The following is a 57,671-nucleotide window of genomic DNA, read 5'->3' as shown; positions in this document are numbered from 1 at the left end:
AAATCAAACGGATACTTTGCTTTGGTTTCAGTCGAACTTTCTAGTAAAAACAAAGCGTAATCTGTGCGTTGTTCAACGACAGTAAATAACATGTCTCTGGCAAATCCATGACGAGGCAAATGATAACTCTTGCCCTCATGTTGATAGGTGTCCTCTTTTAACGCACCCACGATCGGAAATAAGATCGGTGCATGCTTTCCCCAGTGGTTTGGATCAGCTTGCCAAATATATTCAAGGTCATTGCTCGTATCGACTAAGCTTTGCAGCTCAGCCCCTTTTTCCGCAATTTTTGCTTGCAGATGACCGGCCGTGATGGTAACTGTCATGGTCTCATCTCCTAATATTGATGTTTCGTCAATTCCTCTTTAAAGCGGCTGTTAAGCACTTTTAAATAGGTGCCTTTCATCCCCAAAGAGCGGGATTCAATAATACCGGCAGACTCTAATTTACGCAAAGCGTTCACGATCACCGAACGGGTGATGCCGATACGGTCAGCGATACTTGATGCGGTCAAACGACCTTCGTCTCCTTCTAATGCCTCAAAAATAGCTTGAACAGCTTTTAGCTCACTATAAGAAAGCGTGTTGATCGCCATTTGAACAGCTGTGGTACTGCGAACATCTTCTTCGATACTACGGGATTTTTGGTACAAGAATTGCATACCAACAACTGTCGCACTATATTCCGCTAATACCAAATCATCATCATCAAAGGATGTATCGATTCTGGAAAGAATGATCGTCCCTAAGCGTTCTCCTGCACCGTAGATTGGTACGATGGTTGTTAGTCCGTTGGGATACAGCTCTCGGCCTTCCACAGGAAAAGCCGTCATATCGTCACTGATCGGCACATTGGCTTCTGTGGAAGTCAGGTGATCGACTAAATCTGTATAATTTTTAGGAAACTGTTTTTCGACAAACATTTTTTTGATGCGCTCATTATTGACATCATGGTTCTCAACAAAACCTAACACGCTGCCGTCGACGCTAATAATATACGCATTGCTGTCTAGGATGTTTCCTAAAATGACAGCCATTTTGTCGTAAGGCAAATCAGAAGCTAAATTAAAGGTGTTTTTTTGCTGCAATAATTCGTTGATTTGTCTTGTCTTTTCTAATAATGTTTTCATTGGTCCGCTCCCTTTATAAAATATACCGGCTTAAGTCTTCATCTTTTGCGATTGACGCAAGTTTTTCTTCCACATACGCTTCTGTGATCGTGATTTCACCCATTTGCATCTCAGATGCTTCAAACAATAGATCTTCAAGTAGTTTCTCTAGGATCGTATGCAAACGACGGGCTCCGATATTGTCGGTATCGCGATTCACTTGATACGCGATTTCGGCAATTTTTTCGATGGCTTCCATCGTAAAGACCACTTTGACATTCTCGGTTCCTAACAAGGCAACGTATTGTTTGACTAAGGCATTGTTTGGTTCCGTTAAAATTTTAACAAAGTCTTCCTTCGTCAAGTCATCCAGCTCCACGCGGATCGGGAAACGCCCTTGCAACTCAGGGATCAAATCACTTGGTTTCGATAGATGGAATGCGCCTGAAGCGATAAAGAGAATATGGTCGGTTTGTAACGTGCCATATTTCGTATTGACTTGTGAGCCTTCAACGATCGGCAAGATATCTCTTTGCACCCCTTCACGAGAAACTTCTCCTGATTGCTGCGATTTCGAAGATACTTTGTCGATTTCATCAAGAAAAATGATGCCGCTAGATTCCGCCAAACGTAATGCTTCGCTATGAATATCCGCGTCGTTGACCAGTTTGGAGGATTCTTCTTGAATTAACAATTCCCGCGCTTCTTTCACGGTTACTGTGCGTTCAATTTTCTTTTGCGGTTTCAATGCACCTAATGTTTCATTCAAATCAATGCCCATTTGTTCTAAGCCATTGTTCATCATTGGCGTTTGATTTTTCGGTTCATCGACTTGGATCGTCACTTCTCGGTTATCCAAAAGGCCTTTTTCTAATTGTTCGAAAATCGCTTGGCGATTGCTGCGAATCTCATCTGTCAATTCTTCTTTTGGTTCTTCTGGTTGTTGTGCGGCGTTGAACATATTCATCATTTGTTCATAAGGATTGGTGTTCTTTTTCTGTTCCTTTTTAATACCAGGGACTAAGACTTTTACTAAACGACGATTGGCTTTTTTCTCCGCTTGGATGCGTACGTTTTTATATTGTTCTTTTTTCACGATTTGGATCGCATTTTCAACGAGGTCACGTACCATCGATTCTACGTCTCGACCGACATAGCCGACTTCCGTGAATTTCGTCGCTTCTAACTTAACAAAAGGTGCATCAACGATCTTCGCTAACCGTCGCGCAATTTCCGTTTTCCCAACGCCCGTTGGTCCAATCATCAAAATATTTTTTGGTGTGACATCTTGCTGCATTTTTTCATCTAATTGCAGACGGCGGTAACGATTTCTTAAAGCAACCGCCACTGATTTTTTGGCATTGGTTTGTCCAACGATGTATTCATCTAATTCTTTCACGATCTCTCGTGGTGATTTGTTTTGGTTTGTCATATCGTCATCCCTCTTTAAAACTCTTCTACAATGATATTGTGATTCGTAAAGACACAAATGTCTGCTGCGATATTCAAGGCACCTTCAGCGATTTCTTTGGCAGATAGTTCACCGCCATAACGTTTCATCGCACGGGCTGCCGCCAAGGCATAGTTTCCACCTGAACCGATAGCTAAAATCCCTTCATCTGGCGAAATGACCTCACCTGTCCCAGAGACTAAGAGCATCTCCTTGTCATTCATGACGATCAGCATCGCCTCTAATTTTTGCATCGATTGCTGCGTCCGCCATTCTTGTGCCAACTCTACTGCAGCTCGTTGCAAGTTTCCGTTGTATTCATTTAGTTTTCCTTCAAATTTTTCTTCCAAGGTAAAGGCATCTGCCACACTACCGGCAAAGCCAACGATCACTTCACCGTTGTATATTCGACGGACTTTCCGAGCGGTTCCTTTCATAACGACCTGTTCTCCCATCGTTACTTGTCCGTCACCGGCCATGGCAAACTTGCCATCTTTTTCAACCGCACAGATGGTGGTTGAATGAAATTCTGACTTCATTTACGTTCCTCCTGTACCAATTTTACGCACGTGGATGAAATTGGCGATAATTTTTTTGTAAACTGTCTTTGGTGACATGCGCATAAATCTGTGTCGTCGATAGATTGGCATGCCCCAACAATTCTTGAACGGTCCGCATATCGGCGCCGTTGTTTAATAGATGGGTCGCAAACGTATGCCGCAGCATATGAGGATGGATTTTACTGTCTAAACTGCTTTTTCGGATGATTTGATTCAATACATACTCGATCCCAGTTGCAGTGATCCCATCACCAAGATGATTCACGAAGAGAACCTCGTGTTCCTTGTTCTGCTTTGCCATCAGCTGCTTGCGTCCTGAGGTAAGATAGCGCTTGACTGCCGCTTGTGCGTAACTGCCGAAAGGAACATAGCGATCTTTGTTGCCTTTTCCGTGGATCAGCAAAACGCCGCTTTCCCAATCGATCGCGCCCAGCGTCAGACTGCTACACTCGCTGACCCGCAGACCTGAACCGTAAAGGACTTCTAACAATGCTTGATTGCGCTGTTGTAATGGCTCATCACCAGCGACACTTTGAAAAAGAGCATCCATTTCCTTTTCATAAAAAAAACGCGGCAATTTAGCGTTTTTCTTTTTTAAATGAATGTAGGCGAAGGGATTCTCTTTGACGATCTCATGCTTGGTTAGAAATTGGTAGAATGAACGCAAGCTAGCCATTTTCCGACTGATGGAATTACGGCTATACCCTCGTTCCGTCAAATAGCTCAAATAGACACGAACATCACGATACTCCACCGCTAACGGGTCTTCATTGCCAGACTCTTTCAAGAAGTGAAAAAAATCGCTCATATCTTCTTGATACGCTTTTTTTGTCTTTTCCGAATACCCTCTTTCAACAATAAGATAACGAAAAAACTCTTCTTGTAATTGATCCGTTTGCAAAGTAACCCCCCTTTTCATGATTCGAAATAACTTTAGCATAGACCACAAAAAAAAACAAATGAATTGTCAGAATTTAATCAATATTTCAAAGTTTAGACATAATTGTGAAAACTTTCTAAGAATCTTCGTAAGATTCTTATCATTCTTCAGAAAGATCACTCAAAAGAGCCATAAAAACGTACCAATCCCTTTCTCAAAATAGAGAGGGACTGATACGTTTCCACTTATTTGCTTTTATTCGATTGGACCAGTTGTTGGCTGAGGCGAACCATTGCTTTTTGAAACAGCTTGAACTAGCTCTTTGTTTCCTTGTTTTGTGGACATCGTGTCATTGATCAACGCCACTAAGTCTAATCCGGTGGTTTCTTTGATCGTATCAAAGGTTCGCGCTAAACCAGCTTCCCCCATTGATTGAAGCCCATCGTTGCCGCCAAAGCTGACCACTTTATCGATATTGCTAAGGGGCGCATTGACTTCTTTTGCGATTTCAGGCAGCACTTTGATGAACTCCATCAAAATACCAGCTTCGTTCAGTTTGGTCAAAGCAATCGCCATCTTTTCACGGCTTTCCGCTTCGGCTTGACCGACTTTTGCGATTCGTTCCGCATCGGCACTACCTAATTTTTCAATTCGTTCCGCTTCCGCTTGTGCAGCCAATTTGACTTTTTCCGCTTCGGCTTGTGCTCGGGCGATTTCACGGGCTTTGTCTGCTAATGCGTTTTGTTCAACGACATATTTATCTGCTTCGGCTTTTTTACGGACAGTTGCATTCAATTCTTTTTCTGTCAATTCCGCTTGTTTCTCTTGAATCTCAATATTTTTTTCTTGCTCGATCAATTGCACTTTCATTTGTTCACCGACCGCGATTTGCTCCGCTTTCGCATCCGCAACTTCACGTTCTTGTTTGTACTGCGCTTGTTTCAACGCCATATCTTTTGTCGCTTCCGCGATTTCTGTTTGGCGACGGATCTCTTCATGCTGTGCCAATTGCTCATTCTCAGCTTGCTTGATCCGCGTTTCTCTTAAGGCATTGGATTCTGCTACTTCAGCGTTCTTCTTCACTTCAGCAATCTGGGGACGCCCTAAAGCATCCAGGTACCCATTGCTGTCGCTAACGTCTTTGATCGTAAATGATACGATCTCCAGCCCCATTTTTTTCAAATCCGTAGAGGCAACTTCTTGTACTTGTTCCGCAAAATCATCGCGATTTTTGTAGATGGCTTCCACCGTCATCGTTCCTAGAATTGCCCGTAAGTGACCTTCTAAGACTTCTTGCGCTTCATCTTCCAGTTCACCAGTGGATTTACCCAAGTATTGTTCAGCGGCTGTCTTGATCGACTCGGTACTGTTGCCGACTTTCACTAACACCGTGGCACTGGCTTTGATCGGTACGCCTTGTTCTGTATAAACTTCTGGTGTCCCAATCTCTAACTTGTGGGTCAGTAAACTTAATTTATGTGCCTTTTGAACAATAGGAATCACAAACGTCCCACTGTTTTTTAAAATCTTGATGCCTTCTTTTCCTAAAAACGACCCCGTGACGATCAACGCTTCATCGGGTTTTCCGATTCGGTAGCGTATCATCAAAAAGGCGATCAATAAAACAACGAGGACGACGCCCCATAAGATCGGATTACTTAAAAAATCAACTGCTGATCCTGTATCCACCATAACCTAACACTTCCTATTCTATAAAATTTTTACTTTCAACCACCAACGCGATCCCTTTTTTATCAAAATCGACAATGATGACTTTGGTGCCGACTGGCAATCGAACATTGTTTTCACGATCTTCTTCCCGAAAAAAACGAGCAGGATAAACAGAACGTGCACCTTGACTCCCTATTTCCATGACTTCGCCGATTGTGTCTCCGACAATCTTTTCCGTCAGTTCGCCGATCACAAACTCATTGCGGCTAATGACATTGCTGCGGTTTTTGTCTGTGATGCGATTGTAGAGCCACATAAAGGGGCCCAACAGCAAACTAAATGCAACAAAGACAACGAAAATGCCCCCGACCAAGAGGATCAGCAAACCTAAAAATTGGATCACTGTAGGAAAACGTTGTAAATAGTTTTGAATCAAATGAATCCATTCTCCGATCACCATCTTCACCACCTTCTGTCATTGTTACTGTCTATCATAAGTCACCTTGATTAAAGTTTCAAGACAAATTAAAAAAAAACTCTCTCACCAATTATCAGTAAGAAAGTTTTCGATCATCGTGCTTATAATTGTTCCTTGGCTTTTTCTAAAGCAGCTAACGCTCGATTTGCCAATGCTTCATAACGGGATTTCTTGTCTCTGATTCGCTCTGGAAGTTCTGGCAACAACCCAAAGTTTGCATTCATTGGTTGGAAGTGTTTGCCTTCAGCATGGGTGATATAATACGCCATACTACCAATCGTCGTTTCTTGTGGCATAATGATCGGTGCTTCGCCTTTTGCAAGTTTGGCAGCGTTGATGCCAGCCATCAACCCGCTGGCTGCACTTTCCACATACCCTTCGACCCCTGTCATTTGTCCAGCAAAAAAGAGGTCCTCACGTTTTTTCGATTGATAGGTTTGTTGCAAAAGCTCAGGTGAATTCATAAAACTATTCCGATGCATCACGCCATAGCGCACAAATTCAGCCTCTTCCAAGCCAGGGATCATCCGGAATACCCGTTTTTGTTCGCCCCATTTCAAATGTGTTTGAAAGCCAACGATGTTGTAAAGAGAAGCCGCCGCATTGTCTTGACGCAGCTGAATCACTGCGTAAGGACGCTTGCCAGTTTTCGGATCTTCTAACCCAACTGGTTTCATCGGACCAAACAACATGGTTTTCGGACCACGACCAGCCATGACTTCGATCGGCATACACCCTTCAAAGAATTTTTCTTTTTCGAATTCTTTCAAAGGAGCCACCTCTGCATTGACCAAGGCCTCACGAAACGCATAAAACTCCTCTTCATTCATCGGACAGTTCAGATAGGCTGCTTCACCTTTATCGTAACGAGATTTCAAATAAACTTTATCCATATTGATGGTTGATTTGTCAACGATTGGAGCTGCGGCATCATAGAAATAAAATCCTTCAGATCCGTTAAACGCTTGGATCGCTTTTGAGAGCGGTTCAGAAGTCAATGGACCTGTTGCGATCACAGTGATGCCTTCTGGAATTTCAGTGATCTCCTCTTCGATGACTGTAACTAAAGGATGCTCCTTGACACGTTTGGTGACCAACTCTGAAAAATCATCGCGATCCACAGCTAAGGCACCACCTGCTGGAACCGCTGTTTTGTCTGCAGAAGTGATAATCACTGAATCCAAGCGACGCATTTCTTCTTTCAAGACACCGACCGCATTCGTTAAATTGTTACCTCGTAGTGAATTGGTACAAACAAGCTCGGCAAAATTATTTGTGTGATGGGCTTCTGTCGACTTCTTAGGACGCATTTCATAAAGATTTACTGCGACACCTGCTTGCGCTGCTTGCCACGCAGCCTCGCTTCCGGCTAAACCGGCACCAATAACATTGATTTCTTTCATAGTGCTCTCCTTTTATTTCAAAAGCTCGTCTCTTTTCATAAGAAACAGCTTGTATTAATCAAAAGGACCGGCGCTTTCTTTTGTCAGCCAATAATGAGGCTGACCGTTCAAGAGAATACGCCGATTCTTTTTTAACAGGATATCCTGCTAGTTATTTTTGCACATTTTCTTCATAGTCGCCTTTGATACAAACGACTTGTTTCCCACCTTTGACTTTCTTTTCGACTAAATAATTATCACACTTCGGACAATTACGCCCCACTGGTTTGTCCCAAGAAGTAAAGTCACATTCAGGGTAGCGGGTACAACCATAAAACAACCGGTTTTTCTTCGATTTGCGTTCAACGACTTGCCCTTGATGACAGACCGGGCACTCAACGCCGATTTCTTTCACGATTGGTTTTGTGTTGCGGCAATCTGGGAAATTACTGCAAGCATAAAACTTTCCGTAGCGGCCTAATTTGATCACCATCGGATGACCACAAAGATCGCAATCAAAGCCTGCAGGTTCATCTTTGATTTGAATTTTTTCGATACTTTCTTCTGCAGTCGTCAATTCTTTTTCAAATGGGCGATAAAACTGATCGACAACTTTGACCCATTCTTCTTTCCCAGCTTCAATGCTATCCAAGCTATTTTCCATTTCAGCAGTAAAATGCATATCAACAATTTGCGGGAAGAATTCCTCGATCAACGAATTGACGATCTCACCAAGTTCAGTTGGCTCAAAACGTTTTTGCGTCAATTTCACATAATAACGCCGCTGAATGGTTTCTAACGTCGGTGCATAGGTTGAAGGACGACCCACACCGTTTTCCTCAAGGGTTTTGATCAACGTTGCTTCGCTGTAACGAGCAGGTGGTTGGGTGAAATGCTGTTTCGGTTCGATCGATACGGATTGAACGACATCTCCTTCGACTAACTCTGGCAAGATGTTCTCTTTGTCTTCTTTGCCATCATCGCGTCCTTCCACATAGACCTGCATAAATCCTTTGAATTTGATCTTTGAACCATTAGCAATAAAGATGACACCATTTTGATCCAAAGTAACTTTCATCGTAATCAAAATGGCAGGCGTCATTTGACTAGCCACAAAGCGAGACCAGATCAAGCGATACAATTTTAATTGGTCTTTGTCTAAGAATTTCTCCATGGCTTCTGGCGTACGCAAAACACTGGTCGGTCTTACTGCTTCATGGGCATCTTGTGCCCCTTGTGCATTGGCGCGTTTTTTGCCACCGTGAGCGGAGAACTCTGAACCATAGGTGTTTTCGATAAATTCGGCTGCTTCCCCTTTGGCTGTGTCAGCGATTCGCGTCGAGTCGGTACGCATATAGGTAATCAAACCGACAGTCCCTTGTTTGCCAAGGGCGATCCCTTCATAGAGCTGCTGTGCGACCATCATGGTTTTCCGCGTTCGAAAGTTCAGTTTGCGGGCTGCTTCTTGTTGCAAACTACTGGTGGTAAATGGTGCAGCTGGATTCCGTTTGCGTTCTTTCTTTTCAACCTTTGTCACTTGAAAGTCTTTACCAGAAAGGCGATCGGTGACTTCTTTAATACTTTCAGCATTCGGTAATTTTTTCTTTTTGCCATCTAAGCCCCAAAAATTGGCTTTGAATTTCTTCGTGGCTTTTTTAAAGTTTCCATCAATGCTCCAATATTCTTCGGGAACAAAATCACGGATCTCTTTTTCACGATCAATAATGATCTTAAGCGCCACCGATTGAACACGGCCAGCACTTAACCCTTTTTTGACTTTGCGCCAAAGGATCGGACTCAATGAATACCCGACTAATCGGTCTAAGATCCGCCGTGCTTGTTGGGCATCGACGAGATCCACATCGATCGTTCTTGGCTCTTTGAAGGCTGCTTTGACCGCATCTTTAGTGATTTCATTAAAGACGACACGATTTTTATCTTTTAAATCTAGTCCAAGTAGAAAAGCTAAATGCCAAGCAATGGCTTCTCCTTCTCTATCCGGGTCACTTGCGAGGTAGACTTTTTCAGCTTTTTTCGCAGCAGAACGGAGACTTTTGATCACGTCCCCTTTTCCGCGGATCGAAATGTAATGCGGCTCATAATCATTTTCGACATCGATCCCCATCTTACTTTTAGGGAGATCACGAATATGACCGACACTTGCGACGACTTTGTAATTTCGTCCAAGGTATTTTTCAATGGTTTTCGCCTTTGCGGGCGATTCCACGATTACTAAATATTTATATGCCATATAAAGAATGGCTCCTTCCTGAATTTTTCCTACTATTATATTCTATCAATCAGTGAACCTATCGTATGCAGATGAAACATACAAATCGTAGCTTATCATAGCTTTCAAGAAAAGGTTTGTCAAGGAAGGTTGATTGGAAAAATCAAAAAAAGGCTAACTCTTGTAAAATATCCGACACACTAATCGTACATTTTGCACCATCTTGAATCAAGCGGTGACAACCTTTTGACTGATCCGAAATCATTTCCCCAGGCACTGCAAAAACTTCTCGTCCGTTTTCCATCGCTAACTGTGCCGTAATCAAAGAACCGCTTCTTTCCTTGGCTTCAATTACGCAGACCCCTTTTGAGATCCCAGCAATAATGCGATTGCGCAGCGGAAATTGGTATCTTTGCGGTTTGGTATCGTGCGGATATTCGCTTAGCACCAGATGTTCTTGACGGATCTGCTGGAACAACCGGTAGGACGATGCCGGATAACAATGGTCCATCCCAGAAGCAATCACAGCAATGGTTTGTCCACGATTTCTGATGGCTGATTCATGGGCAAAGCTGTCGACACCATAGGCCAATCCGCTAACGATGGTATAATTTTCCGTCACTAGAGGTGGAATCAGCTTTTCGCAAACTTTTCGTGCGTATAAGGACGCCGTTCTTGCACCAACAAAGCCAATCATGGTCGTTTGTAGCAATTGCAGATTCCCTTCATAAAAAAGCATCAATGGCGGGTCTGCAATTTGTCGTAAAAGCATCGGATACTCCGCCGAGAAGAAAGTGAGGTAGTTTTGTGCGCCCATCTTTTGTGCGATGTGTTCGTCTGTCAATCGCTCCCATGATCGCCGAAAAACCGCACGGTGCTGTGGAAGGACCCCGATGGCAATCATCTCTTCCAGCGAACAATTCATCTCTTTTGTTTCCAACCAATGCCAAATGATCTTCCAACAACCTTGCAGACCAATTCCCTGACAGTAGTACAGTTTTATCAACTGTTTTTCAAAATCTGTTGCTTGTTGATACTTCATAAACAAAGCCCTCTTTTCTTAGTAATCTTACTTATAAGATTCGCTAAAAAAAGAGGGATGGATGAAATTTATAGATATTGTTTTACTGGCGCAAATGTTTTTCGATGAATAGGACAGATTCCGTGGGCAGCTAGCCCTTCTAAATGGACTTTGGTTCCATACCCAGCATTTTGATCAAACCCATAAAAAGGATAGACTTCATGAAAATCTTTCATTAAATTGTCTCGATATACCTTGGCGATGATACTTGCTGCGGCAATGGAAATGGAACGGGCATCTCCTTTGATCAAGCTTTGTTGAGGGATTTCCGTCTCGATCGTCATCGCATCGATCAGCAAATACTCGGGCTTGACTGCTAAGTCGATCAAGGCTTCTTTCATTGCTAGACGACTGGCTTGATAGATATTTATCCGATCGATTTCTTCTGGACTGACGACACCGATACCGACAGCAACGGCTTTGTTTTGAATTTCGATAAACAGCTCTTCTCTTTTCTTCGCAGAAAGCTGTTTGGAATCATTTAGACCTAAGATCTGACAATCCTTAGGCAAAATGACCGCAGCTGACACCACGGGGCCTGCTAATGGTCCGCGCCCTACTTCATCTAAACCAGCAATAAAACGGGCGCCTTGCTGAAATGCTTCGTTTTCAAAACGCATCATTTCTTCGTATTTTTCCTGCAATAGCTGGTGTTTCACTCGCTGTTTCTCGTATTGTTGCAGCAGCTTTTGGACCCCCGCTCGTTCATCTGCTTGCAGCGCCTGTAAATACGCTTGGTCATTGAAAGCTGGATCAAATAATCGCTCTTTGATTGTCTTAATCGGTTGTTTCATCTTGGCTTTCCATTTCCTCCACTCGATCTAATGTATATCGGCCCAATTTCCCTTGCCGAATGTCGAAGACAACGAGTTCGCTTCCTCGATCGTAATTGTCTTTATAGCCACGTTTTTCCGTGATTTTCATCAACAGATCTGGCGCTAACAACGCCTCTTCTTCCGCTTTTAATTGGTAACGATTCGCGATTCTTTCAGGATAATAGCGGGCAAAAAAATCAAGTCCATACAATGCGATATCATCCAAATGGATCAGCTGGTCTTTGATCGCACCGGTCAATGCCAGCTTCTTGCCGATCTCCGGATCTTCAAATTTTGGCCATAAGATCCCGGGCGTATCTAGAAGCTCTAGATCAGTCCCAAAACGCAGCCATTGCTGCCCTTTCGTCACGCCGGGTTTATTGCCCGTCTGAGCGATTTTCTTCCCTACTAAGCGGTTCATCAAGGTCGATTTTCCGACATTCGGGATGCCGATCACCATTGCTCGAATCGCACGAGGCTTCAAGCCTCTCGCTTTGTCGCGAGCAATTTTTTCCTTCAAGACTTGTTTCGCTGTAGGAACAATGGCTTTAACCCCTTGATTGTCTTGGGCGTTGATTGCCAGTGCTAGATAGCCTTGTGCTTGGAAATAATGTTCCCATTTTTTGGTTTGAACGGGATCTGCGAGATCCGCTTTATTGATCAAGATCAATCGTGGTTTTTGTTGTAATAATTGATCTAACATGGGATTGCGGGATGAAATCGGCAAGCGTGCGTCCACGAGTTCAAAAACGATATCCACGAACTTTAATTTTTCACTTACTTCACGTCTGGCTTTCGCCATATGGCCTGGAAACCATTGAATGGTCATTTGAACGTTTTCCTCCTTGGTACTTCTTCGAATTGATAAAAAAGACAGTCGTTTTTATATTCGTGTAGTCTATAGGTGACAAGAACGAAGGCTGCTTGCTTTTTTTGAGTCAGAGAGTCCCATCAGTGCAGCAAACTAGCTGAACTGTTTGCGGATCAATGTTCTTTTTTCAACCTGGTGCATAGGAAAAGCTTCGAGCGCGTTTGTTTCAACGCTCCTTGACTTTTAATTTTGGGGAAGTGGTTGAATGAAGCATCCTTAACGCTTTATTTTGGTTTTTCCTAACACACTCACAATAGTCTGACTGCTTTTTTGCTATCTTTTATCTTAGTTATTGTACCATATTTCACACGACATGTTTCATTCTGACTAAGGTTAAAAAGTCATTTTCTTCTACTTAGTGAGAAAAACGAACGATCCTTACTTTTCATCAATGGAAGTATTCGAATGAAGACGTTTTTTCCGCTGAATCCTGTTACTAATCAACAAGAGGAGGATAAGAACAGTGATCACGCCTAGCATCAATCCTACTTTTTGCTGCTGTGCTTTTTTGGCGGCGGCTGTTTCTTTTTCTTCAACATAAGGAATTCTTTTGCCCCGTACCAATAAACGATGGCTATTGACCATATAGGGGGTACAGGTCAACAGCGTGACGTAATCGCTGCCTTTCACAATTTTTAATGCCTGAGTATCATCAGGGTCGACCGTTTTTATCTGATCTACTTGATACGCCAATGTATCATCAAACGTTTCGATATAAAACTCATCACCGATCTGCAGCTTAGGCAGATCAGTAAAGAGCGTTGCACTCGTTAACCCTCGGTGTCCGCACAAAACCGCATGGGTATCTTCACCACCTATTGGATACGAAGCGCCCTCCAATAATGTTGCGCCTCTTTTTAACAACGTATCGGTGGTTTGATCAAAAATCGGGAGAGCGACACCAATTACGGGGATCTTTAAAACACCGATCGTATGTCGTTCATAGTAATCAGGTGTATCGCCTGATTCTGAGTCCCTTGTTTCTGATAAATCTTGCGTTTCTTTGATTCCAGGATTGCTGGGCTGCTGTGCCAGCTCTTGATTCGCTCGTTCCAACTGGTTCCTTTTTTGTTGCTTTTCTATTTCACTCATTTTTTTGGCTTGGCTCTGGTAGAAACTGATCAACTGTTGATCAAAAAACGTGTTGAGCTGATTACTTACAAAAGGATAACTGATGATCAAAACCCCTAGCAGCAGCAGAACACCCATCAGAAAATCCAATAAAGTTACTTTTCTAGTTGGTGCTTTTGCGCCATTTCTTCGTCTGATACTCATCGTGCTTTTTTCATCTCATTTACTTACCCTTTCCGTTTTACAAAATACCCCCCTGCTAAACCAACGATCACCACTCCGATTGCGCCCATTAAATAGGTGCCGACACCACCAGTTGCTGGTAAGGTTCCTTTGCGGCGGTTAGGAACTTTTTCGGGCTCTCCCAATTGCTCTTTCGTTCCATAAGACGTTTCATGGACTTCAAAAGCGATGCGATTTGTTAGCAGCACGTAATTTTTCGGTGCTTTTACTTCTTCCAAATAGTACGTGCCAAATTTCAACCCGATGATATCAACCAATCCATCTGTACCTGTGGTAAATTTCGTCGCTTCATCCGCTGTTTGCACCCAAGATACCTGTTTGGTTCCCTCTTCGATTTTCAAGTAGTTGGTATCATCACGGTCTTGATCTCGTACAACAAAAACTGCATCTGCCAGCGCTTCGGTAGCGGTCACAGCCCCATCGACTTTTAAGAAGCGTTTGCCCCCTGTCAAAACTTCCACGCTTGGCGGTGTTTGATCCGTCATGAAATCTGTTTCTACATTTGCTTCATTCTTAAAGCCATTGATAGGCATAGCCTGTTCATTTAAATACATATAATACACAAAGCGCAATTGATTTCCCGGCGTTAATTGCGGCACAAATTCTGGATTGATGGTTACCGTAAAGCCATGCTCTTTTTCCGTTACTTGATAGTTCGTTGAATCGATTTTCTTTTCTCCATCATACAACGCATAGCCAGTTTCTCCCTCTGCTGTGTTTTCAAAAGTCAATGCTGGATCGTGCGCATCGATCAATTGGAAATGTTTGTATTTGTTTTCTGCTCCTACTTTGTCTTGGATACCTAATGGGATATTGACCGTTAGGTGATATTGAATTCTTTCGCCGATTCCCACGTCTTTGCCGTCTAATTGTGGTGTTGTTTTGGTAACATTTGTCGTGTCATTCTTGACTGTTAACTCAACCGTGACGTCATTGCCTGCTGCGATCGAAAAATCCTTGATGGTTTCTTGCTCGATCAAGGCGGCTTGACTTGGGGCTTTCGTTTCCTCTAATTGATAGGTGCCTGTTTCTAACTGCTCAACTTTTAACTGTCCTTTTTGGTTTTCATCAACATCGATGGTCGTTTCTCCAGCAGCATATTGTTTACCTGTTAAAAAGCGGTACGCTGCTTGTTTGTCAGTCGTCCACGTATAAAGTCCATCGGCTGCACTTAAAATATATTTCTTGGTCTGTTGGTTTCCTTCTTGCTTTGAGATAACAAATTCCGCATCATTCAGTGGTTCATTTTCCCCCGTTCCTCGTTTATTCACAAGGAGCGTTCCTTCATTTGTGACAGTATTTTTAGGATAAAGATGAATCGTGTCTAATTCTTCTTCCCCGTAAGCATACGACCCGTCTGCTTGTTGGATCATTTCGTACACAGGAAAGGCGATCACCATGTTCTCAGCAGTGGTAACACCGTCTTTAGGGTCTTCTACAATGGTGTAAACTGCATCCCGATCGGCTTGTTTTTTCGGCAATTCAAGAACCAAATCACCGGCTGCATCTGTTTTCCCGCTAGCTACAGGGGAACCAGGCGTCAAGGTTTGGACTTGACGTTTGGCTTCTTCAACGGAAGCCCCTGCAGATCGTTTTTCATAAAATGCTGTGGTCACATCATAGACAGAAAAAGTGACATCGGCTAAGCCTTGGTATTGATCAAACTCTGCCGTCTCAGTCCCACTATTTTGAATCAATGAACCTGGCAGATTGACCATTTTCTTTTTATGCAGATGGACCTGTGCCAAATTGCTCTCTGCGGATACTTGCTGATTTTTCGTTCCAAAAAAGACAAATGGCAGAAGTAAAAATAGGAGACAAACCATTTTCGTATGATTAAAAATCTTTTTCATTGTTCTTTCCTCTCTTCTAATTTTTTTTTCGTTTTTCATTCGCTAATGGAAAAATTACTTTAATGAAGGCTTATCTTTGCGCTTAACGTACAAATAGCTACTAGCTAAAAGGACTAGCAGACCTGCTGAAAGAATCGCCAGCCACCCTTGCCAATTCCCTCCTGTTTCAGGAAGAGACACTTTCACTTGATTGGTGACGATCAATTCTATTTGATTGTTCTTTTCTCCAGAAACAAGAAGATTCGGCTGCAATTTTTCGTCAATCAAGACACTGCCATCCTCTTCGATCCTGATTTTCACAGGTGCTGTTAAACCAGCATAGCCTGTAGGCGTAACAATTTCTTCTAAGGTATAGCTGCCTGGTGTTAGATCATGGAAATGAAATACCGCTAGCGATTCTTGGGATTCTGGTAATTCTATCGTCTGACCGTTTCCGCTTAAGCGGAATTTGGCTCCCTCTAGCGCTTGTCCCAGTTCATCCTGTTTATTGACAACCAAATCAAAAGGTTTTAACTGATTGCCATGGGTAAGAGTCCAACAGTTGGCAGCTGCAGCGACGTTTTCCCCTTGATACTGGATCTTTCCGTCTGAACCAACGACAAACTCATAATCACCAGCAATCGTATCGTATCCAAGCGGACCGGCTGTTTCTGAGATGCGATAAGCGCCCGGCTCAAGGATCGTAAATTCAGCCATCCCCACATCATTCGATGTTTCTGAGGCAATTTCTTGATAATCCCCCGCTGCTGTTTTTTGTTGCAGAGAAAAGACAGCCCCAGCTAACAGTACTTGCTGCTCTTTTTGTACCGTATATTTTCGAATAGCAACTGGAATTTCTGTAAACGGATTGGTGATCTCCAGCGTAATCGTATGATCGTCCACTGTGACGGGTTGCCCATCGATCGTCGTATTCCCTTGCGCATCGATATGAATTAGCCACTCTGTCTGCTTAGACAAATGATGTCCCGCCGGTGCAGTGACTTCCTCCAAACGATAGGTCTGATCTTTTTGCAACACAATATCTGCTGGCAGCCCATACGTTCCATCCCCTTGATCCACAAGGGTCACTGTCTCCCCTGCCCCCGTTAATTCAAAAATGGCACCTGTCAGCTTCACCTCTCCTACAGCGGATTTTTTGATCAGGTTTAATGCCAAGGGCACAAACGCCTTTGTGTTTTTCCATGTATAAGCGTCCACTTTTGTCGCTTCATAACCTGCCACTGCTCGTTCATTTGTGACTTGATAATCAAAAGTTTCTCCTTGATTGTTATACAGCGGCAGTAAACGGGTTTCTTCGTACTCCGTCCCATCCTTTTCAGAAAGCGCGTAAACCTTGCTTCGTTCCCAAGTTGTCTGATCTTGGGCATCGGTCTCAGTAAGTTTGAGATACCCTGTTTGCCAGCTATTCTCATTGCTGACAGGACTCCTGCTTATTTCAAAATAGATCGTTTCGGGACGACTGGAGGTATCGCCATCGTATTCTTCCCAGTGCTTTTTGATCGTCACCTCCTTCCCAGGTGCTTTGGCGGATGGCACACCAAACAATGCCTTTTGATCGGACTGATGATTCGGATAAAATACCGTTTCGCCATTCATTTGATACCAAGTATCTGGTTTAAAATCCGCTGCTTCTGTTTGAATCCGCACTTGATAATGAATTTGCAGTTCTTGCCCTTCGCCTAAATAAAGACCTGAAGCATGGATTGTATTGTCAGACATCGAAATGTCAGGCTGCACCGTTAGAGCAGCAGACCCGACACTTTTGACGGACAAGCTATTTTCTTCGTAGACAAATGGCTGCGAAATGGGGTCAGTAATCTCGCCATCGGTGACTGTTGCCGCAATGTGAAGGGCTTTTTTCTCGAGATAGTCGGCAATATCCGCTGCTTCATTGGCTGACTCATAATAAAGATGGCCGTCTTCATCAGCAGAAACCATCTGTCTCATTTTTTTCTCGACATCGGCCTTTGTATACCCAGCGGTTTGATCTCCTTGCAGTTGAATCCCCAACCCATGAATCTCGATGCCGCGTTCTTTTAACGCCATCGCTTCACCAATCGTGGCGATAAAGGTATTGTTGATCCATTTATAATTGTTCTGTTGATCAAACGCAAAATAGCCATTGTAGAGAAACGATGTATTCATCGGCTGGTCTTGAGTAAGAGAAAAGGCGGTTCCATAATAACTGCCGTCTGCCTGGGTATGCACTTTAGACACATGATAACTGTAAGTCGGTACACCATCTGTTAGCAAAACGATGACTTTCTTATGTCCATTTTGCGTCGATAGCATATCCCCTGCTTGGCGCAGCCCTCTTTGGGTAAAGGTCCCCCCCGCTGCTGTTTCTGGCGTCATCGTTCGGATCGTCTCTTTGACTTCAGAAAATTTTCCTAATTGGCAGGTTTTGTTTTGGTAATTGCTGCCATCACTGGAATAACCGACATAGCCCATGTAGACACTATCCTGAATACCGCTTCCTTCAATTTGATTCAAAAAGCGATCCACGCCTTTTTTCACTTCTGCGATCCGTCCCATCTCATTCATACTGCCTGACCAGTCCACTACCAACACGACATCGATAGGATCAATTTGACGTTGAACATTCCCTCGTACATTTAGGTAAACATCAAATAGTCCCGGGGTATTCGTCTCTTTGGCAAATTTTCGTAGCGCGAAATCTGCTTCGTCTCCTACACCACCATATTCAATATATGAATGGGTCAAATTTGCTGGATCGCCATTCCATGTAGTTATGCCGTCCCACGTTTCGCCTGCATCCTTGTTCCCCTGATGATTTAAGACGTTGCTCTTTTCATCGGTTTTCCAGTTCGCCGCAGGATACGTCCCGCTTTGGTCTGTCGTATAATCTGGTTCAATCGAAGCAAAAGTCTGTGAAACGCTCGTTTTTTGATAAAGACGTTCTTGTTTAAATGGTTCAGTGAGCGTTTCCTCTTCAGAAGCACTTGTCGCCGTTCCTGTCTCATTTGTCTCTTCCTTCGTTTCTTCGTTCGAAACTTCTTTTGAGCCTTCATTCGACGCTTGCTCCGAGGTCGACTCACTCACGGCTTCTGAAGAGGATCCAGTGCCAGAATTGACTTCTGATGTTTCTGAAGAAGCAGAATTTGTGGCAAGTGGGATTTCAAAAACTGATTCATTCGAAGACAGTATGTTGTACGATACTTCACCTTCCTTGTCATATTCTTCGATCTGAATCATCATTTTTAGCTTTTTCGTTTCTTCAGGCAGCTGAAAGATTAGTTCTTGTTCCGTTGGTGTTTGCAAGAAATCTTGGGTTGTAAGCCAAGACTGTGCGGAATCATCCTTGACTTGAGTCATCTCTTCATTGCTTGTTTTTAATAACAACTGTTCCTTCGTTTCATCGATCGCGTATAGTTGTACCCAGAGACGCTGCTGTTTGTTTTTTTGTGGTAGCTGATAGCATAAAGAAAATTGAGTGCCCTCTTGGTGACCAGTCAGCTTGACTTGCTTCGTTTCAGCAATAGTGATCGTGTTTTCTTCTTGTGCACTTGCTGTCCCGTTTATTTGCAAACTCGAATAAATGAAAAATAATATCCCCCCTAACATACAGAAAATGAAAGAGAACCAGTGGTGTCTCTTTGTCAAAAACATAAAAAGACCTCCTTTCAAAGAATCAAAAATTACAAGCTGATCATACAAGAAAGAAGCAAAAGACACCTCTTTTTTTTATTTTCTGAAAAATAGAACTAATTGGCACACCTGTAGTTATTCATAATGAAAAAAAGCTGGTTATTTTAAAGTTAATTCATTATCGATATGTTATTTAATAATGTAAAAAAACTATTGTTTTTCACCTGCGATTTCTATTTTTGTTCTTTATGAGACAGTTCTATGAAAAATTTGTCTCAATTTTTCTAAAAAAAAGCAAAAGTTTTGAGACGTGTCTTTACACCGTTATATAAATAAGTTATTAATAAAATAAGAAGGTGATCATTTGATTGAAAAAATACTCTTAGATACCCGAGCGTTAGACAAAATCGGACTCTACGGAAAACTATTATCAATTGCTCCGGGTGAATACAACCTAGAGTTCGTGAAAAATCTGACCCACTTAAGTGCAACACGATTGAAAAGTTTACTTTCCTCGATCCAAATCGACTTGCAAAATCTCTCCCCAGTGAATCTTTCATTACATAAAAACACCCTGAATCTTCCTAAAAATTTGATTGAATACAACCAATATCAGCAATTTTTAGCGCAAGAAAGTATTTCTTACAAATTATTGTTAAGCATCTTGACCAATCAAGATGAAAGTTTACTGGCATTTTGCCAAAGAAACTATATCAGTCGTTCGACTTGCTTTCGGCAAACAAAGAAGCTGCAAGACCATTTGAAAGAATTCAACGTGACGTTAAATCAGTCCGCTATGGCACTTACAGGTTCGGAGATGGTGATTCGCATCTTATTGTTTAATTTTATCTGGCACATTTCTTTAGGAGATAGTTTGGCGAAGGCATTTGATCAAGAGATCGAAGAACTTTTTGTGACTTACGAAGGAACGAAGTACAAAAGCAAGTATGAGATTGGCAAAAAAGAAGCCTTGCTTCATTGCAAAATCTGTCTATTTCGTATCAAGAATGGCCACGCGACAAATCTTTATCAGTTAACGAACCAGTCCTTTATTCCCAGTGGTGAAAATCTTGATTTCTTTTCAGCGTTTTTTGAAATCATTGATTCAGCTATAGATATTCTTGAGATCAATGCTTTGTTTTTCCTTTTTTATTACTGGCCAATGCTAACTTCAGCGGCAGACGTGCGCCTTCCGATCATTCAAGACTGTTACAAGCATGAAAAATCGGAGTTAAAGGAACTGATGGCTGAATTTGAAGCACACTGCCAAAAATTTCTCTGTGATTTTGATTTCGACCAACAATCGTTTCTTTATATGAATACATATCTTACATTGCTGAAGTTCTGCATATTCAAGCAAAAAGTTCCTCTTTTAAATTTTTTTGAAGCTACTATAATCAAAGATAAGTACCCATTACATACGATTTTGACAAATACGATTCAGAGCTTTTGGCGTAAAATAGCAAACCGCAAAGGCTACGAGTGGTTAAAAGCCTGTTATACGGATCTTGCTTTTTATCAAGCGTGTTTGCTTTACCCCATTTACATCGAAAAGGAACAGAAATATAAGCTTAAAGTTGCTTTTGTCTATGTATCCAATTACTTGGTCTCAATGGAAGTGTTTAATATATGTGAACGATTGCCCTATGTTGAAATTGAACGGATCACGCTGCCAACAGAGGAACCTTTTGACTTTTATATTCTGAGTTCCCCACAGCTTTTACCTCCTTTTACAACTGAGGAAAACACGGCGATCATTGATTTTTGCCGTTACCGTGATTTTGAAACGAATTTGTGTCAGAAACTTTTGGCTGCTTTTAATGAAAAAATAAAAAGAATAACTGCCAATAGCGCCTAAGTCCACCCTTTTCTCGATACAAACCACATCCTTTTGAAAAAGGATCATTGCTATACAAAATCCCCCCTTGGAATCAACAGATGATTCCAAGGGGGGATGTTTAGTTAGGAACATTCTATTTTTCTCAGTCTAAATCAGCCGAATATGAGTCAATGGATAATAAACAAAGCGGGCATTGCCTAAAATCGCATCGCCTGATATAGGACCAAAGGAGCGGCTATCTTTAGAGGCACGTCGATTATCACCAATGACAAAATAACTGTCTTTGCCTAATTTCTCAACGCCCAATAAAGATTCCAAATCAAAATCATTGGTATAAGAGGCAGACTCATGATCGTTGCTGCGGTTTTTCACTAGAAAATCTTCATCTACCGGTTCATCATCAATGTAAAGCTGATCATTGACATATTTCACCGACTCACCCGGCAAGCCAATCACCCGCTTGATATAGGTCGAACCATCTGGCAGCTGGAAAACAACGACATCAAAACGCTGGATCGGTGAAATCTTTTCGATGACTACCATATCTCCTTGTTGCAACGTTCCTTCCATGGAGTTCCCTTCAACAGGAACCGGAATCAGTAAAAATGCCCGAATCAAGAAGGCTGTTGCAAAGGCGATCAAGGCATATTTTACGACTAGCCAAAAACGATCGATCCACTGTTTCTTGGCATTCACAAATCTACCTCCTCTCCGATTTATTCCTTACTTATTTTTCTGAAAGCAAGGACAGTGCTTTTAAGTACGCTGGGTCCTCTGCTTTGAGTTTTTCTGCTACTTCTTTTTCAATTGCTTGGGCAGTGTCGGCATCGACTTCACCAGTTGCCTTTAGGTCATGAGCTTCTTGGAAGGCTTTCACAGCTGCAGTCGTCTCGTCATTGAAGGTATCGCCGCTCGTGGCATACCCTAACGCTTCAAGAAATTGATTCAGATTGTTGACAGCCGTTGACGATTGTCCAGCTTTTAAGGCATTATCACGAGGTAATGGCGGGAAATACGCATATTCTGGATAATCCTCTTCATAGTCTGGCATCACACCTTGATCGTTGACCCAATTTTCATTCGGTGTCAGCCATTTCATGACCGTCATTTTTAATTCACTATTATCCCCCAAATCCTTCACATTTTGAACGGTCCCCTTACCAAAGGTTTCCGTACCAACGACTGGGATATCCGCTGATTCTTGCAAGGCTGCGGCAAAAATCTCAGCTGCGGAGGCACTGCCGCCGTCGACTAAAACAACGACTGGCTCTGTGACTTTGAATCCTTCATCCAATGCTTCGCTCGCTTTGGTCTCACTGACAACCCCTTGATTGTTGGCAAACTTCACGATCGTTTGGCCGTTTTCTAAAAACATACTTGCCATGATCTGGACTTGATCCAGCAATCCACCAGGATTTTGTCTTAGATCAAGAACAAACGACTTCGCACCGTCTTCCCGCAACTCGGTGATTGTTTCTTTCAACTCAGCTGCTGTGTTTTCGGCAAAGGAGGTAATATCAATTCGACCGATCGTATCATCATTTTCAACCAGTTCACCATGGACCGTTTCGATTGGGATCACGTCCCGAGTGATTTCCACATCAAAGGTATCTGCTCCACGCTGAATCGTTAACGTCACCTGCGTGCCTTTTTCCCCTCGAATCTTACTCACGACTTCAGACAATTCCTGACCTTGCGTATCTTCCCCATCAACTTTGACGATTCGATCATTCATGCGCAGACCACTTTTTTCTGCAGGGGTGTTTTTGATTGGCGCTTGTGCGACCTCGGGATAGTCTTCCACGATCGACAAAGTAGCACCGATCCCTTCAAAACTTCCTGAGAGGGACTGATCCAAGTTATCCGCATCTGATTGGTTCAGATACGTCGTGTAAGGATCGTCAAGCGCATCGGTCATCCCTTGAAGAGCACCCTCGATCAATGCATCCTCATCGACTTCTTGGTAATAATTCGCAAGAATCTGGTCATACAACGACTGGATTTTCTCCATCCCGCTGGCTTCTGTCGTCGTTTCTGTCGCCGGTTGTGTCGTCTGCTGATTTTGCTGGGCTGTTTGCCATAAGTAGACACCGCCTCCCGACAAAATCGCGACACAGACAAGAGAAACGATATATCGGCTTGTCGTTACATTTTTCATTCACAACACCTCTCTGAGAAAAAACAACTTCGTTCTGAGCATTTGTGCAGGCAAAACGAAGGACGTTTTTATTTGTTATTTTCGAGATACTCTGCCCAGATACGATCAAAAATATCCATGGATGGCAAATAATCAACGTTTAGTTCCAGATAAGAAGAGACTTCATCATAATCATCACTGTGCTTTGGAAACTGAATATCATGACTCGCATGAGTGGCAAAGATCTGAGCCTCATCTGTATGACTCGGACCTTTGACTGCCATTAAATAGCTATAAAAACTTTTACGCATGTTCTTGCTCCCAATGATCTTCTAAAAAGGCTGCTCGACGGGCATGATTGCGAGCAAAATTTTCAGGATTCTTTTTGTAGTACTCTTGATGTTCTTCTTCAGCTAAATAAAAGGGTTGCGCTGGTTCGATCGTAGTCACGATCGGATCGATAAAGCGACCGGAAGCCTGAAGTGCTGCTTTGCTGGCTTCGGCTTTTTTTCGCTGCTCTTCGTTAAAATAGAAGATAACCGGACGATAATTGTCGCCGCGATCTTCAAATTGGCCAAAAGCATCGGTTGGATCTGTTTGCTGCCAATAAATCGTCAAGAGCTCCTCATAACTGATTTTTTCTGGGTCGAAAATGATTTCTACTGCTTCAGTATGCCCTGTTTGATGGCTTTTGACTTCTTCATAGGTTGGATTTTCGGTATGTCCTGCGGTATAGCCAGAAAAAATCGAATGCACCCCTTCGAGTTCATCAAAGGGCTGGATCATACACCAGAAACACCCACCTGCAAAAATTGCTCGTTCCATTATTCATCCTCCGTTTCAGCTGGTAAATATAAGCTCATTTGAATTTCATCATCTACAAGATTGATTTTGTTTGCCTTGATGAACAATCCGTTTTGCATGCGGAATTGATCCAATCGTATCAGTATAATTTGTTCATCGGCATTGACATCGATCCATTCGGGAAATTTAAAACTACGTTTGATCATTTTCATTACTTCACTGGTGGGCAAATCCAAGGTGCCAATCGATAAACTTTTGGCTTTTAATTGGACATTGCCTTCTTCTGTCACATAAGGATCAAAATAGAGATAAAACGTGATAGGAAACCCTAATACTTGAAACTCGCCTGTTAAGAGTGCTTCGTTTCTCAGCTCAAAATTATATTTTACCTCTTGATCCTTTTGAAAATCAGATAGATAAAAATCAATCAATTGATTGACTTGGCTTTTGTTGCTGTTAACGGTCAGAACAGGACTGCCCTCCCGTTGAACAAGTTCAGCACTTTCATTTAAGCCAGTTTCTCGCTGCTGAAAAATTCTTGAAGCAAAGAAAACCGTTGTCCCCAATAGGATGCCGACCAGAACTAGAAAAGCAATTTTCCAGTAGTTGATCGATTTTTTAGTGCTTGCAGCTGTTTTTTCCGGCTGCTTCTTTGATTCGCTTGGTTTCATTTTGCTTCCTCCTCTAGCAACCAATAGTTTTGTGTTTTGATCACTTCATCGCGAACGGCATTCGCCATCAGTTGATACCCAAGATTATTGGGATGGAAGCGATCGCCTTCATACAAAACATTGTTGGTGATATTATTCCCGACAGCTTGCGATGAGTCGGTAGTCGCCGACGTGCTGCTTTGTGTCTCATCAGCATTTGGCGCCGATGACTCAGGTAAACTTCCAGTGTCGGTTGTTTGTGTTGTTTCCTCAGTTGCGTCTTCTTCTGTATCCGCAATACCGACCTCATCACTTAACCCTTTATAGAGCAAATCGTTGATAGGAATAAAAAAGGCATTTTCTTGCTGATTGACGAACGTTTCCGTCTGTTTATTCCAGTTATCAATGATCGTCTGCATGTCGGTGATCTCTGGAAAGTTCAGATAAAATGGATTGTAAATACCCAAAACATAGATTGGGGCATCGCTATTTAGTTCACGGATTTGAGCGAATAAATCTTTTAAGCGTTCATTATATTCTGCCATCGGTTCCGTAAACGTCTCGATACTCAGACCGAAGAAATTGCTTTGGATCACTTTTAAGACGTCATTTCCGCCGACGGTCAAAGTAATCAGGTCCGCTTGACTAAGGTCTTGGCGCAAGTCTTCATCATTTTTGACTCGTTTTAAAATCTGGTCGCTTCGTTCACCAGCGACCCCATAATTTTTGGTTACTAAATTGCTCAGATCATAGCGGTCCTCTAGATCTCCTGCCAAAATAGGCACAAAGCCGCCCCGAGCTGTTTCATCTCCAACACCCTCTGTCAATGAATCCCCAAGTGCGAGGTATTCAATGGCGGATTTTTTCGAATCATTGGCTGCTAGCTTATCCACAGGGGTCAGCAGTGGTTGCGCTTTGGGAATAGCTAAATGAAACAGTACACCCGTTCCAACGGCTATCAGTCCCACAACGATCAAATAAGTTACTAATTTCTTCCATTTCACAGGTATTCAAACTCCTTTGTAATCTTTGCTATTTTAACAAAATTCTCATAAAATTCCTAGTCGCAATCCTTCAAACTTAAGAAAGAAAACAGCTCCCTACTCTCTGAATAGACAAAGAATCGCAGCTTCATTCTGCTTTTTCTTTCTTTCAGCTTTTCATACACCAAAAAGCGATTCGTCGTCAAACGAATCGCTGAAAGGAAGCACCTTTTTTATTCCGTACTGTAAGTGATCGCAAACGCACCTCTACCTGTATGAGTGGCGATGATCGGTGTTGTGTGAAGCAATGGGATCTCCAAGTCAGGAAACAATTCTGCTAGTTCTTTTTGGAAACGTTCCGTGATTTCTAACCCTTCTGCATGAGAAATACCAATTTTCGTCACTTTTGGCATATTCTTCAATTCTGCTTTTAATTCCTCAAACCATTTATTGAACGTCTTGACGCCGCGTCCTTTGACGACTGGAATCAGTTCTGAATGATCAAAATCCATGATCACTTTCATGTTCAGTAAGCTCGATAAAAGACCTTTGGCACGACTGATGCGCCCACCTTTTACTAAGTTTTCTAACGTTGAAACGCCGATAAATAATTTTGTATGCTCACGCACCAGATCCACTTCTGGTAAAACTTCTTCTAATGTCTTACCGGCTTTAGCCAATTCTGCTGCCCGAATCACTTGAAAAGCCAACGCTTGGTCTGTCGTGTCGCTATCGATCACAGTGACTTTGGCTTTTGATAAATGACTGGCTTGACGAGCCGCTTCCACAGTTCCACTAAGACCTTTGGTCATATGAATCGATAGTATTTCACTGCCATCTTTGCCTAATTCGTCATACAGTTCTACAAAATGACCGATCGGCGGCTGGCTAGTTTTAGGTAATTCTTTGGCTTGCGCCATCATTTGCATAAATTTTTCTCCCGGCAGCGTTTCATCATCTGGATAAACGACACCATCGATCATTACAGATAAAGGCACGACATGGATAGCCAAAGCATCACGGACACTTGGTTCCATCGTACTGGAAGAATCTGTCACAATTTTAAGATTTGCCATCATATATTCACTCTCTCTTTAAATCAAGTCTTTTTTCGTGGTAAAATAACCATAGACCATTTATACTAAGTATAACAGAGAGAAAATTTTTTTTCATCTAATTTCGATTCGAAAGGACGGTGCCGAATGCAGCACATGAAGTTTAGTCGCAGATATTTGATCGTCAATGAAGTATTAAATGCAGTAACCCACGGGATCGGATTAGGACTGAGTATCGCAGGACTGGTCATCCTCTTAATCAAGGGGGCAAATCTAGGGTCACCTATCCACATCGTTTCCTATGCCATTTATGGGTCGATGATGATTTTGCTCTTCCTCTTTTCTACCTTATTTCACAGTTTGATTTTTACCAAAGCAAAAAAGGTCTTCCAAGTCTTTGATCATGCCTCCATTTTCTTGCTGATCGCTGGAAGTTATACACCTTTTTGCTTGCTTAGTATCCAAGGCTGGCTTGGCTGGTCACTCTTTGTCTTGATTTGGCTACTAGCAATTAGCGGCATCGTTTATAAGTCACTGACTCTTCATAAAAAAGAGACCGTCTCAAAAATCTCCACCCTGATCTACATCATCATGGGCTGGTTATGTGTTATTGCCTTTAAACCTCTGATCGAACATTTAGGCTACTGGGGAACCTTTTTACTAGCAAGCGGTGGTGTTTCTTATACTGTAGGTGCGCTATTCTATAGTTTAAAATCCGTTCGGTTCATGCATGTGGTTTGGCACTTATTCGTTATGTTAGGTGCTGGACTGATGTACTTTTCCGTCTTGTTGTATACCTAAAAATGAAGCCTGCTTACAAAAAAAGAACAGGAAACTTTCGCTGCAGAAAGCTTCCTGTTCTTTTATTTTCTACGATAAAATTCAAATTGATGGGGATAATGGTTCTTTTCATCGACAATCCCATCGATCACATGATCAAGTTTCCATTGCGTCCAATCAATCTCTGGGAAATACACATCTCCGTTAAATTCCGCAGCGATCACTGTACGGTACAATTGATCGCAATCGTCAATCATCGCTTCAAAAACACCTGCTCCACCAGTTAAAAAAACGGGATGCTCTTGCTGCTTCACATACGCCAAAATTTCCTCACGGTCATGCATCACTAAGGCGCCGTTGGCTTGATAATCCCGATCACTCGTCAAAACGATCGTCGTACGCTGTGGCAGTAATCTTTTTCCCATGCCTTCAAAGGTTTTGCGCCCCATTATAATCGTATTATTGATAGTTTGCTCTTTAAAAAATTTCAAATCATTCGGCAAATGCCACGGCAGTGTACCATCCGCTCCGATCAACCCCTTTTGATCTTGTGCCCAAAGTGCGATCAACATAAAAATTACATCCCTTCTGTATAAAATGATTCCGAAATAATAGCAGCAACCTGCAGCCGCTGCATCAGCTGAAAAGCTGATTCATGCTCAAATGGATCTTTGTTGCGCTCCTCAAAGCGCAAGCCATCACAGGCTTGGTAAACAATTGTGCCGCCGCTTCCTTGGACATTTCGCGGCCATTCCCCATCGTTTAAATGCGCGTTGTTGTTTTTCAGCAAGGTCGGTATCAGGGAAATTGGAAAGAGAGCACTGCCAGCTGCGACATCAACTTCTTCTATTTGAAAGAAGTCAGCAGCGATCTCGTTGATCAGGCGCTCCGTTCTTTGCCACGTTTGCGGATGACTCGCAAATGCCCTTGCAGTTCGTCCAAGGATACAATACGTATTCGCAGGTAAAGGCTTTTTGCTTATTGCCACTAGTTCTTCTGGATAGGTCTTAATCCACGTCACCACGCGATCAAAATCACAAATATGCAGCGAATCCAGAGCTGGCAGGTGGTGCTGGGCAGCAAAAACAAGCCTTCTGCGGGCATCCGCTGCTCCTTTTGCTGGTATAAAAATGGCAGTACACTGCTGATTTGATCGAATGGCTTCCTTTAGCTCTGGCACTGTTTCTTCGGATACGGATAGCCAAACTGCAGCATAGTGCTGATGCAAGAAATCGATGACTTGCTCAATGAGCGCTACAGTAATCGATCCAGCATGTCTCTGATGAAAGGTCGCCGCAAAGCCTCGCTTGTGGGTATTTACCATTACGCCTCATTCCTTTCTTTATGAAATGAAACCAAACAACCACTTAAACTGCGATCGGTGCTTTGATCGTTGGATGCGGATCATACCCTGCCAAGGTAATATCTTCCATTTCAAAATCAAAAATCGACTGTTTTTCAGGATTTAACTGTAAGGTTGGCGCAGGACGTACCGAACGAGTCAACTGTTCCTTCATCTGTTCCATATGATTGCTGTACAGATGAGCATCGCCTAATGTATGGACAAAATCCCCGACTTCTAGTCCAGTTTCATGAGCAATCAGGTGCGTTAATAGCGCATAACTAGCAATATTGAAGGGAACGCCTAAAAAGACATCGGCACTGCGTTGATACAGCTGACAGCTTAAGCGACCCTCATGAACATAAAATTGAAACATTGTGTGACAAGGTGGCAACGCCATCGTCGGTACATCTTCAGGATTCCATGCGGAGACGATCAGACGGCGAGAATCCGGCGTCGTTTTGATCATGTCGATCACTTCTTTGATTTGATCGATAAACCCGCCCGTACTTTTTTCCCAATGCCGCCATTGATACCCATATACATGGCCCAAATCGCCGAAAGTTTCAGCGAAAGCATCATCGGCTAAGATTTTTTCACAAAATAGTTTCAACTCATGTTGATACTGTTCATTGAAAGCTTCATCCACTAATGAACGGCGACCAAAGTCTGTCATATCATGACCTGTATAAGCATCACTTTTAATATAGCGTTCAAACGCCCATTCATCCCAAATGTGGTTATTATGTTCCAGCAGGTAGCGGATATTGGTATCTCCCTTTAGAAACCACAATAATTCGCTCTTGATCAAGCCAAAAGGAACTCTTTTTGTTGTCAGCAATGGAAAGCCTTGGGACAGATCAAAACGCATTTGATGACCAAAGACACTGCGTGTTCCCGTTCCTGTACGATCACTTTTATCATTGCCTTCTGCTAATATTTTTCTTCCTAGATCTAAATATGCTTGTTCCATCGTTCTCTCCTTTACTCTACACAAATTCGCTCAAATATTCCCAACGATCCATTTTTTCTGCCAGTTGCGTTTCAACCTCGCTGATTTCTTGCTGTAATTTTTGCAGCTTAGTAAAGTCCGCGCCTTGATGATTCATTTCTTCGGTCAAAGCGGCTGCTTTTTCTTCTAATGCCGCGATATCATCTTCAATCGTCGCCCACTCTTTTTGTTCCATATAACTCAGTTTCTTTTTGACAGGCGCTGCAGCAGACGCCTCACTTTCAGCAGAAAGTGAATCGGTTTTTGTTTCTTTTGGCTCTAGTACACTCGAACTAGCTTTATTGGTATTGGCTGCTAGATATTCATTGATGGAACCAAAGTAGGACGTAATCCTGCCATTTCCTTCGAAGATCAGCAATTTTTGGGCAACTTTATCTAAAAAGTAGCGGTCATGGGAAACAGTGATGACTGCACCTGGAAATGTTTCCAAATAACTTTCCAAAATCGTCAAGGTATCAATATCCAAATCGTTGGTCGGTTCATCTAACAAGAGAACATTTGGCTGTCCAATCAATAGCTTGAGTAAAAATAGTCGTCGTTTTTCCCCGCCAGACAGCTTGCCGATCTTGGTGCCATGCATGGATCGCGGAAATAAAAACTGTTCCAGCATTTCTGCGACACTGACTTGGGAGCCATCCACTTTTTGCACTTCCTCGGCTGCTTCTTGCAAATACGCAATCATTCGCTGATCAGGGTTCATCGCTTCAATCGTTTGCGTATAATAAGCCATTTTCACAGTCACGCCCATCGTACGCTCTCCTTCTTCTAAAGGCAGGCGTCCAGCTAAAATATTGAGCAACGTTGATTTACCCGCTCCGTTTTCTCCTGTGATCCCTAAGCGTTCTCTTGATTGAATCAACAAATCAAAGTGAGACAAAATCGTTTTGTTTTCAATCTGATAACTCGCATCTTTTAGCTCTAAGACTTGTTTGCCTAAGCGTGTCGTAGCAACATCAATGGCCACTTCGCCGTTTCGTTTTACTTGATGTAGGTTTTCTTTTAAATCATCGAAACGATCGATCCGTGCCTGTTGTTTCGTTGTACGGGCCTTCGCTCCAGTGCGAATCCAAGCCAACTCATGTTTGTACAACTGCTTGCGCTTGTCTTCTTGCGTCTCCTCCACACGTTCTCTTTCTGCTCGAGCATGAAGATACGTCTCGTAATTGCCCTGATATTCATGTAGCTTACCAAAGGACAATTCAAAGATCCGATTAACGACTCGATCCAAAAAGTAGCGATCGTGGGTCACCATCAATAATGCACCCCGATAATTTTTTAGATAGCCTTCCAACCATTGGATCGCATCATAATCTAAGTGGTTAGTCGGTTCATCCAATAACAACAAGTCTGGTTCATCGATCAATACTTGAGCCATAGCCACTCGTTTCTTTTGACCTCCAGATAATTCACTGACCTTTTTTTCTAACTCATTGATCCCAAGTTTTTGTAAAATGATCTTGGCAGTTGTATCTGTATTCCAAGCATCGGCTTTATTCATCGCTTCTTCTGCCAACTGATAATTCCGTTGCGTTTGTTGATCCAAGCCATTATTCTCTAAGGCAATCAGCGCTTTTTCATAGTCACGAACAACGCGAATCAGCGGACTGGTGCCTTGAAAAACAGCATCTACAACAGATAATTCTTCTTGTAACTGATTGTCTTGAGTCAAGAAACCGATGCGATAATCTTGGGCGGCAAATACCGTTTGGCGATCGCCATCACCGCGATCCAAACCGGCCAAGATCCGTAACAAACTCGATTTACCCGTGCCATTGACACCGATCAAACCGATTCGATCTTTTTCATGTATCAGAAAAGAAAGCTGATCAAACAGTGTTTTTTCACCATATGTTTTGGTTAATTCACTTACTTTTAATTCTTTCACAGAATCCCTCCTGAGTTTTTTCTTCGCTCATTGTACCACATTTCATCAGCGGAAACGATGAGAGAAAAAAATCAATTTTTGTAAAAAAAGAATGCCTTCGTCAGTCTACTCCTTCTGATCATCGCTGTTGATCATCTTTTAGGAATAACCTGACGAAGACACTCCATAAAACGTGCCTCAAGTTGTGCGCCTCTTGAGACGTATTATCGGCGAAACATTCGCTGCTTCGGCTGTTCTTCTGCTCGAGACATCGCATACGATTCTAACAGATTGACATTGCGTCGGTATTCATTTGCAGAAATCGTTGAGATTTTTTCCGCCACTTCATATTCATCGATCGTCTTGCGCTCAAGGTAATAGCCCCAAAGGACTTTCTTAACAAAAATCGGGTCTTGCTCGATCATGATCGTTTCAATGAAATTGCTGTGTTCAAATCGTTTGATGCTCATTTCTCGTTGACGAATAAAGAAATTGATCAGCGAGGAATCATAGACATCTTCTAAATTGCTCAAACTATGAAAAATATATTCACTGTTCTTTATGTAAATTTTTTGTACTTCAGAAATGTCTCGTTGCTTCAAGGCAGCTTTTAGCTGCTGCTGTCGCTGTAAAAACAAGCGAGGATGAATCAAAATACGGATAAATCGCTGAATAAAGAAGAGCCAAAAACTAAAGAATGAGAGAATTTGTTTTGCGAGGGAATGCTGTTGCTGAGAAATAAACCGTGAATAAAAACGGTAGCCATTTAAGCTGACTTTCCCATTTCGATAAGCTTCATCCAAGCCGTCTTGTTCGATCGATAGGATCAATCCTTGAATTTCTTGGATTTCTTGTTTTTCTGAATCAGTCAAACTATTGCGATACAACTCCCAGCGCCGATTTTCATAGGAATTGATGACAGCATCGATCGCTAAACGGCCTTTATCCGAGAGTTCTTGCTTTTCTTCTGCTTCCAATTGTTCGATGACGTCTTCTAAGATCAGCAAGTGATTGAAGTCGACGCTTTCGGCAGCTTCCCCATCTGCCAAGTATGGCAAGACCATCACGCTGATGATCAATGTCAGTAAGATCACACAAGCGGTCAAAAACAGAAGCAAGCCTCTTTCATGAAAGGGTGCATCATGCACCATCACAGGCAAAATAAAGATGGCTGCCAAACTGACTGTTCCCTTGACTCCGCCAAAAGTCAACAAGGCGACTTGATTCATTGATACTTGTTTTTTTGACTGTAAAAACCAATAGTAAAACAACAAAAAGAGAAAACGAACAAGGAAGATCACCGCCGTGATCACCAAAATCGTAATCACTAGATGCCAGTTTGCATAATTATTGCTCTCCCAGATTGGTGAAAATACTTGTGACAACTCGATTCCTAGAAAAAGAAACACCAATGCATTCAATGTAAAGACAATGGTCGACCAAGTACTTTCTGAAATGTTCGCCAGCTCTGCATCAAACAATGAGATCCGGCGTTTTCTTTGGGCTTGGGCTACACCTGCCACAACTGCTGCGATAATCCCTGAGACGCCAATCATTTCGGCCAGCAAATAGGCAGCAAATGGCAAGAGCAGTTCAATCAATAAGTATACTGTGACATCTTGTGCCGAGATTTTTTCAATAAAGCGCAAAATTCGGCGTTTCAGCCACACGATCAAGTAACCGACAAGCCCGCCGCCGATACTAGAGAATAGGAGCTGGAACCCTGCGTTGGCTGCTGAAAAGCTCCCGGTGGTCAAAGCTACGATAGCAAACTGCAATGCGGTAACCCCTGAAGCATCGTTCAGTAAGCCCTCGCCTTCCAGAATGTGCATAATGTTTTTGGAAATTTTCAAACGTTTTGCTAATGAGGAGACTGCCACTGCATCAGTTGGTCCTAACGCAGCACCAAAAGCGAAACAAGCAGCCAGAGGAATCGTGGGCATCAACCAATGGAGCGTTCCGCCGACAGCAAACAGTGTCATTAAAACGCCGCCAAAAGCCAAAAACAATACGATCTTGCTGTTTTTGAGGATTTCAGGTACATCTGCTCGTTCTCCTTCACGAAACAGCAATGGTCCAATGATCATTACTAAAAACATTTCCGGTTCAAAAGCGATTTCCTGTCCCATTTCTGTTAAACCTAGTAAAATCCCTAAGATGATTTGAATAAAAAAGATCGGTACCGAGGGTAATATTTTGCTCGCCACATTTGATAACGTGACGAGAATTGCAATGATAATGACGAGTTCAATAAATTCCATCCATTACCCTCTTTTCTTTCGAATAGCTAATAACAGCTCAAGAAAATCTTCTTTTTTCAAAAGGATCTTATCGTTTAAAAGATCTAACTCCTTTTCGTTATTTTCAATTTCGCATTGGACACGCCGTGATTCCAAGCGGTAAAGATCGTGTTTCATTCGCTCAAATTTACGAAAAAGCAATGGATTTTTCCGTTGCAAGTACTCACGAATCTCTTTTTTTTCAGCTGGTGTAAATTGTCCCAACTGTTTCATCAGTTCTTGTTTGCTTAAACATTCCTTGTTCATGATTGTGCTTAGGGCCCCTTTTATTATCAGTTTATCTTTTTATTTATCGTATAAATCAAAATTATCTCTTGACCGCTAGTATTCTAAGCCAATCATTCAAAAATAGCAAGCCTTTCTCACTAAAAGATGGTTTTTTATCCGCATTCTTATAAACTAAAAAAACCGCAGCTTTCACTGCGATTTTTTGTTTATTTCATATACAAGTCGTAATAAGCATCCATGATCTCTTTCGCGATTTGAATATTGGGATGCGTATCGGTGTCTCCTTTTAATTGAGGCATCACGATCGCAATCGCAATATCCGCATCACTACTTGGACCGTAGGCAACGATGTTTAAGTTAACTAAGCTGATGGTATTGCCATTACTATCCACGATGGGTGTTTCGGCAGTACCTGTTTTGGCAGAGACTTCCATTTTCGCAGAAGCCAAGCCTTTGGCAGTTGCCCAAGCATCCGTTCCATGAACCGCATCGTAAAAACCATTTTGGATAATTTGCATTTGCGCATCTGATAAACCAACCTCGTTCAATACCGTTGGTTCGATGTCCTCAATCAGCGAACCTAGTCCGCCTGTTTCATCATTGTCGTAGATTCCGTCAACGATGTGAGGCTGCAATCTTTTGCCACCATTAGCAACAGTTGCTGCATATTGTGCCAGTTGCAGTGTCGTATAAGTATCAAACTGGCCGAATGCTAAGTCGAGGATCTTTCCGCCATCACTGACAGGGTCCATGTTCTCAATAGATGTGCTGATACCAGTTGCTTCTCCTGGTAAATCGATACCTGTTTCAGTTCCCATACCAAAAGAGGCAAAAGAGGAACGGAGTTTTTCGTAGACATCCCCTTGACGATCCACTGTTGGAATCGAGATGCCTGACTGATAATTGATGCCCATCAAACGTAAAGCGACTTGCATCATATAGGAGTTAGAAGAAACTTCCAATGACTGCTCCGCAGAAAGATTGCGATTATTTGCCCCAGTTGGGTTGAAAATAGAAGCTTTTACATCGGAGCCGATTCTGATTGGTTGATCCAGCAGCACTTCGTTGCCGTTTAAGACGCCGTTTTCCCAACCGGCAGCCAAGGTTCCTGCTTTGACGACGGACCCTGGTACAAAGGAATTAATAAAGGTACCAATGGCATTTTCCTGCATTTCATTTGATCCCGTGTCATGATGATACCCGGACATGGAAAGGACACCGCCGGTTTTCGGATTTAACGCCACTGCGTATACCCCTGGGGAATACTCTGCAGCACCAGAATCAATCAGTTTTTGAAAATTGTCTTGCAAAATCTTGTCAACTTTCGCTTGAAATTCAGCATCGAGTGTTAGAACCAGATTATCCCCCTTTGCGCCTGCAAAGGTTTCTTTTTGACTTTCAATATTGTTGTTGTTGTCAAGCGATATTTCAGAGATGGATTTTGTTCCTTGTAAAACTTCTTCATATTGCTGTTCTAAATAACTACGTCCAACGCGATCATTACGTGCGTAACCTTTTTCTAAGAATTCGTCTAAAACTTCTTCAGGTATTCCTTGTTCTTCACTAGTCACCGTTCCGATCAAACTAGCCAGAGAACTTCCTTCAACGATCTTTCGTGTCCAATCGGTCCCGGTGGAGATTCCTGGTAAATCGACCATGTTTTCAGCAACAACTGCCAATTCTTGGTCAGACACATCCGACGTCTTAATAAAGACCGTACTCAAGGATTGTGCGCTGTTCATCCGCTTGAAAATCGTGGCTGCTTCTAATTCGGCATCGGAAAAATTGATTTCTTCTTCAGTCACTTTCTCAACGGTTGCCGCATATTGTTCAGAAGTACCTAAAGAACGCTCTTCATCACTCAATCGTTCAGTTGCTTTTTCAAGATTGTCTTCATCTGCCAACCAAAAGTCCTTAAGATCTCGATCAGACAAGTTTTTGTCGACTGGCATTTCGATCAACTCGCTCAATTTTTTGGCCGTTTCTAAAAGATCTTGAGCGGTCATTTTGTTTCCACGGGTAAAAGTGATTGCTGCATTGGCTTGATTTTCCACTAAAGCTTTCCCAGAAGCATCGTAAATCATCCCCCGAGGGGCACTTCCTTTTACTTCCACTACAGATGAAGCTTTCAATTGCTGCTCAATATTGTCGCCATTGACGATCTGTAGATAGCCTAATTGGACGATCAATGATACAAACAAAGCAAATATAATAAAAAACAAAAAGTTCAATCGAAATGGAACATGAGATTTGCGATACGATTTGGCCTTTGGTTCTTCTGGCCCCTTACGTATCCCTTGGACAACTTTATCTTTCAAATTCTTCATCTCATCTATCCTTCCAATCTATAATGACTACTGTCCTATTTTACCAAAAAATTCGATCTGAAACAGAAAAAACAAAAAATATCCATTAATCCTTAGAAAAAACTATAAAAACTCAACGATATCTGCCTGAATGTTTCACAGATAGATTGTTTCATTTTCACTCTTTCATGAAAAAATTGTTTTTTTAAGCTTTCTTATGTTTTTTCATTTGTTGATTTCGTGAAACAAGATATACATTTCAGTTTTTGTGGAAAACTAGATCGATTGAAGCGATGGGATCTTTCATATAAACGAAAAATCGACACACAAGCAGTTGCCCATGTATCGATTCCGCTATCCTATCAAACAGTTGAAGGAGATGTGTAAAGCGACACACCCTCAAATGATCGAAAGACAGCTATATGGTTTTATTCACTCGCATCCTCACCATCGGAAAACACTGCACTGTCATCATAGAACTGATAGTTCACATAGCCTTGCGTATGTTCATCTCCTTGTGAAAGCTGATTGTTTGGAGGGAGGGCCAGTTGTTCTCTGAGTGTATTTTGCATGTGTAAGAGCTGATTGACCCCTAAAAGCTGATAGTAGACATCATTCAACATTTGCCCTTCCCCTTGCAGCTGCTCTTGATGAATCGTCGTAAAAGCCGGTAAATAGTTTTTTCCGATATCCAGCATATCGTCCCATGTCAGATCCGTCTTTGAATTTTTCTCAACTGCTTTTAATATTTTCTGATAATTATTGACTCCATCCAAACTCATTATTTTTTTTAGAATTTTTGTTACGACCTCACGTTGTCTTTTCTGCCGACCAATATCTCCTTCTGGGTCTTCTTTACGCATGCGTGCATAAGCTAGACCAGTTTTCCCATTTAAAGTGATTTTTCCTTTTGGAACATGAACCCCCTCTAGCGTAAAGTCGATATCATTCGTAACTTTGATCCCACCAACTGCATCAATCAAATCTCTCAGGCCTTGCATGTTGATTGTCACATAATGATCAATCGGTATATCCAAAAGATTTTCCACAGAATCCATTGCCATGGCTTCTCCGCCAAAAGCATATGCGTGATTTAACTTATCTAGCGTTCCATACCCGACGATTTGAGTAAATATATCCCTATCCAAGCTAACAATCGTAGATTGCTTTTTTTCTGGATTTACTGTAACAACCATCATGCTGTCTGAACGGCCTTGTTCGGTCCTTCCTAAAGCTCCGGTATCAATTCCTAGTAACAAGATGGAAAAAGGTTCTCTTTTTTCAATGTTGACAGTTTCTGAACGCCTTTTTGTTTTTCGATCTACTGGTTTAGAAATATGTTCAAAAGTTGAACTTGTATCTTTATAAACTTGCAAGCCGTACACAGTTAATCCGATAATTCCCAGGACTAAAACCCCTAATGTTCCTATTACTATTCTTTGATATTTTCGCATCTTGCACCTCGTCCGATAAAAATAACAATCGACTAAATTTTCGCATAATTTATATCATACAGCAATCTCATTTGTTATAAAAATTTTGTTTTAATAAAAATGTAATGTAAATGAAACAAAACGAAAGTATCCCTCACTTGAAGGAAAGAAATAATTTTCTCATTCTTTTCCTTCATGGTTTTGCCAGAAACTAGCTAGGACGAAAAAAACCTTGCTTAGCTGCAAGGTTTTCAGTCGATTCTGTAATTAAGTAATTAGACTTTGGTTACTTCCGCTGCTTGAGGTCCGCGGGCACCTTCAACGATTGTAAATTCAACTTCTTGACCTTCTTCAAGTGATTTAAAACCGTCTCCTTGAATGGCAGAAAAGTGAACAAATACATCATCGCCACCGTCAACTGTAATAAAACCAAACCCTTTTTCGTTGTTGAACCATTTTACTTTTCCATGTTCCATAGTGTGTAAAGCCTCCAATAATTATAATCCGACGATTCCGTCGATTTCATTATAGCGGAATATGTAAGCGTTAGCAATAACGAAATTTCTTTCCATCAACAAAAAAGAAGCCCTTAGACAGGCTTCTTCCTAATAGTTTGATTAAGCTTTTGCGAAATATTCGTTCACTTTATCCCAGTTAACAACACTCCAGAAAGCATTGATGTACTCTGGACGAACATTTTTATATTTTAAGTAATACGCATGTTCCCAAACATCTAAACCTAAAACAGGTGTTTGACCATCCATCAATGGTGAATCTTGATTCGCTGTTGAAGTGATTGCTAGTTTACCGTCTTTAACGACTAACCATGCCCAACCTGAACCAAAACGTCCAGTTGCAGCAGTTTTAAATTCTTCTTTAAAGTCTTCAAAGCTGCCGAATGTTTCTTCAATTGCCTCTTTGATTGCCCCAGTAGGTTCGCCACCAGCATTTGGGCCTAAGATTTCCCAGAAGAACGTGTGGTTAGCATGGCCGCCGCCATTGTTGCGAACCGCTGTTTGAATATCTTCAGGTACAGAAGAAAAGTCTGCTAATAATTCTTCAACTGTTTTTTCACCTAATTCAGGATGTTTTTCAATCGCTGCATTTAAGTTTGTTACATAAGTGTTGTGGTGTTTATCATGATGCAAATGCATCGTTTCTTCATCAATATATGGTTCCAATGCATCGTATGCGTAAGGTAAATCTGGTAATGTGTAAGTCATAAAAAAAATCCTCCTCAATGATAATGTTTACATAAGTAACATTATCAGACTATCAGACTTTGTTCAAAAAATATGCTTACTTTTTCTCACTTTTTTTCGTATTGAAAATCAAAAATTTACTAAATACATAATTTGCCAAAACAACAACGACTTGGGTGACCAGCTTGGCAACAAGATCGCCGGTTGCCAAAATTGAAATAAATAGATACATACAAAGCATATCTAAGCCTAATGATAAGACACGAAAGAAAATGAACTTCCCAAATGCCGCCCATGACTCTTGCTTTGTCTCGGTTTTTGCTTCAAAAACCCATAACTTATTTGTAAAGTAGGCGAACAAAACAGAAGCAATCCATGAAATCACATTCGCTGTCTGGTAATAAAGACCAAATCCTTCACGAAAAATGAGATAGACGACAATGTTGACTACAGTCGTTAATCCACCAAAAAATAAATACGTAATCGGCTCCCACAACTTTTTTTGCTGCAAGAACTGCTTGTATTCGTTGTACTTTTGCATTCTTTTGCCTACTTTCATTTCTTTATTTATTCATTCATTCGATTATTGGTTCTTTTTTTGTGAATTCCTTGTAATTCAAAGAACCCTTCGTTACAATTACTCTAGTTATACCACAAAGGAGTTCATCAGCAAATGACTATCGTCCAACTATTTAAAATTGCTTTTTTCCGAATACCTGATTTAAAATTTGTCAAAAAAGCAGAATTTTCCAAAGTAATCGTTTTTCTATTAAGCGCCTCCGTGCTTATCGCGGTACCGATGACCATCAATGTATTAGGTGTCTTTCGCGATGTGCAAGCAGACGGACAAAAAATTGGAGAATCGATTCCAGATTTTACGATCGAAAATGGGCAGCTTGCTACAGCGCCGGATACGCAAGGTTTCATTTATCAAACCGATTCGATCATCTTTACTTTCGATCCAGATGGCAACCGTACGCCAGCAGATATTGCATCTGATGTTACTGGCTCTGTCATCGCTGTTGGCTTGTTAAAAGATCAGCTGGTCATCCGTATCCCCTCTTCTGGCTTATCGACGTCAATGTTAGATTCTAATCAATTAGAATTTGATTACAGTGAGCCTGCGCTGCGCAATCTTAACGGTCAGGCGATTCGAGAAGCGCTATCAAACCAAGCAATTCCATGGCTAATCAAACTCATTGTCTTTTTTGTTGCATTGTATCCATCATTTGTCAGCTTGCTGATCACCTTAGTGATGGGGACCTTTATTGCAACGATCTATACAAGATTAAAACGATTCTCCTATACTTTCTTTGAAAATTTAAAGATTCTGATCGTAAGTGCTGCATTGCCTACGCTTATTAGTGTAATCGTACAACTACTATTGCCTTCCTTCGATGCAACCACCTTTATTTTGTTTGGTTCTTTATTCTTATTCACACAAGGGGTCAAACATTCTCCAAAAATTCAGTTTAAAACCTAATCTAGGCCATGTTCAATTCCTTGAACATGGTTTTTTTCTCATTCTTTGCTACACTTAAGATACAAGGAGGCTTGGCAATGAAAAAAATAATCTTAGCCACTCGAGAGTTTCGCGACACATATGTGAAACAAATCGAAAAAGACTATCAATTTCTTGTGTACACAAAGGACCAAGCAATTGATTGGTCACAAGTAGAAATCACCATTGGTTGGAAGTCGGAATGGAAGGACTACCTGCTAACGGAGAAAACAAATTTGAAATGGGTCCAAGCGATTTCAGCTGGCGTAGACACCTTACCATTAAAAGAGTTTGCGAAATACAATATTCGCTTATCTAATGGCAGCGGCATCCATGCCGAATCGATCACAGACCATTTGTTGGCTCTACTATTTATGGAAAACCGCGGGATTTTCCAAGTAATTCAGCAACAGAGAAAACAGCAATGGTCACCGGATACGATTCCTTATGCAAAGCTATCTGATCAAGAGATTTTGATCGTTGGTACGGGACAAATCGGCCAAAGATTAGCCAAAGCATTAACCTTTTTTGGTGTACATCCGATTGGCATTAATACAAGCGGCCATGAGGTGGCGGGTTTTGAAAAAACGTTTGCGTTATCTGACTTACGCGCTTGCGCAAAAACCGCCGATTGCATCATCAATATTCTTCCACTGACAGAAGAAACCACACATTTGTATGAGGAAGCCTTCTTTGCACAAATGAAGCCTTCCGCTTCATTTTATAATGTCGGTCGCGGTCCTAGCGTGGATACTGCCGCATTAACAGAGGCTTTAGAGAAAAAGCAGCTGGCATTTGCCGCACTAGATGTTTTTGAAGAGGAACCTCTACCAGAAAATGATCCGCTATGGCATACCGAAAACCTGTTGATTACTCCTCATATCTCAGGACACACGCCCCATTTTCAAAAGGCATTTATGGATATTTTCTTAGCGAATTTCCAACAATTTTTAACAAAACAAGAACTTGTTAAAAATGAGATAAACTTGGATAAGGGATACTAACAAATTCTTTCCGAAAAAAAAAGTGTACAGTTGAAGGCAACCCCTTCAAATTGTACACTTTTATTTTATCATTGTTTTTCTTGGTCTTTTTCGGTTTCTTTCAAGAAGTACAAGGGTCTATTTTTAGTCTCTAAGAAAATTTTTCCGATATACTTGCCGATGATCCCTAAACAAAGCAATTGCAATCCACCAACAAATAAGAAGATACTGACCATTGAAGGCCACCCTGATGTCGGATCTCCAAAAATAAAGGTTCTTATCACAATAAAGATCAAAGCAATCAGAGAACCAAAACAGGAAAGCGCACCAATAAACGAGGCGATATTCAAAGGTGTATCTGAAAAATTGACGATGCCATCGATCGAATATTGGAATAACTTCCAAAATGACCAGGACGTCTCACCCGCTACTCTTTCTCGATTCTCATAGGCGATGTATTCTGTATCAAACCCAACCCAGCTGAAGATCCCTTTTGAAAAGCGATTGTACTCTGACAGCTGTAAAACTGCATCAACCATATTGCGGCGCATCAAGCGAAAATCTCGCGCACCGTTTACCATTTCAGTATCGGCAATTTTGTTGATGATGTTATAGAACGAGTTCGAAAAAAAACTGCGAATCTTTGGCTCACCTTTTCTATCGGCACGTCTCGTACCCACACAGTCAAGCTCTGGTTTACTTCTTAGCAAAGAAAACATTTCAGGTAGTAATGACGGCGGATCTTGTAAATCTGCATCCATTACAGTGACAAAATCGCCTCTAGCAGCTTGTAGCCCCGCATAAAGAGCAGCTTCTTTGCCAAAGTTTCTCGAAAAAGATAGATAGCGAACACTTTCAGGGTGGGCGTGATACAAGTCTCTTAAAACAGACAGAGTTTGATCTGAAGACCCGTCATTAACAAAAATATATTCAAAAGGCATATTTAAGTGTTTCTTCACTTTTTCTGTTTCTTCAAAAAAAATCGGCAAGCTTGCCTCTTCATTAAAACAAGGTACAACAATTGATAACATCGGTTTCATCTCCTAGAGCCAATCGTGGGAAATCGGTCAGCTGGGACCGAATCCACATTATTTTTTATCTTCGCTAAAATCATATTTCGGTTCATCTAACGTTTCATCATAGTCCACAGTTAGATCATAGCCTTTGAAAAACCATTCGTCTGCTTCATCAATAAAAAAAAGCAAGCCATCAATGGTTTGTTCGACGATCGGACGTTCTGGTTTATCGACTGACATTCCCACGGAAAATCCGTCATGCACTTGTGTTTTGCCATAAATTTTTCCGAAAAAACGAATCCCGCTTCCTTGGTCTACCACCAATTCTTTTTTAAACCATTGCATTGCTTCAGGACTTATTGTTAAGTTCATTTTCTTCACTCCTAATCATTCATATGTTCATCAAGTATATCTACATCATCTGTATTGCCGATCACGAGTAAATTGTCATTTTCACGCACGATCGCCTCTGCATCAGGCGAAACGATCACTTGTCCTGGTCCCCGACGAATCGCAACGACTGTCAGACCATATTTTTGTCGAAAATTCAGCTCAATCAGGGATTTATTGAAAAAGCGTGGATTGGACACGCGAATCTCTGCTAGAGAAAATTCGTCAGATAGTTCAATATAATCTAAAATATTTTTGGAAACTAGATTATGGGCGATGCGAATCCCCATGTCACGTTCGGGATGAACGACACGGTCTGCGCCGAGTTTTTCCAGTACACGGGCATGGTATTCGTTTTGGGCTTTCGCTAAGATATTAGGTACACCCATTTCTTTGACCATCAAGGTCACCAAAATACTAGCTTGAATATCCTCACCAATCGCAACAATGACATGGTCAAAGTTACGGATACCCAATGAGCGTAACGTCATCTCATCTTGTGCGTTGCCGACCACCGCATGGGTGGCGATATTCATATACTCATTGACACGATCTTCGTTGCTATCGATCGCCAGTACTTCTTGCCCCGATTCAATCAACGTACGACAAATACTGCCACCAAAACGGCCCAGACCGATTATTGCATAATTTTGCTTCACCACAAACGCTCCTTTTTTACCAGATCATAATTTAGTATAACAAAAACCTCCTCTGCTTGCCATGAGGAGGTATGATTATTAAGACTTTATTTTATCAAACCATGTTTAAAAGCATATATCGTAGCTTGTGTACGATCTTCTACTTCTAATTTTGATAAGATATTTGACACATGTGTCTTCACTGTTTTCAGCGTAATGAAGAGTGCATCCGCAATCTCTTGATTGCTCTTTCCTTCGGCGATCAACAGTAACACTTCTTGTTCCCGATTGGTCAAATCTTCATGTAGGATCGGTGTCCGATTCGTCAAACGATCCATCATTTTCGTGGTGACTTCGGGTTCTAAGACCCGCTCTCCTCGCTGGGTTGCACGAATGGCTTCCGCAATCTCATGAGCAGTAGACGTCTTTAACAGGTAACCTGCCGCACCCGCTTCAATAGCAGGATAGACTTTCTCGTCATCAATAAAACTAGTGACAATAATGATTTTTGCTTCGGGCCAATCATTTAAAATCAATTTCGTAGATTCGATCCCATCCATTTCATCCATCACCAAATCCATCAAAATCACATCTGGACGTAATTCCAATGCCTTTTCATACCCGACTCGACCATTTTCCGCTTCCCCAATTACTTCTATATCGTCTTGAATCGATAGATAAGAAGAAACCCCCAGACGAACCATTTCATGGTCATCAACTAACAACACTTTAATCATACCTTATACCTCCTTCAACAGTGGAACTTTAATTTCAATACTGGTTCCTTGATTTTTAAAACTAATAATTTTCAACGTTCCGCCAACGGCACTTACCCGTTCTCGGATATTCATCAAGCCATAGCTGCCGGCCTTTTGATCTTGTGGATCAAAGCCAACACCGTCATCGATCACCCGCAACAACACGTTATTATCAATGCGATGCAAGTAAACTTCCAACTCATTGGCCTTGGCGTGACGCAGTGTATTAGATAAGAGTTCTTGGATCACACGAAAGAGTTGATCTTCAATCGAACTAGGCATCGTAAAGTCTTCAATATCCCAAGTCAATAGAATTTTGATTTTGGTCTCTAATTCTTTTAACAATTGCTCGATTCCTTGCTTTAGACTCTTCCCTTCCAAAGTAACAGGTCGTAGATGAAGCAAGAGCGCCCGCATTTCAGATTGCGAAGCATTGATAATGTCTGTGACCATAGCTAACTGTTTCTTTTGGCTTTCTGGAGCATCTGTTCGAATCGCTTGCTCATTTAGTGCAGACATCATCATCATGGCGGCAAACAGCTGTTGAGAAACAGAGTCGTGCAATTCACGAGCCAGACGCTGCCTTTCTGCTTCTAAAATCTCTTCTTTTGTCTGACCATCAACAAACTGCGGTTTCGCATTCAATTGCTGTAATTCCATCGACATCTGTTTCATCTTCGATTGGATACTGGCAATATCACGATCCACATTCGCAATCAAATGGTTTTCAGACGCATGGGGGATTTTTGTTTCCAATAAAGGGCTATCGATATAGCCGCTGGCTAACAGTCTTAACTTTTCTTCCACCGGACCGTATTGACGGTTGCGAAAAAAAGAAATCAGTAAAAAGACAGCTAAAGCAATCAATGCAGATATTACAAGTAAGTGAAAGACGATTGGGATAAAGAAGAGCTTGATTTGAAAGACTTCTATCAGCCAATTATTTTTCCCACTGGCATATAAATAGGAAAACAGCATCAAAATCATGGTGAAAAAACTTGCTAATCCTGCATAAAAAGCAATCATGCCTCTTGAAAATTTCCCGATCATACCCGAATCACCTCAACATCACCAACAAGGGTATTCGTCAAGATTTTCAAACGCCGACTATTTTCGCCATAATCCGGGCTGTAGATCGTCACTTTTTCATTTTTCAAGCTCGTTTCTTCGCCTTCAAAAATAACGGAGCCAATAAAAGTACTGTGCTCTAATTTGATCGCTATACCAGCAGGCACTAAAATACGAGTTCTGCCAAAGCCTTTTCGTACGATCACGACGTTTTCTTTCTTAGGCAATAAAGTGTTGCCTAAATCGATAAAAGTGTCCCCCGTCAAGATATCTAAATTGATATCGTCCCATTCATAGACTTGACTGCCGATCCGTTCATTACCTAACCATTGCTGCTTTTGTTTCAGTGGATGATCAGCTTTGGGTTCTTCAGTTTCAACGATAATCATTTGTTTTTTGCGCCAGAATGAATTTTTAGTTAAGTCGATTCCGGTAATCTCGACTCCTTTTAAACCAATAAATAAAATCGCAAAAATCAGCATCAGCCACAGTGCTGGACTATTTAACAAACTGATCAAAATAGCAATGGAACTTGAGACCATCAAGAAATTTTTAAAATTGCTCTTGCGCTCACTTCGGTTCACAAGGACCAAGCACGTCACACCAAGTATTAATAAAAATAATAATGGCGGATTAGATAAAATTTGCCATACCGCAAAAAGCAGTAAGAGCGCTTCAACAATAAAGAAAAAACGCCAAGGACTTTTCATTCAAGCTCCTCCTCCTAGTAATTCTACTCTATCATACCTGAAAAAAATGGTTTGTCCATCCGTCGCTGGTCCGAAAAAAGACCCTGTTTGATCAAATTCCCTAAAGGAGAATGAACAACAGGGTCAACTAGATTGATCGAGTGATCAAGCAATTAGCTTTTCTTTACTTCTGTGATTCTTACTTGCATATCTCCGCCTGGCGTTGAGATCGTCACTTCATCATTGACTTTTTTCCCAATCAAGGCACGAGCGATTGGTGAATCATTGGAAATTTTACCAGAAAATGGATCTGCTTCAGCACTACCGACGATCATGTACTCTTCTTCGTCACCATCAGGCAACTCAACAAAAATAACTGTTTTTCCGATGGAAACTTCATCAGAGTCTACACCCTCATTATCAATGATCTCTGCAAAACGAATCATATTTTCTAAAGTAGTGATTCGGCCTTCGACAAACGCTTGTTCATCTTTAGCAGACTCATACTCTGAGTTTTCGGATAAATCGCCAAAACTGCGGGCTACCTTGATACGTTCAATGATTTCGCCGCGTTTTACCGTTTTCAATTCTTCTAATTCTTGTTCTAGCTTTTCTTTTCCTTCAAGTGTCATTGGGTAAACTTTTTCTACCATAGTTCTTTTCTCCTTTTAGTAACTTCTAATAAATCGCAAAAGGTAATCTTTTGCGATGAGTCCACAAAAGATTACCATGCTTTTTTTTAAATGTAAACTATAAACCTATGAAAATTTAATTTGAGGTATTGTTTACATATTGTTCCACTAATTGCATATGCTGTTCATAGGTTTCCGCAAAGTAAACTTCTTGGGTTTGAATGTCAGCAACGAAATAATAGTAGTTGTTCGGTGTTGGATCTAAGACCGCTTGGATCGCTGCTTCACTTGGATTGTTGAATGGTCCAGGTCCGTAGCCAGTATGCACATAGAGATTATAAGGAGAGTCAACTTGAGTGTCCTCATAAGTAACTAGCTCTTTGTGCTCACCTAACGCGTATAGAATCGAAATATCCGATTGCAGCGGCATATCAATCGCTAAGCGATTGAAGAATACCTGTGCGATATTTTTACGATCTTCTAGCTTACTACCCTCTTTTTCAACAAGTGAAGCCAAAGTAAGGACTTCTTGAACCGTCATTTCTTTTTGAGCAATTTGATCGAAATATTTCGACAAGACTGAATTTGATTTATCCACCATTTGGGTAACGACTTCTTCTAGGGTATTCCCTGTATAGTAGTCATACGTCGCTGGGAACAAGTATCCTTCTAGTCGGTAACGCACACCTTGCGCATCGCCGGCACTTGCTAAAAGCTCAGGATAGGTTTCTTTCATTTTTTCAAAGAACTCATCGCTTTCCATCAAAGCTAAGAAATCGTCTTTCGAGATATTCGTTGCTTCCGCTAGAGCATCACCGATTTGATCAACATCAAATCCTTCTGGAATCGTCACTTTTGCATCAGAGGTGACCGAGCCTTCGCCATTTTGCAACTGCTCACTTATCGCTTCCAGTGTCATATTTGGTGAAAAATGATATGTTCCTGCTTGAAAGCCCGTCAGATTATTAAATTTTGTGTAATAATTAAAAATCATTCCACTTTTAATAATGTTCTCATCCTCTAAGATTTCACCAATTGCTTTATTCGAAGAACCGCTTGGAATAACAATCGTCACCTTCTCAGTATCATCGGGATCTAATGGCTGCAAACTTGAAGTAACATATCGATAAGCTGAGAAACCTAATATTCCGCCGATTACTAAGAAAACAAGAACAACAATCAACACGATCTTATTAACTATTTTGTCTTCCTTGCTGCGCTGCAATCTGCGTTGGTTTTTCCCCGTTAAATCGTCATTATTTGGGTCTATTTTATTATTGTGACCAAAAGCTTTACTTTGGCTTCTAGAGCCTTTTTCTTTCTCTGTGCTTTCTTTATTCGACCGAGAAATGATTGATTGACGCTCTTCTTGCTGAGAATTCAATTCGCTTCCTATATCCCGTTCTTTGTTTTGGTTTGACTCTAAAGACTTTAAAACTTCGTCTTTAAACGATTTTTCTGGATGCTGTTGTTTAGACAAAACAACTCCTCCTTAAATTCTTCTTAATTAAATGATATCACTAGTGAAACTGTTTTAGAAATTAATTATGTTTTTTTCTTAAAACAAGGTGTAGGAACCAACGAAATTCTCTTCGTTTAATATTAATAGCAATAAATGAAGATATTAATATTGTACTTGTGATTAAAATTTGGAGAATAAAACCTTGAAATCCTCTAAGCTCTGATGTCAATAGAGCTGTTACAATTGCCAATATTAAGCCTATTACTGTTGTGCCATAATTTTTAACAGCTAATATTGCAAACTTTTTAAACGGTTCAGAAAAACCATGTTTGTATAAAACATATGGTTCAAACCAACATGAAATCGTTATGCTGGATATGATGGTTCCTAACAAAACCCCATCAACGCCTAGATGGAACACTGTGATGAAAAGTATAGAAAGTCCCAAATTCACTATAGATTCGAAAACCGGTTTATACTTCTGGTACCATGCCAATCCATAAGCATCAATAAAGCTAAGCGCACTTTTCCTCGAAATTGTTATAGAAAAATTTAAAACAATTAATATTACTGTAAAAAAACTAAACGTAAATTTACTGCCAAGCCAAAGAATAATAAATGGGTTAAACAACACAATCAAATAGAAACTACAAAAGTAGCCGATAGAATGAACAAAAAAAAGATGATTTTCAAACATACGCACTGAATCTGAACGGGAACCAGTTATTCCGACGTTTCCAATTGTAGCGGTCATTGAATTAATAATCTGATTGATTAAATTTGTAACGGAAGTAACTATTAACGTGTAGTTCACATACATTCCTACTTGAGATAAACCTATAAAAATTGAAATAAGGATGTTGTCAGTTCCGTTAACAACCATAGTTCCTATTTTATTGGTAAATTGACCAATTGTGTTTTTCTTTATTTCAGATTTTAAATTTTGCGGCAACTGTGTATCACTGGGTTTATCCTTAAGATAAGGAAACTTTTTATCCGCTATAAAAGAAATACTTAGATTAGCAGCTATCGTACTTAAAAGTTGAAAGATCAGATACGCAGTAAAGCTACTATATAGCATTATAGCAAAACAACTTGAGATTTGAAACATCATCCAATATAAAAAGTCATTTGAAGCTACTATATAGTTCTTTTGATCTGCTATAATTATACTTCTTTTATAAGTGAAGAAATATGACACTACTGTATTTGATAAAAACAATAAATAATACAAATACAGATGATCAATCTGAGCAGAACTATCTACGATAAAGGGTAAAAAAGGGATTAGAACGAGCCCTAGTCCTGCAATTATTAAGCCAATCAAAGTATATATTTTTTTATAAAATTTCATCAGAATTTTCACTAGTTCGACTTCATTTTCCGCTAAAGGTTTATAAAGCGAAAAAATCAAGGCAGGTCCTATCCCTAGCTCAGCAACAGATAGAACCATCAAAATATTACTTATTACACCATTGAATCCCAGTATTTCAACACCTAAGAATTTAATAAAAAGAGTTCTTGTAACAAAACTCATAATCATCTGAATTACAAAAATAACTCCAGTGATAAATGAGTTCTTAAATAAGTTTTTTGTTTGATTATTTTCCATTAGAATCCTTTCAACTAAATAAATTTTATTTTCTTTACTCAATATCTCGCTGATTGAACCATTGGATAGCAAACCAACAAAGTAAAATTTATTTTCTTTTAGTCTCTCGTTCTTTTAAATAATCCACCACAGGCTGAAACGTTTTTTCAAACGTATAGTTTGACTTACCATATTTGTATATGAAGTTTGTCAGTTCTTTCTTCGACATGTTTTTTCTCAAAGAATCATACCATTCAACGACTTTTTCAATATCTAGCGGTGTATCGTCATTGGGAATTTTGTAATAAAAAGATAAATTTTCTGAATCCAGCTCTGTTTTAACCCCTGATATAATAGGTAAACCTTTTGCTAAATATTCCTTTCCTTTTAAACTACTATTATAAAAAACACCCGATCTATGACGAGCCAAAGAGTCAATTCCAATATCTGCTGTCTGATAAAATCGATCTAAATCGGAAAATGCTATTCTACCATGAAACGTAACCTTGTCTTCTAATTGATATTTTTTAACCAATTGTTCATATTCTTTAAGCACAGGACCATCACCAACTAGTTGAAACTGAATCTGGCGTTGTGATTTACTTGATTGATAATAATTATTCAACCCTTCGATGACTCTATCATAACCATGGTAAAAGCATAGCGCAGCTACGCCTAAGAGTTGTATTGAATCACTCGAACATTTAATTAATGGCGGACGCTCCGGAAAGTCGTATGCATTTGAAATATTTAAGCATGGAATATCATAGATTTTTTTATCGTCGGAATAAGTAACGAACAAATCAACATACAATTTCAACTTAGGAACCCATAATTTTTCTTTGCTTTTTATAATCCATTTAAGCAAACCCTTGAATTCATTTATGTAAGGATATGTCGGAATTTCCATAATAATAAGAATCTGCGGATTCTGTAATTTTATTTTAGTTAATAAGTCAATAACACTTTTGTCTAAGACGGCGCCTTTTCTTATATAAACAAAGTCATATTCAATCCAATTAATATTATCAGACATAAAATATTGTTTAGAAAAAAATGGGATAACATTGCGAATTAGGTGAAATATATTTCTCTTGGGATTAATCGCCTTATATATAGTAAAATTGTTCTTTTCAAATTCTTCGATTTGTTTATAGATTTTTTTCTCTATACCACCAGCATGCGATAAATCTTGCGATAGATATACGCCTCTCATTGTTTCTCCTTTTTTAATTTATTTATTTCATGTTTTAAAAGTGACAATTGCTGTGTCAATGTTTTAATTTGACGTTGGGTATTTATCAAGGCAATACTGCTTGTTAAAGCAATAAATAACAAAAAAGCAGTTAATGTAAACAATGCTAATGAAGTCAGTGTGGTGATACCAAATGAGTGAGCAATTTTTGTTCCTAAACTGGGAAACAAAGCGCCAAAAATCATGATTACGCTTAAAAATAACCACTTATTCATTTGTCTGACTTCTGCATGATCTTTCCGAATTAAAAATATCGTTAACAATAAAAAACCAATTGCTAAAAAAATAGCAATTATTTGGAGCTGTATTGGCATATTACTTATCCTCCCTCTCAATCAAAGAAGCAATCAATATAGAGATCGAAACATTAAACATATAGGCAACTGAGTCCAACAAATGAATGCTTGATTTCCCACTAGTCCTCTCAAACATTCTAACGCCGACTTCTTTTACTCTAATGTTTTTCGCAATTAAATGCATATAACTCTCAGGTTCTGGATATTGACTTGGGTATCTACTAACAAATTGTTCTATAACTTTTCTGTTGCCCGCTCGATAACCGCTTGTAACATCCTTTATTCTTAGACCAGTCAGCATATAAATTAAATTGGATAAAATTTTTATTCCTGCCTGCCTGGCACCAGTGGATTTAAAACTAGATTTACTATCAGAAACAAATCTTGAACCAACAGTAAAATCAGCTACGTCATTTATGAGAGGCTCTATCAAATTAGGTAGACTTTGAATATCATGCTGTCCATCCCCATCAAACTGAACAGCGATGTCGTAATCATTTTCTAAAGCATAAATGTACCCGGTCTGAACTGCTCCACCAATACCAAGATTATTAACAAGTTCAACATGGTTGATATCATTTTTTCGAAGGATTTCTTCTTCATTGTCAGTTGAGCCGTCGTTTATTACAATGTAATCAAGGATATATTTATAATTTTTTCTATAATCATTTACTTTGCGGATAACATCTTCAATACCGTCCGCCTCATTATAGGCTGGAATGATTAACAATATTTTGGGATTCAATTTTATCTCATCCTTATTTTCATAGTTGATTGCTCTTTTGGTTATTAACATAATATTTCATCAATAACTTCGCAATAGTCTTTCCCCAGTAACGTTGGTACAATTCGTATTCCTCAGCTTCTCTTGTCTTTGAAACTGTATTAACCGTTGTTTCTGATTCTGAGTGGATACGATGATACATCAAACGTTCAGGAATGTATAATATTTCTCCATGGCGCTTCATTATGCGTTCCCAAGCATCCCAATCAACCGCCATTCTTAAAGATTCATTAAAAGAAAAATCTTTTAACCGATCTAAATCATATGATACAGCTGGGCAACATATAAAATTACCAAAAGCATATATTCTGCGCTGATATTTCTTGTATGGCAACAAACTCAGTAAATGCAATCCGAAGGTCTTTATTTTCAAATTAACATTCCGTTCTCTTATGTTGTCTTGCTCATCAATTTCTTCATAATCACAAAATACTATATTAAGATTATTGTTTTCTTCGAAAGAATTCAATATTTTTTCTCCATAGTTTGACAAGTAGAGATCGTCTTGATGAATAATTGTCGCATATCTTGTTTCTACCACAGACAAAGCATTGTTCCAATCCTTTCCAATACTGCCTCCCTCTTTTATAAATAAAGGGATCCCATATTGTCCAGAAATTTTCTTTATATATTCGTTTGGCGTGCTTGTGTACATTATTATCTTGGAATTATTATTTAAAACACTCGTCTGATTCTTACAAGATTCAATACATTTTATTAAAAATGGCGATTCCTTATATGCACAAATTACAAAGGTATGCATTCTCTTCCCCTTTCCTATTCTAGAGCTGCCGCTACAAACTCAATCTTTAAAATTATACTCGACTTCTAAATAAATCTCAATAATCAAATAAAATATATAACCTTTTCTTACTTTATCATACTTCATCTTTTTAAGATTGTATTTAATGAAATAATTTACTTAATCGAAGATTTATATTAAACTTTTTGCTAACGACACTTATTTCTAAAACAGTTTTTTCTGGGAGGATTTTTTAAATGCTTATAAGCCTGGGTCTTTTTTTTATTTTGTTTTTTTACTGTCGCTCTACCTTTTTGAAGCGGCTTTTTTTCGCTTTTTTTATTGCTAGCTTTCATTTCACCCTTAGTACTTTTATTTCATCCAATTTTACTCGAGTCGTACTTTTTTTAGAAAGGGTTTCAGAAAATGGTACGGTTGTAAGGACCATACTCTCATTAGTCCTTGCGATAATTTTCTATGCAATTTTTAGATTTGGTTCAAACTATTGGCTTGAGAAACCTATAAAGATTGATAAAAAATATGTTGCACTTTCACTACTACTGATATTGTTGACATTTTTAGGTTTTTTGGCCTCTAATAGCGCCTATTGGACTAAAAGCTACTTCGGAAACGTTGGAATAGATGAAATTTTTTATACACTTTCTCAACCGCTAACTGGAACTGATCAAGGACAGATTTACGCATATCTTTTAGGTCCTTTACTAAACTCTATAGTCATTACACAAATTATCATCATTCTACTCTATTTCATGATTATGATTCGTTCTTCGAAAACCACTAGAATAGTCAAATTTTCAAAAAAATCATGCTTTCTTTCTATTTTTTTTACAGTAATTTTATTGTTAGCAAATATAGTATTAGGCCTTAATAAACTTGGTTTTAATGAATTGAAAGCTTACTTTTTTGAAAAATCAACTATATATGAAGATTTTTATGTTGATCCAAATTCGATTTCTATAACTTTTCCTGAGGACAAGAGAAACTTGATTTATATTTTTGTTGAGTCCTTAGAGACAACTTATCTTTCGTCAGCTGTTGGAGGCGCCCAACAAGAAAATTTAATGCCTAATATCACAGAACTCTCATATTCAGATGGACTAAATTTCTCCAACCAAAAGCTGTTAGGAGGGGCAATTCAAGTTCCTGGTGTTGGATTTACGGTAGGAGGAATGGTTGGACAAAGCACAGGCGTGCCTTTACGTGTGACCGGCGGATATAGTGAAAACGACTATGGCAATACTGAACATTTCATGCCAGGAATTACCTCTATAGGTGACATATTACATGACAACGGATATAACCAAATTTTATTATTGGGGTCAGACGCCGATTTTGGCGGTAGGAAGAAATTTTATGAGCAACATGGAGACTACGAGATACGGGATTATAATTATGCTAATGACCATGGTTGGATACCAAAAGATAGAAAAGTATGGTGGGGATATGAGGATGAGAAACTCTTTGAATTTGCGAAAAACACACTTTTGGAACAAGCATCACTAGACCAGCCATTTAATTTGACTATGCTAACGGCAGATACTCATTTTCCAGATGGATACAAAAATGAAAATACACCTGAGATTTTTGATGAACAGCTTAGCAATGTTATTTATTATTCGGATCAGATGATTGGCGACTTTATTGCTTGGATAAAAGCACAGCCATTTTATGAAAATACAACTATTGTTATTGCTGGAGACCATTTAAATATGGACCAAGGTTACTTCGCTTCAATAGAAGAAACTTACCAGAGAACGGTTTTTAATTTATTCATCAACTCTCCTATTACTACATTAAATAACACTGAGCGTCAATTTAGCACACTCGATCTTTTCCCTACAACATTGGCCGCACTAGGCGTACAAATAGAAGGCGACCGAATAGGACTAGGTACTAATTTATATTCTGATACTAATACTTTAATGGAATTCTTGGGATACGAGACATTTACCTCTGAATTAAGTAAAAACTCAAGTTTTTATAATAAGTATATAATGAAAGGTTCGGATCTTACCATAAATACAAATAGTAATAATTAGTGAAAAATATATCGATCGCTGCTGCATGGAATACTTCATAAATCGCCCCGACAAAAGCATCCAAGTGATGTTTTTGTCTTTTTTTTCGCTTGCTCAAAGCAACATGTCAGAAAGATCACTTTCTTGTTAGCTATATGATTAAGTAGTTTTTGAAATAATATATTCTGATAGAAATCTAATATTTTTTTTAAACACGATTCAAAATCCAAAAATATTTTGCTGGTCTAATCTATAAACTCTTTTTTCAAATAACAACAATATTTCACATCCGCTCTTAAAATAAAAAATATATAGTAGCAACTGGAAGAGGGGAGATTTTTCTTGATTGTCCACAACCACTTTTTATGTATCAGCCAAATTACACTTTCTAAGGTGACCTGCATGACAGAATTGCAAGTCAATCATAATATCCTCTCGTTTATACTACTTTTGTACATAAAAAAGTTTTCTTAAAATACCTTTTTTACATCGATTCTTTAAAGAGCGATTATTACTTTAATATTTATTAAATCAACTATATTGTGAGTAGAGGTAAATTAAAAAAGAATGCTGCTTGATTTATCACCTTTTTTTATTTTAATCATAATATAATTATATGAATATTTTTTTGGTAAAAAAGCGAAATTTTATTTTAACAGACTTCTTATAATCCCATTATCTATAAAGTGAAAATTAAAAGCATTTCAAGTTTCCTGTTACAACATGACATCAAAAGATATTTATATCGTGTAATGAGAATAAGGCTTTCTATTTCTCAACCGCCTAATCATTCTCCTCAAAAAATCAGCCTCTATAATTTTTATGGGACAGAAACGATGATGATTGATCGATTGCTTGACTTTTCTACGCCCTGGAAGGAGGCGTATCCCTTTTTTCATGAATTAGTTGAAGCCTTTCGAGACAAAGACCCTGACTTATTTTTCTCCTTATTGGCAGAACTTCCCGAAACGTTAGATGACAGCTTTCGGGAAAAGTTTCAAAACCTCCTTACCTATGAAGAAGGCATCACCAACGCAATGATCTATCCTTATTCCAATGGAAAAATAGAAGCGAAGAATACCCACATAAAGACAATGAAACGAGTATCCTACGGATTTAAATCATTCGAGAACATGAGAATTAGAATCTTTTTGATCAATCAATTAATCAATGTGAGATAACAAAAAATCTGACTCTATAATTTATGGGACTGATGAATCAGAATTGATTCTTCAGTCCCATTTTCATTTTAGGTATTAAAAAATATATCGTTCTCTAGTATGATTAAATCACCACAAAATAAACAACTGAGAGAACGATATGCTATATGAATGATTCTATCAAAAAAATGCTGAGAATAATAGAGAAAGATTTGATGATTACAGAGGTCTCTTACGAGACCCTTCAGAAGAAAAAGACGTTGGTCGTCGATGCGGTTCTCTCGCCTACTCCTCGTGCTTGTAGAAGTTGTGGTACTACTGTGGTAGATGGAAACGGGAAAGCAATTATAGTGAAAAATGGAAAAAAGGAAACGATTGTCCGTTTTGAACAATACAATCATATGCCTTTGGTTATGCGCCTAAAAAGCAACGCTATACCTGTAAAAACTGTCGCACCCATTGGACGGCTCAAAGTTATTTTGTCCAACCCAGACATTCAATCGCAAATCATGTTAGATATAAAATTGCTTCTTTACTGACTGAAAAAGTATCTTTATCTTTTATTGCGAAAAGCTGTCAGGTATCTTTGACCACCGTTATTCGTACGTTGAAAGAGTTTAAAAGCTATTTGCCAAAGCAATCTAAAATGATTCTCCCCAGTGTATTGATGGTTGATGAATTTCGTTCGCACGCTTCCATAGAAGATAAGATGAGCTTTATTTGCGCAGATGGCGAAACAGGAAAATTAATTGATGTTTTGCCTACGCGTAAATTACCCCGATTAACAAGCTATTTCTTAGGTTGTACCAATCCAGAAGAAGTAGAATTCTTGGTTACAGACATGAACGCTGCCTACTTCCAGCTCACCAAACGTGTTCTGCCAAATGCGAAAGTAGTGATTGATCGGTTTCATATTGTCAAACACATGAATCAAGCGTTCAATGAGTTGCGTATCCGTGAAATGAATGAACTTCGTAAAGCTGGGCAGAAAAGCCATGCAGAAAAACTGAAAAAGAACTGGCGCTTTTTGCTAAAAAATCGTGCAAACATCAACCATTATGAATACAAAACATGGAAAAGTTTCCGAGCACCAAAATACCCATTTCTTACTGAAGCAATGATGATTGATCGTTTGCTTGAGTTTTCTACGCCCCTGAAGGAGGCGTATCCCTTTTTTCATGAATTAGTTGAAGCCTTTCGAGACAAAGACCCTGACTTATTTTTCTCCATATTGGCAGAACTTCCCGAAACGTTAGATGACGGCTTTCGGGAGAAGCTTCAAAACCTTCTGACCTATGAAGAAGGCATCACCAACGCAATGATCTATCCTTATTCCAATGGAAAAATTGAAGCGAAGAATACCCACATAAAGACAATGAAACGAGTATCCTACGGATTTAAATCATTCGAGAACATGAGAATTAGAATC

General features: G+C 40.2%; 51 protein-coding genes and 2 pseudogenes (1 of these 53 running past the window's edge). 7 read left to right on the top strand and 46 right to left on the bottom strand.

Features of this window, described 5'->3' with window-relative positions:
- The 15 genes from ECA1_RS08400 to ECA1_RS08330 form a co-directional block, all read right to left on the bottom strand.
- On the bottom strand, positions 1–326 hold the start of the coding sequence (locus ECA1_RS08400) for an aldose 1-epimerase family protein (protein WP_060792222.1). Its footprint begins 550 nt before the window's first position; 326 of the gene's 876 nt are visible here — the first part of the coding sequence; the start codon lies at positions 324–326; its stop codon lies off the left edge, out of view.
- An 11-nt stretch (positions 327–337) separates the two neighbouring features.
- A complete protein-coding gene (gene codY / locus ECA1_RS08395) occupies positions 338–1,129 on the bottom strand; it encodes a GTP-sensing pleiotropic transcriptional regulator CodY (protein ID WP_005229632.1) in 792 nt (263 codons plus the stop codon).
- 13 nt (positions 1,130–1,142) lie between these two features.
- Positions 1,143–2,540, bottom strand: a complete 1,398-nt coding sequence (gene hslU / locus ECA1_RS08390; RefSeq protein ID WP_060792221.1) for an ATP-dependent protease ATPase subunit HslU — start codon at positions 2,538–2,540, stop codon at positions 1,143–1,145.
- A gap of 14 nt (positions 2,541–2,554) precedes the next feature.
- Positions 2,555–3,097, bottom strand: a complete 543-nt coding sequence (gene hslV / locus ECA1_RS08385) for an ATP-dependent protease subunit HslV (RefSeq protein ID WP_005229630.1) — start codon at positions 3,095–3,097, stop codon at positions 2,555–2,557.
- 22 nt (positions 3,098–3,119) lie between these two features.
- The gene (xerC, locus tag ECA1_RS08380; protein ID WP_081091721.1) at positions 3,120–4,058 is read right to left on the bottom strand and encodes a tyrosine recombinase XerC; all 939 of its coding nucleotides are present in this window, start codon (positions 4,056–4,058) and stop codon (positions 3,120–3,122) included.
- A 195-nt stretch (positions 4,059–4,253) separates the two neighbouring features.
- Complete coding sequence (locus ECA1_RS08375) at positions 4,254–5,690, bottom strand: flotillin family protein (protein WP_010749391.1); 1,437 nt, start codon at positions 5,688–5,690, stop codon at positions 4,254–4,256.
- A 13-nt stretch (positions 5,691–5,703) separates the two neighbouring features.
- Positions 5,704–6,129, bottom strand: coding sequence for a hypothetical protein (locus ECA1_RS08370; RefSeq protein ID WP_060792219.1), 426 nt, complete (start codon positions 6,127–6,129; stop codon positions 5,704–5,706).
- A gap of 119 nt (positions 6,130–6,248) precedes the next feature.
- The gene (gene trmFO, locus ECA1_RS08365; RefSeq protein WP_005229622.1) at positions 6,249–7,550 is read right to left on the bottom strand and encodes an FADH(2)-oxidizing methylenetetrahydrofolate--tRNA-(uracil(54)-C(5))-methyltransferase TrmFO; all 1,302 of its coding nucleotides are present in this window, start codon (positions 7,548–7,550) and stop codon (positions 6,249–6,251) included.
- A gap of 151 nt (positions 7,551–7,701) precedes the next feature.
- Positions 7,702–9,780 (bottom strand): type I DNA topoisomerase, encoded by a 2,079-nt coding sequence (topA, locus tag ECA1_RS08360; RefSeq protein WP_060792218.1) that lies wholly within the window; start codon positions 9,778–9,780, stop codon positions 7,702–7,704.
- A 142-nt stretch (positions 9,781–9,922) separates the two neighbouring features.
- Positions 9,923–10,801 (bottom strand): DNA-processing protein DprA, encoded by an 879-nt coding sequence (dprA, locus tag ECA1_RS08355; protein WP_060792217.1) that lies wholly within the window; start codon positions 10,799–10,801, stop codon positions 9,923–9,925.
- A 68-nt stretch (positions 10,802–10,869) separates the two neighbouring features.
- The gene (rnhB, locus tag ECA1_RS08350; protein ID WP_060792216.1) at positions 10,870–11,634 is read right to left on the bottom strand and encodes a ribonuclease HII; all 765 of its coding nucleotides are present in this window, start codon (positions 11,632–11,634) and stop codon (positions 10,870–10,872) included.
- Positions 11,618–12,484 carry a ribosome biogenesis GTPase YlqF gene (ylqF, locus tag ECA1_RS08345; RefSeq protein ID WP_005229614.1) on the bottom strand — a complete coding sequence of 289 codons (867 nt, stop codon included), beginning with the start codon at positions 12,482–12,484 and terminating at the stop codon, positions 11,618–11,620. The genes rnhB and ylqF overlap by 17 nt, the downstream gene beginning before the upstream one ends.
- Positions 12,485–12,904: 420 nt before the next feature.
- Complete coding sequence (locus ECA1_RS08340) at positions 12,905–13,801, bottom strand: class C sortase (RefSeq protein WP_060792215.1); 897 nt, start codon at positions 13,799–13,801, stop codon at positions 12,905–12,907.
- 23 nt (positions 13,802–13,824) lie between these two features.
- The gene (locus tag ECA1_RS08335) at positions 13,825–15,693 is read right to left on the bottom strand and encodes a SpaH/EbpB family LPXTG-anchored major pilin (RefSeq protein WP_060792214.1); all 1,869 of its coding nucleotides are present in this window, start codon (positions 15,691–15,693) and stop codon (positions 13,825–13,827) included.
- Positions 15,694–15,747: 54 nt separating this feature from the next.
- Positions 15,748–19,323 (bottom strand): SpaA isopeptide-forming pilin-related protein, encoded by a 3,576-nt coding sequence (locus tag ECA1_RS08330; protein WP_060792213.1) that lies wholly within the window; start codon positions 19,321–19,323, stop codon positions 15,748–15,750.
- Positions 19,324–19,666: 343 nt separating this feature from the next.
- Here ECA1_RS08330 and ECA1_RS08325 point away from each other — a divergent pair, with 343 nt between their 5' ends.
- Positions 19,667–21,160: a helix-turn-helix domain-containing protein gene (locus tag ECA1_RS08325; protein ID WP_060792212.1), complete on the top strand. Its 1,494-nt coding sequence runs from the start codon at positions 19,667–19,669 to the stop codon at positions 21,158–21,160.
- A 129-nt stretch (positions 21,161–21,289) separates the two neighbouring features.
- Here ECA1_RS08325 and lepB read toward each other — a convergent pair whose 3' ends face one another.
- The 7 genes from lepB to ECA1_RS08290 form a co-directional block, all read right to left on the bottom strand.
- Complete coding sequence (gene lepB / locus ECA1_RS08320) at positions 21,290–21,838, bottom strand: signal peptidase I (RefSeq protein WP_005229602.1); 549 nt, start codon at positions 21,836–21,838, stop codon at positions 21,290–21,292.
- 31 nt (positions 21,839–21,869) lie between these two features.
- Positions 21,870–23,300 carry a S41 family peptidase gene (locus ECA1_RS08315; protein ID WP_060792211.1) on the bottom strand — a complete coding sequence of 477 codons (1,431 nt, stop codon included), beginning with the start codon at positions 23,298–23,300 and terminating at the stop codon, positions 21,870–21,872.
- A 68-nt stretch (positions 23,301–23,368) separates the two neighbouring features.
- Complete coding sequence (locus ECA1_RS08310) at positions 23,369–23,590, bottom strand: YozE family protein (RefSeq protein WP_005229600.1); 222 nt, start codon at positions 23,588–23,590, stop codon at positions 23,369–23,371.
- Positions 23,583–24,104 carry a peptide-methionine (S)-S-oxide reductase MsrA gene (msrA, locus tag ECA1_RS08305; protein ID WP_060792210.1) on the bottom strand — a complete coding sequence of 174 codons (522 nt, stop codon included), beginning with the start codon at positions 24,102–24,104 and terminating at the stop codon, positions 23,583–23,585. Before msrA ends, ECA1_RS08310 begins: the two co-directional genes overlap by 8 nt.
- Positions 24,104–24,754: a YpmS family protein gene (locus ECA1_RS08300; RefSeq protein ID WP_016610785.1), complete on the bottom strand. Its 651-nt coding sequence runs from the start codon at positions 24,752–24,754 to the stop codon at positions 24,104–24,106. The genes msrA and ECA1_RS08300 overlap by 1 nt, the downstream gene beginning before the upstream one ends.
- Entirely contained in the window at positions 24,751–25,737 is a 987-nt protein-coding gene (locus ECA1_RS08295; RefSeq protein WP_060792209.1) for an SGNH/GDSL hydrolase family protein, read from the bottom strand. The genes ECA1_RS08300 and ECA1_RS08295 overlap by 4 nt, the downstream gene beginning before the upstream one ends.
- Before the next feature lie 212 nt (positions 25,738–25,949).
- Positions 25,950–26,792, bottom strand: coding sequence for a DegV family protein (locus ECA1_RS08290; RefSeq protein WP_026008095.1), 843 nt, complete (start codon positions 26,790–26,792; stop codon positions 25,950–25,952).
- 126 nt (positions 26,793–26,918) lie between these two features.
- On the opposite strand from ECA1_RS08290, the gene trhA reads away from it, so the two are divergent.
- The gene (trhA, locus tag ECA1_RS08285) at positions 26,919–27,572 is read left to right on the top strand and encodes a PAQR family membrane homeostasis protein TrhA (protein WP_005229593.1); all 654 of its coding nucleotides are present in this window, start codon (positions 26,919–26,921) and stop codon (positions 27,570–27,572) included.
- 62 nt (positions 27,573–27,634) lie between these two features.
- Here the strand turns inward: trhA and ECA1_RS08280 are convergent, their stop codons facing one another.
- From ECA1_RS08280 to ECA1_RS08230, 11 genes are all read right to left on the bottom strand, one after another.
- Positions 27,635–28,123 carry a dihydrofolate reductase gene (locus ECA1_RS08280; protein WP_005229592.1) on the bottom strand — a complete coding sequence of 163 codons (489 nt, stop codon included), beginning with the start codon at positions 28,121–28,123 and terminating at the stop codon, positions 27,635–27,637.
- Positions 28,124–28,128: 5 nt separating this feature from the next.
- The gene (locus ECA1_RS08275; RefSeq protein WP_060792208.1) at positions 28,129–28,875 is read right to left on the bottom strand and encodes a hypothetical protein; all 747 of its coding nucleotides are present in this window, start codon (positions 28,873–28,875) and stop codon (positions 28,129–28,131) included.
- Between the two features lie 43 nt (positions 28,876–28,918).
- A complete protein-coding gene (locus tag ECA1_RS08270) occupies positions 28,919–29,866 on the bottom strand; it encodes a thymidylate synthase (RefSeq protein ID WP_060792207.1) in 948 nt (315 codons plus the stop codon).
- Between the two features lie 16 nt (positions 29,867–29,882).
- Positions 29,883–31,790, bottom strand: a complete 1,908-nt coding sequence (locus tag ECA1_RS08265; protein WP_010749377.1) for an ABC-F family ATP-binding cassette domain-containing protein — start codon at positions 31,788–31,790, stop codon at positions 29,883–29,885.
- 203 nt (positions 31,791–31,993) lie between these two features.
- Positions 31,994–34,030 carry a cation:proton antiporter gene (locus ECA1_RS08260; RefSeq protein ID WP_060792206.1) on the bottom strand — a complete coding sequence of 679 codons (2,037 nt, stop codon included), beginning with the start codon at positions 34,028–34,030 and terminating at the stop codon, positions 31,994–31,996.
- Positions 34,031–34,033: 3 nt separating this feature from the next.
- Entirely contained in the window at positions 34,034–34,315 is a 282-nt protein-coding gene (locus ECA1_RS08255) for a hypothetical protein (RefSeq protein ID WP_010749375.1), read from the bottom strand.
- Between the two features lie 188 nt (positions 34,316–34,503).
- Positions 34,504–36,624, bottom strand: coding sequence for a peptidoglycan D,D-transpeptidase FtsI family protein (locus tag ECA1_RS08250; protein ID WP_060792205.1), 2,121 nt, complete (start codon positions 36,622–36,624; stop codon positions 34,504–34,506).
- A gap of 407 nt (positions 36,625–37,031) precedes the next feature.
- On the bottom strand, positions 37,032–38,057 hold the full coding sequence (locus tag ECA1_RS08245; RefSeq protein WP_060792204.1) for an LCP family glycopolymer transferase: 1,026 nt from the start codon (positions 38,055–38,057) through the stop codon (positions 37,032–37,034).
- Between the two features lie 254 nt (positions 38,058–38,311).
- A complete protein-coding gene (locus ECA1_RS08240) occupies positions 38,312–38,512 on the bottom strand; it encodes a cold-shock protein (protein WP_005229578.1) in 201 nt (66 codons plus the stop codon).
- 141 nt (positions 38,513–38,653) lie between these two features.
- On the bottom strand, positions 38,654–39,259 hold the full coding sequence (locus tag ECA1_RS08235) for a superoxide dismutase (RefSeq protein WP_060792203.1): 606 nt from the start codon (positions 39,257–39,259) through the stop codon (positions 38,654–38,656).
- 76 nt (positions 39,260–39,335) lie between these two features.
- Entirely contained in the window at positions 39,336–39,779 is a 444-nt protein-coding gene (locus ECA1_RS08230) for a GtrA family protein (protein ID WP_034872204.1), read from the bottom strand.
- 132 nt (positions 39,780–39,911) lie between these two features.
- Here ECA1_RS08230 and ECA1_RS08225 point away from each other — a divergent pair, with 132 nt between their 5' ends.
- Both ECA1_RS08225 and ECA1_RS08220 read left to right on the top strand, forming a co-directional pair.
- A complete protein-coding gene (locus tag ECA1_RS08225) occupies positions 39,912–40,721 on the top strand; it encodes a DUF1189 domain-containing protein (RefSeq protein WP_005236906.1) in 810 nt (269 codons plus the stop codon).
- A 26-nt stretch (positions 40,722–40,747) separates the two neighbouring features.
- Positions 40,748–41,743 carry a phosphoglycerate dehydrogenase gene (locus ECA1_RS08220; protein ID WP_081091724.1) on the top strand — a complete coding sequence of 332 codons (996 nt, stop codon included), beginning with the start codon at positions 40,748–40,750 and terminating at the stop codon, positions 41,741–41,743.
- Between the two features lie 68 nt (positions 41,744–41,811).
- On the opposite strand, the gene ECA1_RS08215 is transcribed toward ECA1_RS08220, so the two are convergent.
- The 13 genes from ECA1_RS08215 to ECA1_RS08155 form a co-directional block, all read right to left on the bottom strand.
- Positions 41,812–42,753, bottom strand: coding sequence for a glycosyltransferase family 2 protein (locus tag ECA1_RS08215; protein WP_010749368.1), 942 nt, complete (start codon positions 42,751–42,753; stop codon positions 41,812–41,814).
- A gap of 57 nt (positions 42,754–42,810) precedes the next feature.
- Positions 42,811–43,110, bottom strand: coding sequence for a HesB/YadR/YfhF family protein (locus ECA1_RS08210; RefSeq protein ID WP_005229567.1), 300 nt, complete (start codon positions 43,108–43,110; stop codon positions 42,811–42,813).
- An 11-nt stretch (positions 43,111–43,121) separates the two neighbouring features.
- Positions 43,122–43,787 (bottom strand): potassium channel family protein, encoded by a 666-nt coding sequence (locus tag ECA1_RS08205; protein ID WP_005229566.1) that lies wholly within the window; start codon positions 43,785–43,787, stop codon positions 43,122–43,124.
- A gap of 86 nt (positions 43,788–43,873) precedes the next feature.
- A complete protein-coding gene (locus ECA1_RS08200; protein ID WP_005229563.1) occupies positions 43,874–44,503 on the bottom strand; it encodes a response regulator transcription factor in 630 nt (209 codons plus the stop codon).
- A gap of 3 nt (positions 44,504–44,506) precedes the next feature.
- The gene (locus ECA1_RS08195; protein WP_060792201.1) at positions 44,507–45,574 is read right to left on the bottom strand and encodes a sensor histidine kinase; all 1,068 of its coding nucleotides are present in this window, start codon (positions 45,572–45,574) and stop codon (positions 44,507–44,509) included.
- Positions 45,571–46,302, bottom strand: a complete 732-nt coding sequence (liaF, locus tag ECA1_RS08190) for a cell wall-active antibiotics response protein LiaF (protein WP_010749367.1) — start codon at positions 46,300–46,302, stop codon at positions 45,571–45,573. The genes ECA1_RS08195 and liaF overlap by 4 nt, the downstream gene beginning before the upstream one ends.
- Before the next feature lie 152 nt (positions 46,303–46,454).
- Positions 46,455–46,934, bottom strand: coding sequence for a transcription elongation factor GreA (gene greA / locus ECA1_RS08185; protein ID WP_005229556.1), 480 nt, complete (start codon positions 46,932–46,934; stop codon positions 46,455–46,457).
- A 115-nt stretch (positions 46,935–47,049) separates the two neighbouring features.
- A complete protein-coding gene (gene mltG, locus ECA1_RS08180; RefSeq protein WP_060792200.1) occupies positions 47,050–48,393 on the bottom strand; it encodes an endolytic transglycosylase MltG in 1,344 nt (447 codons plus the stop codon).
- Between the two features lie 61 nt (positions 48,394–48,454).
- Positions 48,455–49,987 carry a lipopolysaccharide biosynthesis protein gene (locus tag ECA1_RS08175; RefSeq protein ID WP_010749364.1) on the bottom strand — a complete coding sequence of 511 codons (1,533 nt, stop codon included), beginning with the start codon at positions 49,985–49,987 and terminating at the stop codon, positions 48,455–48,457.
- A gap of 88 nt (positions 49,988–50,075) precedes the next feature.
- Positions 50,076–51,182: a glycosyltransferase gene (locus tag ECA1_RS08170; RefSeq protein WP_060792199.1), complete on the bottom strand. Its 1,107-nt coding sequence runs from the start codon at positions 51,180–51,182 to the stop codon at positions 50,076–50,078.
- Positions 51,179–51,535, bottom strand: coding sequence for a DUF2304 domain-containing protein (locus tag ECA1_RS08165; protein ID WP_060792198.1), 357 nt, complete (start codon positions 51,533–51,535; stop codon positions 51,179–51,181). Before ECA1_RS08165 ends, ECA1_RS08170 begins: the two co-directional genes overlap by 4 nt.
- A gap of 1 nt (position 51,536) precedes the next feature.
- Complete coding sequence (locus ECA1_RS08160) at positions 51,537–52,313, bottom strand: glycosyltransferase family 2 protein (protein WP_051095375.1); 777 nt, start codon at positions 52,311–52,313, stop codon at positions 51,537–51,539.
- Entirely contained in the window at positions 52,282–53,064 is a 783-nt protein-coding gene (locus ECA1_RS08155) for a glycosyltransferase family 2 protein (RefSeq protein WP_060792197.1), read from the bottom strand. Before ECA1_RS08155 ends, ECA1_RS08160 begins: the two co-directional genes overlap by 32 nt.
- A gap of 236 nt (positions 53,065–53,300) precedes the next feature.
- On the opposite strand from ECA1_RS08155, the gene ECA1_RS08150 reads away from it, so the two are divergent.
- The 3 genes and pseudogenes from ECA1_RS08150 to ECA1_RS08140 form a co-directional block, all read left to right on the top strand.
- The gene (locus tag ECA1_RS08150; protein WP_071859262.1) at positions 53,301–55,103 is read left to right on the top strand and encodes an LTA synthase family protein; all 1,803 of its coding nucleotides are present in this window, start codon (positions 53,301–53,303) and stop codon (positions 55,101–55,103) included.
- Positions 55,104–55,909: 806 nt separating this feature from the next.
- A pseudogene (locus ECA1_RS08145) lies at positions 55,910–56,263 on the top strand (transposase); the annotation flags it as partial.
- Positions 56,264–56,409: 146 nt separating this feature from the next.
- Positions 56,410–57,671 (top strand): annotated as a pseudogene (locus tag ECA1_RS08140) (ISL3 family transposase); the annotation flags it as partial.

This window comes from Enterococcus casseliflavus NBRC 100478, from assembly GCF_001544095.1.
In the GTDB taxonomy this organism is placed as follows: Bacteria; Bacillota; Bacilli; order Lactobacillales; family Enterococcaceae; genus Enterococcus_D; species Enterococcus_D casseliflavus.
This window is presented reverse-complemented; position numbering and strand designations above follow the sequence as displayed.

Coding starts and splice junctions, on each gene's coding strand:
- hslV (WP_005229630.1), bottom strand. CDS start 3,097: ATGAAGTCAGAATTTCATTCAACCACCATCTGTGCGGTTGAAAAAGAT.
- msrA (WP_060792210.1), bottom strand. CDS start 24,104: ATGGAACGAGCAATTTTTGCAGGTGGGTGTTTCTGGTGTATGATCCAG.
- ECA1_RS08150 (WP_071859262.1), top strand. CDS start 53,301: ATGCTTATAAGCCTGGGTCTTTTTTTTATTTTGTTTTTTTACTGTCGC.
- ECA1_RS08230 (WP_034872204.1), bottom strand. CDS start 39,779: ATGCAAAAGTACAACGAATACAAGCAGTTCTTGCAGCAAAAAAAGTTG.
- ECA1_RS08300 (WP_016610785.1), bottom strand. CDS start 24,754: ATGAAACCAAGCGAATCAAAGAAGCAGCCGGAAAAAACAGCTGCAAGC.
- ECA1_RS08160 (WP_051095375.1), bottom strand. CDS start 52,313: ATGTTAATAACCAAAAGAGCAATCAACTATGAAAATAAGGATGAGATA.
- ECA1_RS08235 (WP_060792203.1), bottom strand. CDS start 39,259: ATGACTTACACATTACCAGATTTACCTTACGCATACGATGCATTGGAA.
- ECA1_RS08195 (WP_060792201.1), bottom strand. CDS start 45,574: ATGATCGGGAAATTTTCAAGAGGCATGATTGCTTTTTATGCAGGATTA.
- ECA1_RS08215 (WP_010749368.1), bottom strand. CDS start 42,753: ATGTTATCAATTGTTGTACCTTGTTTTAATGAAGAGGCAAGCTTGCCG.
- ECA1_RS08240 (WP_005229578.1), bottom strand. CDS start 38,512: ATGGAACATGGAAAAGTAAAATGGTTCAACAACGAAAAAGGGTTTGGT.
- ECA1_RS08210 (WP_005229567.1), bottom strand. CDS start 43,110: ATGAACTTAACAATAAGTCCTGAAGCAATGCAATGGTTTAAAAAAGAA.
- ECA1_RS08290 (WP_026008095.1), bottom strand. CDS start 26,792: ATGGCAAATCTTAAAATTGTGACAGATTCTTCCAGTACGATGGAACCA.
- ECA1_RS08200 (WP_005229563.1), bottom strand. CDS start 44,503: ATGATTAAAGTGTTGTTAGTTGATGACCATGAAATGGTTCGTCTGGGG.
- greA (WP_005229556.1), bottom strand. CDS start 46,934: ATGGTAGAAAAAGTTTACCCAATGACACTTGAAGGAAAAGAAAAGCTA.
- trhA (WP_005229593.1), top strand. CDS start 26,919: ATGCAGCACATGAAGTTTAGTCGCAGATATTTGATCGTCAATGAAGTA.
- ECA1_RS08335 (WP_060792214.1), bottom strand. CDS start 15,693: ATGAAAAAGATTTTTAATCATACGAAAATGGTTTGTCTCCTATTTTTA.
- ECA1_RS08275 (WP_060792208.1), bottom strand. CDS start 28,875: ATGGTAAATACCCACAAGCGAGGCTTTGCGGCGACCTTTCATCAGAGA.
- rnhB (WP_060792216.1), bottom strand. CDS start 11,634: ATGAAACAACCGATTAAGACAATCAAAGAGCGATTATTTGATCCAGCT.
- ECA1_RS08270 (WP_060792207.1), bottom strand. CDS start 29,866: ATGGAACAAGCATATTTAGATCTAGGAAGAAAAATATTAGCAGAAGGC.
- hslU (WP_060792221.1), bottom strand. CDS start 2,540: ATGACAAACCAAAACAAATCACCACGAGAGATCGTGAAAGAATTAGAT.
- ECA1_RS08155 (WP_060792197.1), bottom strand. CDS start 53,064: ATGCATACCTTTGTAATTTGTGCATATAAGGAATCGCCATTTTTAATA.
- topA (WP_060792218.1), bottom strand. CDS start 9,780: ATGGCATATAAATATTTAGTAATCGTGGAATCGCCCGCAAAGGCGAAA.
- ECA1_RS08175 (WP_010749364.1), bottom strand. CDS start 49,987: ATGGAAAATAATCAAACAAAAAACTTATTTAAGAACTCATTTATCACT.
- ECA1_RS08340 (WP_060792215.1), bottom strand. CDS start 13,801: ATGAGTATCAGACGAAGAAATGGCGCAAAAGCACCAACTAGAAAAGTA.
- ECA1_RS08280 (WP_005229592.1), bottom strand. CDS start 28,123: ATGTTGATCGCACTTTGGGCACAAGATCAAAAGGGGTTGATCGGAGCG.
- trmFO (WP_005229622.1), bottom strand. CDS start 7,550: ATGAAAGAAATCAATGTTATTGGTGCCGGTTTAGCCGGAAGCGAGGCT.
- ECA1_RS08250 (WP_060792205.1), bottom strand. CDS start 36,624: ATGAAGAATTTGAAAGATAAAGTTGTCCAAGGGATACGTAAGGGGCCA.
- ylqF (WP_005229614.1), bottom strand. CDS start 12,484: ATGACCATTCAATGGTTTCCAGGCCATATGGCGAAAGCCAGACGTGAA.
- ECA1_RS08220 (WP_081091724.1), top strand. CDS start 40,748: ATGGTTTTTTTCTCATTCTTTGCTACACTTAAGATACAAGGAGGCTTG.
- ECA1_RS08165 (WP_060792198.1), bottom strand. CDS start 51,535: ATGCCAATACAGCTCCAAATAATTGCTATTTTTTTAGCAATTGGTTTT.
- ECA1_RS08170 (WP_060792199.1), bottom strand. CDS start 51,182: ATGAGAGGCGTATATCTATCGCAAGATTTATCGCATGCTGGTGGTATA.
- codY (WP_005229632.1), bottom strand. CDS start 1,129: ATGAAAACATTATTAGAAAAGACAAGACAAATCAACGAATTATTGCAG.
- ECA1_RS08315 (WP_060792211.1), bottom strand. CDS start 23,300: ATGAAAAATGTAACGACAAGCCGATATATCGTTTCTCTTGTCTGTGTC.
- liaF (WP_010749367.1), bottom strand. CDS start 46,302: ATGAAAAGTCCTTGGCGTTTTTTCTTTATTGTTGAAGCGCTCTTACTG.
- ECA1_RS08310 (WP_005229600.1), bottom strand. CDS start 23,590: ATGCGTAAAAGTTTTTATAGCTATTTAATGGCAGTCAAAGGTCCGAGT.
- ECA1_RS08375 (WP_010749391.1), bottom strand. CDS start 5,690: ATGGTGGATACAGGATCAGCAGTTGATTTTTTAAGTAATCCGATCTTA.
- ECA1_RS08330 (WP_060792213.1), bottom strand. CDS start 19,323: ATGTTTTTGACAAAGAGACACCACTGGTTCTCTTTCATTTTCTGTATG.
- ECA1_RS08260 (WP_060792206.1), bottom strand. CDS start 34,030: ATGGAATTTATTGAACTCGTCATTATCATTGCAATTCTCGTCACGTTA.
- xerC (WP_081091721.1), bottom strand. CDS start 4,058: ATGCTAAAGTTATTTCGAATCATGAAAAGGGGGGTTACTTTGCAAACG.
- ECA1_RS08245 (WP_060792204.1), bottom strand. CDS start 38,057: ATGCGAAAATATCAAAGAATAGTAATAGGAACATTAGGGGTTTTAGTC.
- ECA1_RS08255 (WP_010749375.1), bottom strand. CDS start 34,315: ATGAACAAGGAATGTTTAAGCAAACAAGAACTGATGAAACAGTTGGGA.
- dprA (WP_060792217.1), bottom strand. CDS start 10,801: ATGAAGTATCAACAAGCAACAGATTTTGAAAAACAGTTGATAAAACTG.
- ECA1_RS08370 (WP_060792219.1), bottom strand. CDS start 6,129: ATGGTGATCGGAGAATGGATTCATTTGATTCAAAACTATTTACAACGT.
- ECA1_RS08225 (WP_005236906.1), top strand. CDS start 39,912: ATGACTATCGTCCAACTATTTAAAATTGCTTTTTTCCGAATACCTGAT.